This is a genomic window from Methanobrevibacter sp. (assembly GCF_017940815.1).
Classification (GTDB): Archaea; Methanobacteriota; Methanobacteria; order Methanobacteriales; family Methanobacteriaceae; genus Methanocatella.
Window position 1 is genome coordinate 1 of sequence record NZ_JAGAXX010000062.1, and the last position, 54,014, is coordinate 54,014.

At 36.1% G+C, this 54,014-nt stretch carries 55 protein-coding genes and 1 tRNA gene; 18 read left to right on the forward strand and 38 right to left on the reverse strand.

Annotated features, from left to right (window positions below; genetic code table 11):
• Positions 1 to 12: 12 nt before the first annotated feature.
• The 4 genes from ILA26_RS07755 to ILA26_RS07770 all read left to right on the forward strand — a co-directional run bounded on the left by ILA26_RS07755 (position 13) and on the right by ILA26_RS07770 (position 7,222).
• Positions 13 to 168 (forward strand): hypothetical protein, encoded by a 156-nt coding sequence (locus tag ILA26_RS07755; protein WP_292896021.1) that lies wholly within the window; start codon positions 13 to 15, stop codon positions 166 to 168.
• A 37-nt stretch (positions 169 to 205) separates the two neighbouring features.
• Positions 206 to 658, forward strand: a complete 453-nt coding sequence (locus tag ILA26_RS07760) for a hypothetical protein (RefSeq protein ID WP_292896023.1) — start codon at positions 206 to 208, stop codon at positions 656 to 658.
• A 9-nt stretch (positions 659 to 667) separates the two neighbouring features.
• Positions 668 to 1,309, forward strand: coding sequence for a DUF116 domain-containing protein (locus tag ILA26_RS07765; RefSeq protein WP_292896025.1), 642 nt, complete (start codon positions 668 to 670; stop codon positions 1,307 to 1,309).
• A 336-nt stretch (positions 1,310 to 1,645) separates the two neighbouring features.
• The gene (locus ILA26_RS07770) at positions 1,646 to 7,222 is read left to right on the forward strand and encodes an Ig-like domain repeat protein (protein ID WP_292896027.1); all 5,577 of its coding nucleotides are present in this window, start codon (positions 1,646 to 1,648) and stop codon (positions 7,220 to 7,222) included.
• 395 nt (positions 7,223 to 7,617) lie between these two features.
• Here the strand turns inward: ILA26_RS07770 and ILA26_RS07775 are convergent, their stop codons facing one another.
• The 4 genes from ILA26_RS07775 to ILA26_RS07790 are packed head-to-tail and all read right to left on the reverse strand — an operon-like array spanning position 7,618 to position 10,626.
• On the reverse strand, positions 7,618 to 7,821 hold the full coding sequence (locus ILA26_RS07775) for a hypothetical protein (protein WP_292896029.1): 204 nt from the start codon (positions 7,819 to 7,821) through the stop codon (positions 7,618 to 7,620).
• 1 nt (position 7,822) lies between these two features.
• A complete protein-coding gene (hmgA, locus tag ILA26_RS07780) occupies positions 7,823 to 9,025 on the reverse strand; it encodes a hydroxymethylglutaryl-CoA reductase (NADPH) (RefSeq protein WP_292896031.1) in 1,203 nt (400 codons plus the stop codon).
• A complete protein-coding gene (sucD, locus tag ILA26_RS07785; RefSeq protein ID WP_292896033.1) occupies positions 9,026 to 9,889 on the reverse strand; it encodes a succinate--CoA ligase subunit alpha in 864 nt (287 codons plus the stop codon).
• Between the two features lie 11 nt (positions 9,890 to 9,900).
• The gene (locus ILA26_RS07790) at positions 9,901 to 10,626 is read right to left on the reverse strand and encodes a hypothetical protein (protein WP_292896035.1); all 726 of its coding nucleotides are present in this window, start codon (positions 10,624 to 10,626) and stop codon (positions 9,901 to 9,903) included.
• A gap of 130 nt (positions 10,627 to 10,756) precedes the next feature.
• Here ILA26_RS07790 and aroD point away from each other — a divergent pair, with 130 nt between their 5' ends.
• On the forward strand, positions 10,757 to 11,434 hold the full coding sequence (gene aroD / locus ILA26_RS07795; RefSeq protein WP_292896037.1) for a type I 3-dehydroquinate dehydratase: 678 nt from the start codon (positions 10,757 to 10,759) through the stop codon (positions 11,432 to 11,434).
• 68 nt (positions 11,435 to 11,502) lie between these two features.
• Entirely contained in the window at positions 11,503 to 12,042 is a 540-nt protein-coding gene (locus ILA26_RS07800) for a S24/S26 family peptidase (RefSeq protein ID WP_292896039.1), read from the forward strand.
• A 64-nt stretch (positions 12,043 to 12,106) separates the two neighbouring features.
• Here the strand turns inward: ILA26_RS07800 and ILA26_RS07805 are convergent, their stop codons facing one another.
• Positions 12,107 to 12,445 carry a P-II family nitrogen regulator gene (locus tag ILA26_RS07805; RefSeq protein WP_292896041.1) on the reverse strand — a complete coding sequence of 113 codons (339 nt, stop codon included), beginning with the start codon at positions 12,443 to 12,445 and terminating at the stop codon, positions 12,107 to 12,109.
• 8 nt (positions 12,446 to 12,453) lie between these two features.
• Complete coding sequence (locus tag ILA26_RS07810) at positions 12,454 to 13,671, reverse strand: ammonium transporter (RefSeq protein WP_292896043.1); 1,218 nt, start codon at positions 13,669 to 13,671, stop codon at positions 12,454 to 12,456.
• A gap of 261 nt (positions 13,672 to 13,932) precedes the next feature.
• Between ILA26_RS07810 and ILA26_RS07815 the strand changes: the two genes are divergently transcribed.
• From ILA26_RS07815 to ILA26_RS07840, 6 genes are read left to right on the forward strand one after another with little or no spacing between them, the layout of a single operon-like run.
• Positions 13,933 to 14,253, forward strand: a complete 321-nt coding sequence (locus ILA26_RS07815; RefSeq protein ID WP_292896045.1) for a hypothetical protein — start codon at positions 13,933 to 13,935, stop codon at positions 14,251 to 14,253.
• Positions 14,254 to 14,257: 4 nt separating this feature from the next.
• Positions 14,258 to 15,484 (forward strand): HD domain-containing protein, encoded by a 1,227-nt coding sequence (locus ILA26_RS07820; protein WP_292896047.1) that lies wholly within the window; start codon positions 14,258 to 14,260, stop codon positions 15,482 to 15,484.
• A gap of 9 nt (positions 15,485 to 15,493) precedes the next feature.
• Positions 15,494 to 16,042, forward strand: coding sequence for a UbiX family flavin prenyltransferase (locus ILA26_RS07825; protein ID WP_292896049.1), 549 nt, complete (start codon positions 15,494 to 15,496; stop codon positions 16,040 to 16,042).
• Positions 16,043 to 16,606 carry a precorrin-6Y C5,15-methyltransferase (decarboxylating) subunit CbiT gene (gene cbiT / locus ILA26_RS07830; RefSeq protein WP_292896051.1) on the forward strand — a complete coding sequence of 188 codons (564 nt, stop codon included), beginning with the start codon at positions 16,043 to 16,045 and terminating at the stop codon, positions 16,604 to 16,606. It begins immediately after the preceding gene.
• Between the two features lie 19 nt (positions 16,607 to 16,625).
• Positions 16,626 to 17,387 (forward strand): hypothetical protein, encoded by a 762-nt coding sequence (locus ILA26_RS07835; protein ID WP_292896053.1) that lies wholly within the window; start codon positions 16,626 to 16,628, stop codon positions 17,385 to 17,387.
• A 17-nt stretch (positions 17,388 to 17,404) separates the two neighbouring features.
• Entirely contained in the window at positions 17,405 to 18,037 is a 633-nt protein-coding gene (locus ILA26_RS07840) for a molybdenum cofactor guanylyltransferase (RefSeq protein WP_292896055.1), read from the forward strand.
• Here ILA26_RS07840 and rrp42 read toward each other — a convergent pair.
• From rrp42 to ILA26_RS07880, 8 genes are all read right to left on the reverse strand, one after another.
• Positions 18,034 to 18,819, reverse strand: a complete 786-nt coding sequence (gene rrp42, locus ILA26_RS07845) for an exosome complex protein Rrp42 (protein ID WP_292896057.1) — start codon at positions 18,817 to 18,819, stop codon at positions 18,034 to 18,036. The genes ILA26_RS07840 and rrp42 overlap by 4 nt on opposite strands.
• Positions 18,820 to 18,831: 12 nt before the next feature.
• On the reverse strand, positions 18,832 to 19,524 hold the full coding sequence (gene rrp41 / locus ILA26_RS07850; protein WP_292896059.1) for an exosome complex exonuclease Rrp41: 693 nt from the start codon (positions 19,522 to 19,524) through the stop codon (positions 18,832 to 18,834).
• A gap of 23 nt (positions 19,525 to 19,547) precedes the next feature.
• On the reverse strand, positions 19,548 to 20,459 hold the full coding sequence (gene rrp4, locus ILA26_RS07855; RefSeq protein ID WP_292896061.1) for an exosome complex RNA-binding protein Rrp4: 912 nt from the start codon (positions 20,457 to 20,459) through the stop codon (positions 19,548 to 19,550).
• A 27-nt stretch (positions 20,460 to 20,486) separates the two neighbouring features.
• The gene (locus tag ILA26_RS07860) at positions 20,487 to 21,188 is read right to left on the reverse strand and encodes a ribosome assembly factor SBDS (RefSeq protein ID WP_292896063.1); all 702 of its coding nucleotides are present in this window, start codon (positions 21,186 to 21,188) and stop codon (positions 20,487 to 20,489) included.
• A 36-nt stretch (positions 21,189 to 21,224) separates the two neighbouring features.
• The gene (gene psmA, locus ILA26_RS07865; protein WP_292896065.1) at positions 21,225 to 22,019 is read right to left on the reverse strand and encodes an archaeal proteasome endopeptidase complex subunit alpha; all 795 of its coding nucleotides are present in this window, start codon (positions 22,017 to 22,019) and stop codon (positions 21,225 to 21,227) included.
• Between the two features lie 209 nt (positions 22,020 to 22,228).
• Positions 22,229 to 22,585 carry an Rpp14/Pop5 family protein gene (locus ILA26_RS07870; protein WP_292896067.1) on the reverse strand — a complete coding sequence of 119 codons (357 nt, stop codon included), beginning with the start codon at positions 22,583 to 22,585 and terminating at the stop codon, positions 22,229 to 22,231.
• A complete protein-coding gene (gene rnp3 / locus ILA26_RS07875; RefSeq protein WP_292896069.1) occupies positions 22,575 to 23,285 on the reverse strand; it encodes a ribonuclease P protein component 3 in 711 nt (236 codons plus the stop codon). Before rnp3 ends, ILA26_RS07870 begins: the two co-directional genes overlap by 11 nt.
• Positions 23,286 to 23,354: 69 nt before the next feature.
• A complete protein-coding gene (locus ILA26_RS07880) occupies positions 23,355 to 23,993 on the reverse strand; it encodes a zinc ribbon domain-containing protein (RefSeq protein WP_292896071.1) in 639 nt (212 codons plus the stop codon).
• A gap of 132 nt (positions 23,994 to 24,125) precedes the next feature.
• On the opposite strand from ILA26_RS07880, the gene ILA26_RS07885 reads away from it, so the two are divergent.
• Positions 24,126 to 24,413: a winged helix-turn-helix domain-containing protein gene (locus ILA26_RS07885; RefSeq protein ID WP_292896073.1), complete on the forward strand. Its 288-nt coding sequence runs from the start codon at positions 24,126 to 24,128 to the stop codon at positions 24,411 to 24,413.
• Here the strand turns inward: ILA26_RS07885 and ILA26_RS07890 are convergent, their stop codons facing one another.
• The 16 genes from ILA26_RS07890 to aroA form a co-directional block, all read right to left on the reverse strand.
• On the reverse strand, positions 24,414 to 25,394 hold the full coding sequence (locus tag ILA26_RS07890; protein WP_292896075.1) for a zinc ribbon domain-containing protein: 981 nt from the start codon (positions 25,392 to 25,394) through the stop codon (positions 24,414 to 24,416). It lies immediately after the preceding gene.
• Positions 25,395 to 25,402: 8 nt separating this feature from the next.
• Complete coding sequence (locus tag ILA26_RS07895) at positions 25,403 to 26,296, reverse strand: zinc ribbon domain-containing protein (RefSeq protein ID WP_292896077.1); 894 nt, start codon at positions 26,294 to 26,296, stop codon at positions 25,403 to 25,405.
• Positions 26,293 to 28,554: a DHH family phosphoesterase gene (locus tag ILA26_RS07900; RefSeq protein WP_292896079.1), complete on the reverse strand. Its 2,262-nt coding sequence runs from the start codon at positions 28,552 to 28,554 to the stop codon at positions 26,293 to 26,295. Before ILA26_RS07900 ends, ILA26_RS07895 begins: the two co-directional genes overlap by 4 nt.
• A 14-nt stretch (positions 28,555 to 28,568) precedes the next feature.
• Entirely contained in the window at positions 28,569 to 28,967 is a 399-nt protein-coding gene (locus tag ILA26_RS07905) for a hypothetical protein (RefSeq protein ID WP_292896081.1), read from the reverse strand.
• A 203-nt stretch (positions 28,968 to 29,170) separates the two neighbouring features.
• A complete protein-coding gene (locus ILA26_RS07910) occupies positions 29,171 to 29,536 on the reverse strand; it encodes a desulfoferrodoxin family protein (protein WP_292896083.1) in 366 nt (121 codons plus the stop codon).
• Positions 29,537 to 29,590: 54 nt separating this feature from the next.
• On the reverse strand, positions 29,591 to 29,962 hold the full coding sequence (nifU, locus tag ILA26_RS07915; protein WP_292896085.1) for a Fe-S cluster assembly scaffold protein NifU: 372 nt from the start codon (positions 29,960 to 29,962) through the stop codon (positions 29,591 to 29,593).
• A 2-nt stretch (positions 29,963 to 29,964) separates the two neighbouring features.
• Positions 29,965 to 31,173: a cysteine desulfurase NifS gene (nifS, locus tag ILA26_RS07920; RefSeq protein WP_292896086.1), complete on the reverse strand. Its 1,209-nt coding sequence runs from the start codon at positions 31,171 to 31,173 to the stop codon at positions 29,965 to 29,967.
• 76 nt (positions 31,174 to 31,249) lie between these two features.
• Entirely contained in the window at positions 31,250 to 32,548 is a 1,299-nt protein-coding gene (locus ILA26_RS07925) for an O-acetylhomoserine aminocarboxypropyltransferase/cysteine synthase family protein (protein WP_292896087.1), read from the reverse strand.
• 325 nt (positions 32,549 to 32,873) lie between these two features.
• A complete protein-coding gene (cysS, locus tag ILA26_RS07930) occupies positions 32,874 to 34,223 on the reverse strand; it encodes a cysteine--tRNA ligase (RefSeq protein ID WP_292896088.1) in 1,350 nt (449 codons plus the stop codon).
• Positions 34,224 to 34,255: 32 nt separating this feature from the next.
• Positions 34,256 to 34,327: transfer RNA gene (locus tag ILA26_RS07935), tRNA-Cys, on the reverse strand.
• A gap of 73 nt (positions 34,328 to 34,400) precedes the next feature.
• Positions 34,401 to 34,775 carry a transcriptional regulator gene (locus tag ILA26_RS07940; RefSeq protein WP_292896090.1) on the reverse strand — a complete coding sequence of 125 codons (375 nt, stop codon included), beginning with the start codon at positions 34,773 to 34,775 and terminating at the stop codon, positions 34,401 to 34,403.
• An 11-nt stretch (positions 34,776 to 34,786) separates the two neighbouring features.
• On the reverse strand, positions 34,787 to 35,494 hold the full coding sequence (gene cysE, locus ILA26_RS07945; protein WP_292896092.1) for a serine O-acetyltransferase: 708 nt from the start codon (positions 35,492 to 35,494) through the stop codon (positions 34,787 to 34,789).
• 59 nt (positions 35,495 to 35,553) lie between these two features.
• Positions 35,554 to 36,501 (reverse strand): cysteine synthase A, encoded by a 948-nt coding sequence (gene cysK, locus ILA26_RS07950; protein WP_292896094.1) that lies wholly within the window; start codon positions 36,499 to 36,501, stop codon positions 35,554 to 35,556.
• Positions 36,502 to 36,671: 170 nt separating this feature from the next.
• Positions 36,672 to 37,232, reverse strand: coding sequence for a TMEM175 family protein (locus ILA26_RS07955; protein WP_292896096.1), 561 nt, complete (start codon positions 37,230 to 37,232; stop codon positions 36,672 to 36,674).
• A gap of 32 nt (positions 37,233 to 37,264) precedes the next feature.
• Positions 37,265 to 37,894: an endonuclease III gene (nth, locus tag ILA26_RS07960; protein ID WP_292896098.1), complete on the reverse strand. Its 630-nt coding sequence runs from the start codon at positions 37,892 to 37,894 to the stop codon at positions 37,265 to 37,267.
• Positions 37,887 to 39,209: a 3-phosphoshikimate 1-carboxyvinyltransferase gene (gene aroA / locus ILA26_RS07965; protein WP_292896100.1), complete on the reverse strand. Its 1,323-nt coding sequence runs from the start codon at positions 39,207 to 39,209 to the stop codon at positions 37,887 to 37,889. The genes nth and aroA overlap by 8 nt, the downstream gene beginning before the upstream one ends.
• 44 nt (positions 39,210 to 39,253) lie before the next feature.
• On the opposite strand from aroA, the gene ILA26_RS07970 reads away from it, so the two are divergent.
• Positions 39,254 to 39,820, forward strand: a complete 567-nt coding sequence (locus ILA26_RS07970; RefSeq protein WP_292896102.1) for a sugar O-acetyltransferase — start codon at positions 39,254 to 39,256, stop codon at positions 39,818 to 39,820.
• Positions 39,821 to 39,842: 22 nt separating this feature from the next.
• A complete protein-coding gene (locus ILA26_RS07975; protein WP_292896104.1) occupies positions 39,843 to 40,436 on the forward strand; it encodes a hypothetical protein in 594 nt (197 codons plus the stop codon).
• On the opposite strand, the gene ILA26_RS07980 is transcribed toward ILA26_RS07975, so the two are convergent.
• Positions 40,429 to 43,143: a valine--tRNA ligase gene (locus ILA26_RS07980; protein WP_292896106.1), complete on the reverse strand. Its 2,715-nt coding sequence runs from the start codon at positions 43,141 to 43,143 to the stop codon at positions 40,429 to 40,431. The genes ILA26_RS07975 and ILA26_RS07980 overlap by 8 nt on opposite strands.
• Positions 43,144 to 43,315: 172 nt before the next feature.
• Between ILA26_RS07980 and ILA26_RS07985 the strand changes: the two genes are divergently transcribed.
• Positions 43,316 to 43,672 (forward strand): hypothetical protein, encoded by a 357-nt coding sequence (locus ILA26_RS07985; RefSeq protein ID WP_292896108.1) that lies wholly within the window; start codon positions 43,316 to 43,318, stop codon positions 43,670 to 43,672.
• Between the two features lie 22 nt (positions 43,673 to 43,694).
• Positions 43,695 to 45,353 carry a phenylalanine--tRNA ligase subunit beta gene (pheT, locus tag ILA26_RS07990; RefSeq protein ID WP_292896109.1) on the forward strand — a complete coding sequence of 553 codons (1,659 nt, stop codon included), beginning with the start codon at positions 43,695 to 43,697 and terminating at the stop codon, positions 45,351 to 45,353.
• A 189-nt stretch (positions 45,354 to 45,542) separates the two neighbouring features.
• Here pheT and ILA26_RS07995 read toward each other — a convergent pair whose 3' ends face one another.
• The 3 genes from ILA26_RS07995 to ILA26_RS08005 are packed head-to-tail and all read right to left on the reverse strand — an operon-like array spanning position 45,543 to position 48,012.
• Positions 45,543 to 45,803: a winged helix-turn-helix domain-containing protein gene (locus ILA26_RS07995; RefSeq protein WP_292896110.1), complete on the reverse strand. Its 261-nt coding sequence runs from the start codon at positions 45,801 to 45,803 to the stop codon at positions 45,543 to 45,545.
• Positions 45,804 to 45,829: 26 nt separating this feature from the next.
• Entirely contained in the window at positions 45,830 to 46,234 is a 405-nt protein-coding gene (locus tag ILA26_RS08000; protein WP_292896112.1) for a secondary thiamine-phosphate synthase enzyme YjbQ, read from the reverse strand.
• Positions 46,235 to 46,281: 47 nt separating this feature from the next.
• Complete coding sequence (locus ILA26_RS08005) at positions 46,282 to 48,012, reverse strand: right-handed parallel beta-helix repeat-containing protein (protein ID WP_292896114.1); 1,731 nt, start codon at positions 48,010 to 48,012, stop codon at positions 46,282 to 46,284.
• A 384-nt stretch (positions 48,013 to 48,396) separates the two neighbouring features.
• On the opposite strand from ILA26_RS08005, the gene ILA26_RS08010 reads away from it, so the two are divergent.
• Positions 48,397 to 51,363: a right-handed parallel beta-helix repeat-containing protein gene (locus tag ILA26_RS08010; protein ID WP_292896116.1), complete on the forward strand. Its 2,967-nt coding sequence runs from the start codon at positions 48,397 to 48,399 to the stop codon at positions 51,361 to 51,363.
• A gap of 41 nt (positions 51,364 to 51,404) precedes the next feature.
• On the opposite strand, the gene ILA26_RS08015 is transcribed toward ILA26_RS08010, so the two are convergent.
• From ILA26_RS08015 to ILA26_RS08030, 4 genes are read right to left on the reverse strand one after another with little or no spacing between them, the layout of a single operon-like run.
• Positions 51,405 to 51,620: a hypothetical protein gene (locus tag ILA26_RS08015; protein WP_292896118.1), complete on the reverse strand. Its 216-nt coding sequence runs from the start codon at positions 51,618 to 51,620 to the stop codon at positions 51,405 to 51,407.
• An 8-nt stretch (positions 51,621 to 51,628) separates the two neighbouring features.
• Positions 51,629 to 52,315, reverse strand: coding sequence for a ribose-5-phosphate isomerase RpiA (gene rpiA, locus ILA26_RS08020; protein WP_292896120.1), 687 nt, complete (start codon positions 52,313 to 52,315; stop codon positions 51,629 to 51,631).
• The gene (locus ILA26_RS08025) at positions 52,316 to 52,753 is read right to left on the reverse strand and encodes a UPF0179 family protein (protein ID WP_292896122.1); all 438 of its coding nucleotides are present in this window, start codon (positions 52,751 to 52,753) and stop codon (positions 52,316 to 52,318) included.
• The gene (locus tag ILA26_RS08030) at positions 52,753 to 53,796 is read right to left on the reverse strand and encodes an NAD(P)-dependent glycerol-1-phosphate dehydrogenase (RefSeq protein ID WP_292896124.1); all 1,044 of its coding nucleotides are present in this window, start codon (positions 53,794 to 53,796) and stop codon (positions 52,753 to 52,755) included. Before ILA26_RS08030 ends, ILA26_RS08025 begins: the two co-directional genes overlap by 1 nt.
• Positions 53,797 to 54,014 lie beyond the last annotated feature (218 nt).

The window sequence follows — 54,014 nt, forward strand, 5'->3', positions numbered from 1 at the left end:
AGGTGATTTAAAATGTGCTCTAGCGGAGGGCCAATGGCCGATATTGATTTGAAAAAATTGAAAACTAAAAAATACCATTGTAAAGACTGTGGAAATTCCTTTAAAGGACTTGGAAAAAAAGTTGTTTGTCCATCTTGTCAAAGCGACAACGTGGAAATTGCAGAGTAAATCTATTTTACTCTCTTTTTTTATTTTTTGTGATACCATGGATATCAATTTTAAAAATGACGAAATACTGTTTCTTGAAGGCGAAACCGGGATCGTTGGCGTCATAAAAGTTGCATATGAAAACAAGATGCTTTTCATTGCGACACAGGACAACGAGGAGATAGTCCAGTTTTTAGAATCTGACGATATTATAGCCGTATCCAATTTCAAAAAAGACAAGCGTGCAATAAGGTCCCAAGCATATCTCAGTCGTGAAGAATCCTCCCCAATAGTGATTTTAAACAAGGATCATCCATCAACAAAACGTTTGGAAACTGTTTTATCCATCGGAGACCAAGTAAACCTAAACTGCAACATAACTCCGGGAACCCATCCCGAACAGAACGTATTATGTTCTTGCGACAGCTTATCTGGACTAGAAATAATCAAAACACCTACAGGCGTTAGATTAAATAAGGAAATTGAAAACTATTCCATTGAAGAATTTTAGGCTAAGACAATGATATTCATAGATTCTTTTTACATGTTTTTGGGCCAGCTAGTGGTGTTTGTGGCCATACTGATTGTGATATTATTCATTGTAGTGCTGATTTTAGGTTATTTGATAGCCCGTAAAAACAAGATAAAGTTCCCGAGATTCCTATTGTACATTGTCGACTTATTGTATTCTCCTTTTAAGACAATAGCTCATTTTTTAAAACTTGACGACCATCTGATTGACGACATTGCAATAAAGGTGAGAGATGACCTCAATAAAGAGCGTTTCAGACAAATTCCCGCTGAAAAGACATTAATCTTCTTGCCTCACTGCTTAAGGCATAAGGATTGTCCAGCACCACTTCAAAAGGAGGGTTTGAACTGCAGCGAATGCGGATTATGCTCAATAGGGGCAATCAAGAAAAAGTCAGAGCATCTAGGCTACAAATTATATATTGTCCCAGGGTCAAGCTTCGTTAAAAAAATAGTCATGGAAAACAAGTTCCAGGCAGTTCTTGGCGTGGCATGTCATGAGGACCTGAATCAGATGATGATGTTACTGTCCGACTTTTGCCCTCAAGGAGTATTGCTTGAAAAAACAGGCTGTTTTGAAACAAAAGTGAATGTTAAAAAGGTATTTGAAAAAATTGATTCAAAATACTAGCCTAACCTAATATAATCTTTTTGAGATATTTTTCTTACTATAGTGAACGCTATCACCAAAAACATATGATGTGAGACCAACACTTCAATTGTCGCAAAAATAAGATGCATCCTTCAAAATTTATCATTGATAATTTTAAATTAAACTAAACCCTCCAATGTATAATATATTCACCATTATATTAATCTTTAAATATTTTTCTAAACTAAAATCCTCAAATGTACAAAATATTAACCTATAATATAAATATTTAAATATTTTTTGAACGATATATAGTAGTGGAGGTAAATAAAACAATGCGATTTAAAAAAATTTTTCATTATCATATGTTTGATAATGGTTCTGTTTACTGTCGCAAGCGTTAATGCTGGCGATGTAAGTAAGGATATTGTTGCTAGTGTTGATGCCAGCGATGTAAGTAAGGATATTGTTGCTAGTGTTGATGCCAGCGATGTAAGTAAGGATATTGTTGCTAGTGTTGATGCTGACGATGTAAGTGATGATGTTGTTGTTGCAAGCGATGATACACAAAATGAAAACATTAGTGTTTCAGATAATGAAAACATACTGACAGATCAACCAACTACACTGACACAATTACAAAATGGACTTAATTCCGCCGGACCTACATATGAACTGTCCTCGGATTATTCTTATAATTCTGAAACTGACAGTGCCCTGATAGACGGTATAAAAATTACCAAGTCAATAACCATAAATGGAAATGGGCATAAAGTAGATGGCGGGGGTAAAATGAGAATTTTCCAGGTCACTAATGGTGCAACTGTCACATTTAATAATATGACATTTGTAAATGGATGGACTCCCAAATACGGATGTGGTGGTGCTATCTGGAATAATGGGGCAAAAAAGGTCACTGCAATAAACTGTAATTTTACTAAGAATACTGCATACAATGGTGGAGCACTCTTTAATGTAACTGCAGAAAAATGTACTTTTGTTAACAATATTGCTGCTAATGAGGGTGGTGCAATCCATTCTGGTTCTGCTGTAAATTGTTCATTTGCCAATAATAATGCTGGATATTATGGTGGCGCAATTTATGGGGGTTCCGCTCAAAACTGCTCCTTCATCAACAATAGAGCAACACGCGGTGGGGCAATCTATTATATTAATAGTGCTGATTCAATTGTGGGCTGTTCTTTTGTTAATGGTAGTGCGAATTTTGGCGGTGCAATCCTCTTTATGTATAAAGGTGCAGTTATAAATTCTTCCTTTATAAATCAAAGAGCAAATTTTGATGGTGGTGCCATTTACTTTGAAACTGAAGGTGATGCAGTTCCCGATTGTTTCGCTCAAAACTGCTTCTTTAGCTATAATGCTGCAATCAGAGAGGGTGGGGCAAATTATAAGATTTACTCCCGAAACTGCACATTTATCAACAATGGAGCAGATAAAGGTGGGGCAAATTATATGGGTTTCGCTCAAAACTGCACATTTATCAACAATAAAGCAAATTACGGTGCTGCAATGCAATATGGTTCCGCTCAAAACTGCTCCTTTATCAATAATTCTGCAACCGGATATGGTGGTGCAATGCATTCTGTTTCTGCGGTGAACTGTTCTTTTATTAATAATACAGGATACAGCGGAGGTGCAATGCGTGATGGTTCCGCTCAAAACTGTTCTTTTATTAATAATAAAGCGTATGAAGGTGGAGCAATGTGTGGTGGTTCCGCTCAAAATTGTTCTTTTGTCAATAATAAAGTAGATAAAATAGGAAGCGCAATGTATCAAGGTTCTGCTAAAAACTGTTCTTTTGTCAATAACGATGCAATTCAAACAAAAATTGAATTTTATAATGTTAATGACGTGGCATATACTGGTGAAAGCATATTGTTCACTGGTTTGCCTGAATGTAGGATCATAGTTACCGCTACTGATAAAAACGGCAACTCAAAAACATTCACATGCACTGATAAAGGATGGCAAGTGAAAAATCTAGACGCAGGCAAATATACCGTCAAATTCACCATTAGTAGTGACAAAGTCAATGGTGAGCTTAACACACAGATAGAAGTTAAAATTAAATCAATCCAGAATTTGGAAACATTAATCAAAAACACTCAAAATGATACAATTATCCTGAATAATGATTACTATTGTTCTAACAAAGGCAACTTGGAAGATGGAATCATAATCGATAAATCTGTTACAATTGATGGACAAGGCTATAGAATAAATGCTAATAATCAAATGAGGATTTTCCAGGTAACCAACAATGCCGTTGTCACATTTAAAAATATAATATTTGAAAACGGATATACTGCTACAAACGGATTTGGTGGTGCCGTATGGAATAATGGGGCAAAAAACGTTACCGCAATAAACTGTACATTTAAAAGCAATAGTGCATACAATGGTGGAGCAATTTCCAATGTAGCCGCTGAAAACTGTACATTTGAAAAAAATACTGCAACATATGGTGGAGCAATGTATCAAGGTTCTGCTGAAAATTGTAAATTTGTCAATAATGCCGCATCAGAGTACGGTGGGGCAATCAGACATGGTTACGCATTTAACTGTTCTTTTGTAAATAATACTGCAAAGTATGGTGGTGCAATGGCAAATGGTTCCGCTGTCACCTGCTCTTTTGTAAATAATGCTGCAACAGCTCGTAAGGTTAGCGGTGCAATTGAAGAGGGATCTGCTGTGAACTGTTCTTTTGTCAACAATAATGTGTATAACACAAATATTCAATTTTATAATAATGTTAATGATGTAGTATTTCCAGGCGATACAGTATTGTTCTACGGTTTACCGGAATGTAATCTTACAGTAACCGCCAGGGACAAAAATGGAGTTGAAAAAACATTCACCTGCACAGATAAGGGATGGAAAATAGAAGGCCTTAACCTGGGAAATTATACTGTCAAATTCAGCACATATTACGAATATAATAAAGCAGAACTGGAAAGTAAAATTCAACTGGGATATTTCCTTGATTTGGATGTGAATATCGACAGTATTTTTGAAGGTCAAAATGCAACAGTTAAAATTAATGCCAATGACAATTTCACAGACAATGTTACATTATCCGTTAACGGAAAAGACCACACTGTTGAAGTAATAAATGGTGTTGGCAACTGCAGCATTTCCGGATTACCTACAGGCAATCATACCGCAACTGTCAGCTTTAAAGGCAGCAATAAATTTAATGCAACTGAAAAAACAGTCAAATTCGAAGTCAAACCTAAATATAATATTGGTTTAAACGTTAATGTCGAGGACATTAATGAAGGCAATATGGCAACTGTAAACATTACATTCGATGTCGAATTTGACGGTACTGTTAAAATATCAATAAGCGGAACTGACATTCAAAACGAAACCTTCAGCATAATTGAAGGCGAAGGCAGTTTCATTGCTATGGATTTAGCTGCAGGAAATTATAATGTAACTGTCAGCTTTGACGGAAACGTTTCATTCAATGCTGAGACAAAATCAGCTGAATTCAAAGTTAAAAAAGAAGCGGAAAAACCTGATCTTGATTTAACCGTTTCAGTTGAAGACATTTTTGCAGGTCAGAATGCAACCGTAAAGGTCAAAACAAATAATGCCTTCAACGGCAAACTCACATTAATCATAAACGGCATTGTTAATGATAATATAAACATAAATAACGGTGAAGGTTCATATACTGTTGAAAACTTGCCAATTGGCAATTACACTGCATATGTTGGTTTTAACGGTGACAATACCTTTGATTCCGCTGCAAAAGCAGGTTCGTTTGAAGTCAAACCTAAAAATGACCTTGATTTAAACATCAATGTTTCTGACATATTTGAAGGACAAGATGCAGTTGTTAATATTACTTCAAACAACACTTTCACAGGCAACGTCACATTATCCGTTAACGGTACTGATTACACTGTTAAAGTAATTAATGGTGTTGGCAACTACACCATTTCAGGGTTACCTGCGGGCAATCATACCGCAACTGTCAGCATTAAAGGCAATGACAAATTTAGCCCAACTGAAAAAACAGCCAAATTTGAAGTCAAAGCTAAATACAACCTTAATCTAAATGTCAATGCTTCTGACATATTTGAAGGACAAGATGCAGTTGTTAATATCACCACTGATAACAATTTCACAGGCGAGGTCATTTTATCCATAAACAGCCGCAATATTACAGTCAATGTTGTTAAGGGTGTTGGAAATTATGCCATTCAAGACTTGTCTGCCGATAATTATACTGCAACTGTCAGCTTTAAAGGCAATTACAAATTCAACCCAACTCAAAAATCAGTGAAATTCGAAGTCAAACCTAAATATAATATTGGTTTAAACGTTAATGTCGAGGACATTAATGAAGGCAACATGGCAACTGTAACAGTTACCACCAATGACGCATTTGACGGTACGGTTAAAATCTCAATAAACGGAACTGAAATCCAAAACGAAACCATAGAGATAATTGAAGGCAAAGGCAGTTTCATTGCTATGGATTTACGTGCAGAAAATTACACAGTAACTGTCCGTTTTGACGGAACCACTGAATTCAATGCCGAAACAAAATCAACAGAATTCAAAGTTAAAAAAGAAGCGGATAAAACCGATTTAAACTTAACCATTTCAGTTGAAGACATTTATGTTGGACAGTATGCATGCGTAAACGTGACCACAGATGACTCATTCATAGGAGACCTTATAATAGTTATAAACAGCATTGTTAATGATAATGTATTTGTACTATTCGGTGAAGGCGAATACTATATTGAAGACCTACCTGTCGGAAATTATGTTGCATATATTGGTTTTAACGGCGATGAGACATTTGAGTCCACTGCAAAATCTGTTGCATTTGAAGTCAAACCTAAACAGGATCCTAATTTAGTTGTTAGTGTTGAGGACATTTATGAAGGTCAAAATGCCACTGTTAAAATCACTGCAGATAAGGAATTCACAGGCAATGTTAGCATATTCATAAATTGGGAAAATGTCCTTGTAAGTGTGATTAACGGTGCAGGCAGTCATATCATTTCCGGTTTAAGCATAGGCAATTATACTGCAGATGTTAACTTTGATGGAAATTACAAATTTAACTTCACTGAAAAATCAGTTGAATTTGAAGTCAAACCTAAAGCAGAGCCTCCAGCAATTGACGTCAATGTTCCTGCAGATGCTGAAACACCTGAATTTACCATCAAACTTCCAAGTGATGCAACAGGCACATTAACAGTCACCGTCAACGGCAAAACCTACACAGCCAATTTGGTAAATGGATCAGCAACAATAACTGTTCCGGGCCTTGCAGACGGCACATATAATGCTGTTATCAGCTATTCAGGTGATGCAAAATACCCTGCAGTCACTAAAAACTCTACTTTAACCGTGAAAAACCCTGTTTATAAAATAATAAACAATAAGGACGTCGCAATGCTTTATACTTCTAAATCACCGTATAAAGTTCTTGTAACTAAAAACGGCAAGGCAGTTGGAGCGGGTGAAGCCGTTGCCATAAAATTCAACGGTAAAACCTATACTGTAAAAACCGATAAGAACGGTTATGCAACATTGAAATTGCCTAATGTAAAACCTAAAAAAGCCAAATATGTCATTACAGCAACATACAAAGGTATTACAGTTAAAAACACAGTGAAAGTCAACAGCATTATCAAAGCTGCTAACAAAAAGGTTAAAAAATCCAAAAAGGTTACCAAAGTAAAAATTACCTTGAAAAAAGTAAACGGCAAATACCTCAAATCAAAAACACTCAAAATCAAATTCAAGGGCAAAACCTACAAGGCAAAAACCAACAAAAAAGGAAAAGCAAAATGGAAAGTCAAAAAATCCATGCTCAAAAAACTCAAAGTTGGCAAAAAATACAAATACAAAGTAACCTACGGAAAAGATGTTGTAACCAAAAAATTAACCATTAAAAAATAGGGATTACCAAAATCCCTATAACTTTTTTATTATTATAGCTTTAAAAAACCTCATTTTCTCGAACTCACAATGTTATAGACTAAATTTTTGAGTCCTGTTTCTAAATATAAACTAACAATGCAAAGTTACCATATTTCATTACTTCAATATATTGGGCAACAAGCATTAACTATCAAATTTATACACTGTCAAAATTATAAAAAAGGTATGCCTTTAATTCAACATGAAAGTTATGACCCCCTTTTAAAACAAGAATAATTTAAAAAAATAGAGTGCAATATCCATACCATGGGCACAGAAATCGTCGCTTTAATCCTACATCTTATTAATCCTAAGACATAAAATCAGTGAACTAAAAAAAATAGAATGAATAATATTTTGATTTAGATTTAATACTAATCAAAATATTCCATGAATTCCTGAGATTCAGGTGTTTCACTGAATTCCTTAATGAAATCGTTCAAATCATTAATGAATTCTTCTTTTCGCTCATCCAAATCTTCAATTTGGGAATAATCTTTCTTAACGGAAATTGTCATTACAATATCATCAGTTTCAAGAGTGATTTCAGGATATAATAAATTATCTAAATCATCCATTTTATCCTCTTCCAAGTTCCTGGTGAGCTCTTGCAAGGTGTCCTGCAGCCAATGCACCTACAAGTGACAATTCACCTGCTAAAACGGTTGAAGCAACAATTTCTGCGTATTCCTTAGCGTGATTTGAGCCAGCAACACCCAATATGCTCAATCCTTCCTGAGCAACTTCAAGACTTGTTCCTCCACCTACGGTTGCAACCGGCAGGTCTGGCAAGTTCACTGAGAAATACAAATCTCCGTTTCTGTTTTCCGCTGTTGTGATACCAAGGGATCCTTCAACGACATGTGCAGCATCCTGGCCAGTTGCCAAGAATATTGCAGCGACCATGTTTGCATAATGAGCATTGTATGCCATTGCTCCACTTGCAGCAGATCCAATTAGGTTTTTGGCGGTGTTTACCTCAACGATTGCGTCAGCTGTGGTTTTGAGTTTCTTTTCAACAATCTCTTCAGGTATCAATATTTCTGCAACCACGCTTTTTCCTCTTCCTTCAACAATATTGATTGCAGCAGGTTTCTTGTCTACACAAACGTTACCGCTCAATGCAATATGGGTTGCAGTGGTTTCACTAGCCAACTTATCAAGGATTTTTTCAGAAGCTATTGTCACCATGTTCATTCCCATACTGTCTCCGGTTGAGAATACAAATCTTGGATATACATAGCTTCCAACAATAAGGATAGGATCAATTTTGATTAACTTACCATGTGAAGTTGTGCTTTCAGCGAGTTCCTTTAACTCATCGAAATTATCAATAAACCATTGTCTGATTTTTAAGGCGTCAACTGCATTTTCACATTTGATTGCAGGCGCTCTTGTCATGCAGTCTGAAATTACTCTTGCATTTGCCCCTCCGGATGCTGTTATAGTTGATGCACCACGATTTATTGATGCAACAAGCGCTCCTTCAGAGGTTGCAAGGGGAACGAAGACTTCCCTTTGACAGTATTCACCGTTTATTTTTAACGGTCCTGCAATTCCCATCGGCAGTTGCAATACTCCAATGGAGTTTTCAATGTTTCTTGCAGAGGCCCTTTCCATGTCCAGAGTGTAATTTGAGATATTAGATAAATCCAAATCATATTTCTGTTCCAAAAATTCCCTTCTAATATCTGTAGCTTCCTTTGCAGAAACTTCCTTATCTACCTGATAAAGCTTCATTTCACCTTTTAACAATTTATCAATAATTTCCTGATTTGACATCTACATTACCTTTTTGAGTAAATTTACAATTTCAGATGGTTTTTTAGCTACTTCAACACCAGCTTCATTTAATGCTTTGGTCTTACTTGCAACGGTACCTGAACTACCTTGAATGATAGCTCCTGCGTGACCCATTCTTTTGCCCGGTGGTGCGGTTCTTCCTGCAATGTATGATACGACAGGTTTTGACATTTCCTCAGCGATGTATTTACCTGCTCTTTCTTCTGCAGTTCCTCCAATTTCACCGATTAAGACAACCGCATCGGTGTCATCGTCTTTCTCGAATCTTTTTAATATGTCAACGTAATTGTCCCCGGTTACTGGGTCTCCACCAATACCAACTGCAGTACTTTGACCTATTCCTGCATTGGTTAACTCGCTTGCAATCTCATATGTCAATGTACCACTTCTTGAGATTACACCAACATTTCCTTCTGAAAAGATATGTGTTGGCATGATACCTAATTTACCGACTCCCGGTGAGATGATTCCCGGAGTGTTAGGTCCTATGATTGTGGTGTCCATCTCTTTTGCGTATGCCATGATTTTCATACTGTCATGTACAGGAATATGTTCTGATATGATAACAACCAAGTCCAAGTGTCTGATTGCTTCAAAAGCAGCATCCTTTGCAAATCTTGCAGGTACAAATATAATTGAAGCGTTAATGTCCACTTCTTCAACAGCTTCTTCCATGGAATTGAAGATTGGTATTTGGTCTAAAAACTTCTGACCTCCTTTTCCAGGGGTAAGTCCTGCAACAATATTAGTATTGTATTTTAACATCTGTTCTGTGTGGAAGGAACCTTGCTTACCTGTGATTCCTTGAACTATACATTTTGTATCTTCATTTAATAAAATCATAATTAACCTCCTTATCTCAATATCCTAGTCTTATTTTCAAATGGAACAGCCAAATCTATTACATTTCCATTCATAAAAGCAGTGGCTGAAAATATCACACTGCCTGGCAATACATTACAAGTTGTTCCTCTTTTAACCAAATAAACATTCTTATTTCCAAGTGCAGCTCCAATCATAGCACCTGCCACCACTCCAACAGATTCTATATTTTCAATAGTAGCAACTACCACAGGATCATCGGTTTCTGGTGATACATATCCCACACCAGGAATCTCTCTTGTCTTTGGCTCGATGAAATCTGACACATCAGTGCAGTTAGCCATTCCGCGTGCAGCCTCAATTGCAGAGTTAGCAACATCCGCCACAAACGGTTCTCCCCCATATGTATCAAAGCCTAAAACAATAGCGTCAGGATACCTGTCAGGCCTTATGCTTGCTTGAGCATATGAAATTCCCTCTCCGGCATCTTCAGGATTATCGGAAATTCCAGACAGATCTCCAAAGTTTTCTGCACTCATCTTTAAAACATTAACAATACCTTCATTGACCTTTTCAAGCAAGTCATCCTCCACAAATGCGCTGATAACAACATCATCACCAGTTACATTTGTCAATGCTACACTTCTTGCTCCCAAATCTTTTACTGTATGAAGGTTTTTCTCAATAGTTTCTACTAGCTTAGAACTGCAGGATACATCATTTTTTGATATATCTGCACCTATAGCCGTAATTTTCAAATTAACACCTTGTATAATCAATTGATAAAATAAATAAAATATTAAATTTTATTGGTATATATTATGTTTTTTAATTTATATAAAGGTTTTAAGAAAATTTATTTAATAATGACAATTATATTATATATTAATGTATTCCCAAACCAAAATTGCAATTCCTATTTTTCAGGAAAATTGCAAAGATGTAGTCACAGTAGCAAAAGATTGTATCGAAAAAGGTGCAGACGTATTGGAGTTTAGGATAGATGCACTTAAAAATCCGGATATCAATGAAATCAAGGATACAATCAATGAAATCAATTTCCCAATGATTGCTACAAATAGAATCAGCTCAGAGGGAGGATCATTTAAAGGAAGCGAAGAGGAAAGATTCAACATCCTCTACGAATGCTGCGACCTGGTTGATTATGTCGACATTGAGCTTCAATCAAGTGATGAGTACATTAACAAGATTCATGACACCGGCGTCAAGACCATTGTCTCCTACCATGACTTTGAGAAAACTCCTGATTTGAATGAAATAATGTATATTGTTGAAAAGGAACAGGAATTGGGAGACATCGCCAAAGTTGCTTTCATGCCACAGGATCTGGAAGACACATTGACCATTCTTGCAGTGCTGTCCCACTGTGAAGACACAATTGCAATTTCAATGGGAGATTTGGGAAGCTATACCCGAGTGATGGCATCTAAATTCGACTCACCAATCACATTTGCGGCAGGAACTGATGTTACTGCACCTGGGCAAATTGATATCGAAACAATGAAAGCATTGCTAAATATGGACTTGAACATCATGGATGAGTGATTTTAATGGCTAAAAAATTAATTTTAGCTTTAATTGTACTTATTTTTATATTATTTTTTGCTTTTTTGATGATTAACAACAATACCGTTAACGTTTATACCGACGGCAAAAATATTAGCGTTGAGACTCGCAGTTTAAACAATATTGATTTTAATTCATTAAACCATGAAATCTGCGACTACACTTCACGTGTCATGAACGACACCACCACAAATGCCAGCGGCCTTCATGATGGAATTGAAAACATTTGCATCAGATATGGCATGAACAACCCTACAATCAATATCAATTCAAGTCTGGGACCCAATCAAATACCCGTTGTTATTAATGTTGACGGAACATCAATGCTTCCAACATTGCAGGATGGACAGACAGTTCTCATGAACAAGACCCACGACATTCATGTCGGAGACATTGTCGTTGCGGACTCTGAGGAATATGGTGGCATCATCAAAAGGGTTGACCAGATTAACGGAAATGACATTCACCTAATAAGCGACAACAAAAACATTTCCTATGAATACATAAATGGTGTTCTATATGAGGTTAAAGGTGTAACCACTTGGGTTGACATTTCAGATATTGGTGGCGTTGTCATTGACTATTAAGAAGGGAGATATGGGAAATAATTTCTTATTTCCCCATGAAAGTTTTTTATAATTGGTTTTTTATCTATACTGCCTTATCACCATCCTCTCCGGTTCTTATCCTAATTACGTTATCAACGGGTTGTATGAATATTTTTCCGTCACCGATGTTACCTGTATGAGCTCCTTTTATTATTGCATCAGTGATTAAGTCTAATCCCTCATCCTTGACTACAACCTCAACACGGGTTTTTGGAATGAGGTCTATACAGTAGCTTGATCCCCTATAGGATTCTCTTATCCCCTGTTGGCTGCCTCTTCCTTTAACTTCAGACACAGTCATTCCTTCACAGCCGACTTCGACTAAAGCCTTTTTAACATCATCAAATTTTTCCTGCCTTACAATGGCTATTACACGTTTCATAATATCACCTATGAATTAAAGTTATATGCGGATTCCCTGTGAAGGTTGCTGTCAAGTCCTCCAACCTCTTCACTCTCTTCCACTCTTATACCGTTCATGGCTTTATCCAATACTTTAGCCAATACGTAACTTATTACAAATGAATATATTATTGTTGCAATTACACTTATTATCTGAATTCCAACCTGGCCAGGATTGCCATAGAATAATCCGGCAACTCCTCCGATTGATGGAACCGCAAATATACCAGTTGCTATTGCTCCCCATACTCCTGACATTCCATGGATACCCCATACATCCAAGGCATCGTCGTATCCAAGTTTTGGTTTTAGGTAATTGATTGCAAAGTATGAAATGATTGGAGCGACTGCACCTATTATAATTGCACCAGGAACATCTACAAACCCTGCTGCAGGAGTGATTCCAACCAAACCTGCAACTGCACCGGAAATTGCACCAAGCACTGTTGGTTTTCCAACCATGAATGTATCTATTATTGTCCATACAATCAATCCGACTGCTGCAGCAACATTTGACACGATAATTGCATTTGCCGCAAGTCCATCAGCAGCCAAACCAGATCCTCCATTGAATCCCATCCATCCAAACCAAAGGAGCGCAGCCCCAAGAACTGCATAACCTAGGTTGTGAGGAATCAGTGAGGTATCTTTCCTTTTTCCCAAGACCAATGCAACCGCCAGAGCAGATATACCTGAATTGATGTGAACTACTGCACCTCCCGCAAAGTCAAGTGCACCCATCTGCATCAGCCATCCTCCTCCCCATACCCAGTGGGCGATAGGGACATATACGAGGCATGCCCATAATGGAACGAATATTACCCAAGCTCTTGTTCTCATCCTTCCAACTAATGCACCAGACATGATCGCACAGGTCAGACCTGCAAACGCACACTGGAACATTACAAACAATAAAGTTGGAATTGTACCGTTCAAATCATCCAGTCCAATTCCTTGAAGGAAGAAATTGGTTGGGGAACCTATCAATCCATTGATATCTGTTCCGAATGCAAACTGATAACCGAATATTACCCAAATTACACTGATTATTGAAAATGCAATGAAAGTTAGAAATATTGTATTTAATAAGTTTTTACGTTTTGATAATCCTCCATAAAAAAATGCCACCGCAGGAATACTCATTATAAGCACTAGCAATGTGCAAACAAGTACCCATGCTGTGTCACCAGCACTAAACATAACCATTTTATCTTGTCTCTTTGAATTTTTAAATTGTAATAATATCTTCCGAAGAGTCGGAAGTAATATGTCGGAAGTATACTTCCGATATATAATGATAGAACAACATCACATATAAAGTTTTTGTAAGATTGACTAAAAAAATCCAAAAATAATTTTAAAAATACTTTAAAATTCGATTTTTAAAGTAACAAATAAATAATAGCTTTTAAAAAAATAATAATAGTATAGTTTAATTTAATAAATCAAATAAAAATAAGTGGTATTATGAGAGGGGCAGTAAAAGCAAATTTAATTGTATTTCTAATAGTTGCAGTCGCTGCATTTTGCATTAGCGCTGCAGTTGCTAGTTTGACAATTCATGAGGACAATGACTCATACAAATTGTTATCACTTGAAGATGATTCATTCGAACCTAATTATGTATACAAAGTCCCTACAATAACCCCTAAGAATACCACAAATACAACAAATTCAACTAACACTACAAATATAACTTATACAAACGATACAACAGATGATTGGGACAATTCGTACGACTATGATAATTGGGAAACAACATACGGTAGATATGATTATGAGGACTGATAACATGAGCGGTAAAAAAAAGTTTATCAGAGACAGTGTCTATGGAGATATTCGCCTAACTGAATTTGAAGTAAAAATAATGGACATGCCACAGTTCCAACGTTTAAGGAGAATAAAGCAATTAGGACTGATAAGCCTAATATATCCTGGAGCAACACACACCAGATTCGAACATTGTGTCGGAACAATGAATCTCGGGTCAAAACTATCCGAAGAGTTGGAATTGGGCAACGATGAGATTGAACTGATCAGGGCATCTGCACTCCTGCACGATATCGGCCATGGCCCGTTTTCCCACGTATCCGAGGGAGTCCTATCAGTACCTCATGAGGAATTAACCAAATATGTAGTGACAAAAACCTCAATGAGAGATTTGCTTGAGGAAAAATTTGACGTGAATGCAATTGTAGACATCGTGAATGGAAAAGGTCACCTGGGCCCAATTGTTTCAGGAGAGCTTGACGTTGACAGAATGGATTATCTTTTAAGAGACTCCCACAATACCGGAGTATCCTATGGAATAATCGATTATGAGAGAATCATTTCCAATTTGTCATTGCAAGACGGATTGGTATTGGACATCAAGGGTGTTCAAGCAGCCGAAGGGGCATTGGTGTCAAGATACTTCATGTACCCAAGCGTTTACCAACATCACACCACAAGAATTGTCAATACAATGTTCAGGCGTGCCCTAAAAAAAATTATTGATAATGGAACAATTAACGAGAATGACATTTACAAATACGACGATACCGACATAATTTCAATATTCCGACACTGCGACAATGAATATGCAAACGACATAATGTCCAGGCTCGACAATAGAATCGTGCCAAAAAGGGTCAAGACAATCAGGCTAGACAACTTTAAGACACCTGAAAAAATGTATAAGATCAAAGCGGATGAGCTTAGAAAAGCTGAAGAGGAAATTGCAGAAGATTACGGCCTTGACAAGGATTATGTATTCATAAATATCGCAGAATATCCTCGTTTTGATGAAATGAAAACTCAAGTTAATGTAGATGAAAAACTCTACCCATTAACAGAAATATCAAACATCATAGGAGCATTGAGTAAGGCAAGATTCAATATTCCTGACATTAGCGTTTACGTTCCTGAAGAGGAAAAATCAAAATTTGACAAACTTAAACTTGAAAATTACCTGGATTTACCTGAAATAGATCGGGAAAAATTCCACGGCATCCATTATGACCAAATCAAACTATTCTAGGAGAAAAATATGATAGTAGTAGCAATTACAGGTGCAAGCGGAGTGATATATGGAATAAGACTCCTTGAAGCACTGAAAGAATTAAAAATTGAAAATAGTTTAGTCATAAGCGACACCGCAAAGATTGTTATAGAATCAGAAACCGATTACAATGTTGAGGACGTGATTGAACTAGCAGACACTTACTACAATTTCAACGATTTGACAGCTTCCATAAACAGTGGATCATTTAAGGCCGAAGGATTGGTCATCGCACCATGCTCCATGAAGACATTATCCTCAATAGCCAATGGATACGGTGCAAATACAATTACCCGAGTGGCGGACGTGAGTTTAAAAGAAAGAAGACCTACCGTCATCGTTCCTCGTGAAACTCCACTCAGAAGCATTCATTTACAAAACATGCTAACATTATCACAAGAAGGGGCTATAATTTTACCTGCAATGCCCGGTTTTTATTCAACACATGACACCGTTGATGACCAAATCAATTTCATTGTGGGAAAAATCCTAGACTCATTAAATATTGAAAATAACTTATTTAAAAGGTGGGAGTAAATGTTAGAAGATAGGGATTTCATTAAATCCTGTGACGTTCCAGGACCTACTAAAGAAGCCATAAGGGCTATATTATTATACAAATCAGAAGTGACATCCGCCGACAAGGTGGTTGACTGCGGATGTGGAACTGGTGGAATAACCTGTGAGTTTTCACAGAGGGCTCATGAAGTGATTTCCATCGACACAAACCCTGAAGCAATTGAAGTGACTTCAAGAAATCTTAAGAAATTCGGACTTGGAGACAATGTCACATTAATCAACGACGATGGGGCTGAAGCTCTAAAAGATATTGACGACATTGACATTGCCATTGTAGGAGGCAGTGGCAAGCAGCTTGAAAATATCCTGGACATTGTTGATGAAAAATTAAATTCAAAAGGTAGAATCCTAATTACCGCAATATTGGTTGACACTAAGGTTGAAGCTGTCAATAAGCTTAAGGATTTAGGTTACAATCCTAAGTTGATGGAAATTAATGTTTCAAACGGCAGAATCCTTGACCGTGGAGTTTTAATGATTAGTGAAAATCCAATAGCTATTATTACCGCTAAAAAACGATGAATATATGGAGATTATAAATATGGACACACATAAAAGATGGAAAATTAAATTTTCCATATTGATGGTTATTTTAATAATTATTATTTATGGATCCAATTACCTCGTATTAGGTGATGCAGAACATATCATATCCTACATCTGGACCCACTTAGGTTTCATTCCGGTAGATATACTTGTTGTTGCATTCCTGCTTGACGAGATTATTGAAAGAAAAGAAAAAGAAGCAATGCTTGAAAAATTGGACATGCTCATGAGCACATTCTTTTCCGAAGTTGGAAACGAGTTGATTACCCAATTAAGCACAGTGAACAAATACAAAGCAAGCACTGAAAACTTGAAATCCATCAAAAATTGGGACCAAAAAGACTTTGAAAACAAGTTGGCTGAACTTAAAGGTACTTCCATTGACTTTCAGGCAGACATCACTCCTGAAGAACGTGAAGAGTTCCTAGAAAACCTAAGGACTTTCCTTGTAAGCAAAAGGGAATTCATCATCAATCTGATAAACAATCCTAACTTGCTTGAAAAAGAGGAATTCACCGGCCTAGTCAATGCAATTCTTCACCTCGATGAGGAACTAGAGCACAGGAAAGATTTGGCATTAGTCAGCGATGCTGACTTTGGCCATTTGAACGGAGATATGCAAAGAGTATACGACAAGTTGGTTCATGAATGGGTTTACTACTTGAAATATCTGCATAAGCATTACCCTTACATGATTGCATTAATCATTCGTACCAACCCGTTCGATGAGGATGCAGACGTATACGTCAAAGATTAAACTTGGAGAGATTTAATATGAGTAATGAAATTGAAAAAAGTAGTGAAAATATTAAATCTTGCATCGTTTTATGTGGAGGGCAGAGTAGGAGAATGGGTCAGGATAAAGGATCCATGATTATTCAAGACAAACCTATGATTAAACATGTCCTTTCTACATTAAATGATGAAATAAATGAGGTTGTAATCGTTTTAAATGACAAGGAAAGGATTGGCAAATATTCCCAATTCATAAATCCTAAAGATTACACATACAATCTCACATTTGTCGAGGACAAGATAAAAAATAAAGGACCATTGCCAGGAATAATGACAGGACTAGAACAGATCAACAGCAACTATGCATTGATATTACCTTGTGATAGCCCATATGTTTCTAAAAGTTATATACATGCTATTTTTAAAGAAATTGATGATGAATACCAAGCTATTGTTCCATATCATGATGATGAAAACATGCTAAAAACATCAGAGCCACTCCACTCAATCTACAATAAAAACATAATATCCACAATAGAGGATTTATTGGGAGAGGACACATTACACATCAAGGGAATGATAGAAAAAGTCAATGCAAAATTTGTTCTGATTGATAATAAAAAAATAGAAAAAAAAGAATTTAGAAATCTTAATCGTCCAACAGACATTTAAAGATGTTCTATTAACTCTTTTGTTTTTGTTACTGCCATATTGACAGCGAAAAGAATATCGTCTTTAGTCAATGGTTGTTTTCCACCTTTTTGCATGGAACAGATGTGACCGTCTTTTGTAACACCAACATTCAAACGAGCACTAGCAACTTTTTCTTCAGTTAATGATGGGTCAATAATCATCTTATCACCAATTTTAACAAAAGTACATAATGCTAACTCATTGTTAATAGGCAAATCGAAGGTTTCATCTTCACTAAGGACAACTTCTTCGTCAACGATAGTTGCAACAGGCAATTTAGTGGTTTTCAAAGCAGCCATAACAGCTAATTCACAAGCATCGAAAAGGTTTCCACAGTTGTCAATAATGTGTAAGTCAATGAACAACATCCAGACGTGTTTTCCTTCTTCAACACATAATTTGTCTAATTCCACTAATTCACTTTCACGGATACCTCTGTCAACTACACGTGCAAGTTCTATTGAATCGTCACTAGGTGGTCCTGGTTCAAAATTAGGATCAGCCATTGGTAACATTTCACAATTGGTCATTAGAACTCCTAAGTCAGGAGTGTCTGGGAATGGGCTTCCAAGTTGTGGTTTAATACCTACAATAACTTGAGTTCCACCGAGTTTAACACGAGCGGAACCTTCAGCTTTAGAAATAACATTAGTTTCAATAGAAATATCCCTATATTCGTCAAGTGCCCTGCCGTCTTCTCTTTTATCATTTTTGACAAGGTTTGTAATACTTCTTCTTGTAATTTCTGGTACTATCTCCATATTTCCACCCACTTATTCTATAGCATATTTTTTCATTAAAGCTTCTTTTTGGATTTCGTTTACTTTACGACATCCTTCCATAGCTAAGTCGATTGCTTTTGCAAATTCCTCTTCAGTCAAGTCACCGTCACTTTGTAATAATGTGATTTCACCGGTTCTTGGCATCATAGCTATTGGAACATCAGCTTGACCTTCTTTATCTTCTTTTTCAGATAAATCAAGGACGATTTCATCATAAACTTTACCTGCAGCACAACCTACTACAATATCTTTCATAGGCACTCCTGCATCCACTAATGCAACGGAAGCTGCGGTGATTCCTGCACAACGGGTTCCACCTTCCGCTTCTATTACTTCTATATAAATATCAATCATTGAACGAGGATAATTCTCTAACATTAATGCTGGCCTTAAAGCATCAGCAGTGATTTTTGAAATTTCAGAAGATCTTCTGTCAGGACCTGGTCTTTTCCTGTCATCTACTGAAAATGGAGCCATGTTGTATCTGCATCTGATAACACCAGTATTTGGCTCGAGTAATCTTCTAATATAGGATTCTCTAGGACCGTAGACAGCCACTAAAATTTTATTTCCACCAACTTCCAAGTAAGCAGAACCGTCTGCACGTTCGAGAACACCTGCTTCAATTTTAATAGGACGTAATTCATCAAATTTCCTACCATCATCTCTTATTAAATCTGACATATTTCAACCTCACACTCTTGAAATCATTTATTATTCAATATAAAAGAATTATTGGAGTTATCACTTAAAGATAATGAACCATCTTTACTTTTGTTTTTTCTTTTGAATTCTTCTATAACTTCACCAATATCTGGTTTATCTTTTTTCTCTTTTTTCTCTTGAGCTTCTCTTTCTTCTTGTTCTAATTCTTCTTTGAAGTCTTGAAGTTTAGGTTTTTCCAAAACAAATTCTTCTTCAGCTTCTTCAACTTCTTCAGGTGGTAATTCACCATCAATAGCTAAGTATAATTTGTTTTTGATTTTATTTGTTAAACCAGAAGTATGAGCTTCCTCTTCAATTAAGTGAATAACTTCACGGGTAAGTTGTTCCATGTCCTCGTCTCCTTTAACCCAGACAAGACCATTTTGACCAACAACGATTTTACAATTGGTTTTGTCCTTAATCATGTTGATCATTGAACCTTTTTTACCGATTAGTCTAGGAACTTTGGTTGGAGCAATATCTACAATGATTCCTCCTTTGAATTTACCCATTCCTCTTCCTTTTAATCCGAGTTTCGCCTTCTTGATTTCATCAACGTCGACAACTCTTAAAAATAGCACGTCCCCAACATCATACACTTTGTTGAGTTCTTTTTTCTCACGACCAAAAACTTCAAAAGCAGGTAAAATTCCAGAATAAGGTGAGTTAATGTCAACGTCCCACATGGAGAATCTGACATCGTTGATTTTACCTATTACAACATCTCCTTTTTTAGGCACATATTTACTTTTGAGAGGAATTACTCTAAGTTTTTTATTCCTTAAAGAAACACGTCCCATTAAAGAAGAGCAAACTTTACCGTTCTCTTTGAAGGTACCTCTTCCTGAATAGTATTCGTCATCAGCCAATATTTGACCTGGAATAACTAAATCTTTATTTTCCACATATATCATAATAATCCCATACGCATGAAAATTTAATTATTTAATAGTCCTAGTTTCTGCTTCTCCACCTGAAATCTCCGCCATTTTAGCAGCGAAGGAATTCTGAAGACCACCAGGCATTTCAATAATACCTATCCATGAACCATCTTGTTGCCATTCTTCATTGACTATTTCTCCAAATCCATGAATGACATTATAAGCGCTTCCTGCTGCGGAACCTGGAAGTCTTACAGCAACTTTCACTCTTTCAAACCTGATTGGAATTAAAGGTTTGATAGCTTTTAGGGCTGATTGGACTTGTTGGTCTACTGAAGTAAATGGATCGAATTTGACTTTTGCCTCATCACATGCATTTTCAATTCTTTGGGCAGGATGAGGAAGTCCATTTTGAGGATTTATTGCTTCGGTAGCAATTTTATTGATAACCAATTTTCTTTTATCCTCTTGCATTTTCCTTTTTTGGTCAGCAGTTAGTTGAACAGTTCCCTTTTCAAGTATTATTTTAGAAACTTCTATAGGATCAGTAGTTTCAAAAATTTTATTCATAGCTTCTTCAGAAGCCTTATCTCCTTTTTTGGAGTCTTTAAAAATTTCTTCAACAGCTAAAAGATCCTCGATGGCAACGTCAGGACCATCAGGATTACGAAAATCTGCTGCTAAATCAGGGTCAACCAATATCTCGAAGTGTTCACCCATATATTCGTATTTAGCAATAATAGCTTCATCAACATTTACCATCAAAACATCTCCTAACTAATTAATTAAGAATAATAATTATTCTTCATCTTCTGAATCTTCTTCAGATTCAGCTTCAGTTTCTTCAACTTCTTCTTCCTCTTCTTCTTCAACTGCAAGTACAGCATCAATGTATTCTTGTACTTTGTCTTGAGGAAGTTTTACGTATTTTTCATCTTCCATTTTAATAACTGCAATTTCAACATTGTTAGATGTGGTGTCATGGTCAGTTGCCTCATTGATAGCAGTCAATGCCAATTCAATTGCACCATCTAATGTTAAGTCATCTTCGTATTTTTCTTCGAATATTTCCATTGCAGCAGATCTTCCTGAACCGATAGCAGTTGCTTTATATTCAATTAAAGCTCCACTTGGGTCAGTCTCGAATAATTTGCATTTACCGTCATATACTCCACCAATGATTAAAGCTGAACCGAATGGTCTTACTCCACCATTTTGGGTGTATAACTGTAACATGTCACATAATTTTTTAGATAAACTATCTACACGAATTGGTTCAGAATAGGTTATCTTATTGATTTGTGCTTCAACTCTTGCTCTTTCAACTAAAGCTCTTGCATCTGCAACAAGACCTGAAGTAGCTGCACCAATATGCTCATCTATTTTGAATATTTTTTCGATAGATGATGCTTCAACTAATTTAGAAGTGGTTCTTTTATCTACAGCTAAAACAATACCTTCTGAACTTTTTACACCGATAGATGTAGTTCCTCTTTTAACAGCTTCTCTTGCATATTCTACTTGGAAAAGTCTTCCATCTGGGCTAAAGACAGTAATAGCCCTATCGTATCCAGCACTTTGTAAAGGTTGCATATTAATACCTCATATTTTTTATAAATATTAAATTTAATTCGACTACATAAAAAAATAAAACCAAATCTCCATGAAAAGGCAAATTTTTAATTTTAATTACTGCAGTGCAGAAAATTAAAATTGTTTTTTATTCTTTTTCCATAAATCCAATTGATATTTATAATAATATTTATTTATAAAGTTTTCTATTTTAAAGTTACAAAAAGTAATTAAATGTATTTTTGTGATGCTTTAATGGTACCTGACAATGCAATGGTTGACATTGCAAGACTCTTGCCATTGTGCCTTGTTGCAAGTGCTATGGATGACCTGACCTCACTTACAAAATCTCTTTGACATCTCACGATTGCCTTATAATGATAATAGTCATCACATCTATCAATCTCATAGAATTTCATGACCCACAAATTAAAATTAGATGTTTCACATTCGCCCTTGAAACGAATACAGGCGTCCCAAATAATACTTACCAATTCATCCTTGTCAATTTGGGAAGCGATTTTAATATCAACTGTTAAGTAACGGTTGTTTTTCCTAAGTGTAGGCGGCAAAACTTTAAGCTTCATCATCAACCCTCCTAACACCCTTTAAAATAAGATCTTGACGATTTTCATTAAACTTTAAAATTTCCTCAGAAGTTTTAAATGACTTATCTATCTCATCAGCGGTCAAGCCAGTCTGTGTAAAAACATTGATGAAGTCATGAACAGTCTTAATATCGAAAACGGATTCTGCCCTTGAGGATAAAATCAATGGAAAATCAAATTTTCTATACAAGAGGTATAAGTCCCTGAAATTAGAAATCACCTTTGCCCTTGGAGCCAGGTATGTCCTTAAAATATCCTTGAAGCATATCTCGATTGCGACATTATTCCTCACGGCCTCTTTTGCAAGAACATGATTCATGCCTGAATCAAACCTGTTGAGATATGGCCTTGACAGCACATCAATCTTGATGTTTTCCAAAACGGCACGATTAACCTTCAAGTCCCCGCCGACAACGCTTATGCATGAAGCCCGGGACCTGAAATTATTGGCATGTTTTCTAATTTCATTAATGTTTGTTGATTTAATTTCAAGAGTATAATCAAAATCAATGATATCATCCAAGGAATCTTTTAGATTATCCCTTAACTTTAAAGCCTCTTTAAATTCGTTTTGATTATATGAAAAATTAATATGCTCCCATCCATAATCAGAAGCCTGAATAGCTAGTTTAATATTATTTTCCAAGCTACTCCCCTTAATATTTAAATCAAAAAACATAGTAATTAATTTATAATTTATATCTTAATAATGTTATCTAAAAAAAATAAAAAAGTGATTAAAAAATCACTATTGATATCTATAGAATTCAACTTCCCAACTTACAGTTTCATAATAATCGATTGTAAATGTCTCTTCAGAACTTGAAGTGTAAGTGAATGAGTCGGATCTTGTTTCAACTGCGCTTTTAGAACCCCAGTCTACTCCGCCGGACTCTCCATTAGAGCCGCTTACGTACAAATGGTTTGTTGCATAGTTCTTAATAGGATATGCGGACAATTTCACCATGATTTTACCTTCAGGAACACTGATTGTTTTTGAACCGGATCCTGAACCGGAATAGCTTCCAATGGATTCCCAAGACTTTTTGTCCACAACCTCAGTGTTCTTCTTAGATGAGGATTCGGTTGTAGTTTTTTCAGAACTGCCTTGATCACTAGAATCATCTACTGACTGTGTCTCTTGAGAAGCAGTACTCTGTGAAGCATCATCACTTTGAACTGAACCAAAACCGTTATTCATTGCAAAAAATCCAATAGTACCTGCCAAAATAATTATTACTGCAATTAAAGCAATGATAACATATTTTGAATTGATACCTGAACCTGCAGAAGTTGATTCAGTATCCTGTACAGTTAATGAATTTCCACATTTAGTACAAAACTTTGCTTTGTCTTTATTTTCAAAACCACATTTACTACATTTCATATGAATCAATAATATTATTTTTAATGTATCTAATATAATAATTTAATGATACACATATAGATTTAAGAAGTGTTTAAAGTAATTATACGATGTTATAAAATATTTTATAGTATAAAAAATAAATAATTCATCATGGTAAAAGAAAGTGATGAGCTTTTGAAATTAACTTCATATGTTCAAATCTCAAAATACCGAGAAAAGACATTAAAATCCATTGGAGACGAAGTTAAAATACCAACTAACATCGCAAAAGACAGTGGGATTAGGACCAATCACATTTCAAAAGTTCTAAGCGAATTAAAAAGCAAAGAAATAGTTGAATGCATTAATGAAGAAGCTCGTAAAGGAAGATTATACAGATTGACTGATACTGGTAAAGATGTATTAGAAACTATTAAAGCAAAAGAAGAAAAAGAATAATTAACCTAATTCTATACCTTCTTTAATACTTTCTAACTCTTCTATAGCTTCTCTATTACTTGAAACTTCTTTTAGAACATCATATAACATATTTATTATCAAACTATTTTTCAAAGAAATTGAATAGCAGTTATCGGTTTCCAATAAAATTGATTGATTTGTGGGAGGGGCCATGTCCTTTCTGTATTGCAATTTGATTTCATTTCTTAATCTGTCATCAATGTACTTTTCCAAATAAACAATGATTTCATTTGCAAAGGAATTTCCCAATTTTATTAGTGTGTCAAGGGTCTTTTCGTCAAAACCTGAATTTTCAACCAAACTGTTAAAAGATCCATAATTCTGATAGCCAAAAGGTATGAATCGTCCCTCTACAGTATGGGCGCAGTATTCAGCCATGATTTCAAATTCCATAATCTTCAGGAAATACCAAACGAAACTTTGAATGGTTGATGATGGCCTTACCTTGAAAATGCTGCATAATAATGTTTCAATAATGTTAAATAAAAAGTAATGAGCCAATTCATGAATTATAGTTGAAATTTGAACTGAATCCTCTAACCTGTCATCATAAAAAATGCAGTTTCCTAAAAAGATAAATCCTCTTTCATATCCTCTGGATTTAGGTTTGCATTCAGTGAAAACGCTTGCAAGATTCATAACTTTATCTTTAGTTGACTTTCCCCAAACATCAACATAATCCGCCTTAATGAAAATATCAGACAGCAGGTTGTCATATTCTTCATCGCTGATTTCAGCATTCGCCAACAAGTTTTGATTATACTCATCAAACAATATGTCAAAATCATCAATATGAATTGGATTAAGCTGGTTTTTGCACTTAATGCAATGAGTTGCTAAATCATCATTGCGTTCACCGCAAACAGGACAAATATGTTCCGGGAGCAGTTTATTGCCGCAATGAGTGCAATAATTATTTTCATTGAAATTGAGTGTTCCGCAAATATCACAAACTATCAACCTGACACCTACCTAAGCATGCTTTTAAGACTTTTTACTGTTGAATTAATCGAATTTTTACGTGAAATTCTCCTTTTAATGTTTTTACCGCAGTTCGGACAATATTCATTATCCCAATCAAGAATTTCACCACAACTGCAAACAATCCGGGTTTTAATACTGCGATTAGGATTTAAAGGCCTATCGCAATGCTCACAAAATCTAAAATGAGAAGGATTGCTATGGCCACAGATACAGACAATCTTCTTATCTTCCTTTTTTAGGTTAACACCACAATTTATACAAAAATCAGAGGTAACATCATTTAGAGCTGAACAAGTGCAAAGTATCTTAATATCATCCAAAGCACCGTAATTCCTCAAGGGCAATCCGCAATTACGGCAAAATTGTGAGAATTTCTCATTTTCATCACCACAAAAACAGAATATAGAATCCCTAAATTCCAGATTAAAATTACTGTAATTATCATTGGAGTTAATTGAATCTTCCTTCAATTGCTTTCCACACATTTCACAATAGACATTCTCTTTTGAATTAATGGCCCCGCATTCACACAAAATGGTATCCATTGAAAACTTGGGTTTGGAATTTCTCTTCAATAATTTAGATAGTTTGCTTTCAGACCGTTTTGCCCCACACATATCACAGAAATCATTATCAATGTCATTTAAATAGCCACAGGAGCAAATTTCATATTTGAAGTTATTTTTGGTGTTGATATATGGTGAAAAGTCTATTTCAAAATTGAAAAACCCGATATTGTGGATTGGAGGTGTTAAAACATTGACTTTTTCATTTGAATCAAAACCTGTTTTACACCCACATCCCTTACAATAGGGTTCGTTTGGAAGTATTCTATGTCCACAATTTTTACAGTAATTACCAGGACGCATTTTCATCATTGTTTGGATAAAGATTGAATTTCTTCCACAACCTTATATAAAACTTCTTCGCCTAATCCTTCGATGTATTTTATAGATCCGGCACATTCATGGCCTCCACCATCAATACCTGCTTGTGGAACCCTTTCAATCATTTTTGAAACTATTTCATTAACATTAAATCCATATTGTTCATTTACCGCATCAGTTGCCCTGAATACCCCAAAGTCTGGACCATGTCCTAATGTGACAATTGGTTTGTCTTCTCCCAATTCCTTAATTACATGGTCATGGACAAAACCGCATGTTTTTCCAGGTGCTGGGAATGTAAACTTATGTGCAAATTTCTCTACATCAAGTAAATTGAAGTAAATTCCATTTTCAAGCTGTGTCCTTTTGATATTAGGAAGAGCAGCCCTAAGTTGAGTGTCAATCCTCTTTTGATATTCATTATATAAAGCTTCAATCATCTTTTTGTGTTTATCAAGATTGCCAACCGCCAAAATGGTATCCATTATTCCTCTACCATTCATGAATCTTAAGAAATAAGCTTCAAAGTCAACACATTCAGCTATCTTAGCCAAATGCTCTTCAGTAAATCCTTTTTGAGCGGCTAATTTTAAGTATTGGTATACTTCACCGCTTTCCGCACGGTCACCTAATGCAGCCACAGCAGGCAAGTGTTGAACTAACCTTTTAACATCTGGATTTATGATATGTGCCACTTCTGTAGCAAGTGCTCCTGCTGTCAATTGTGAGTCTCCCCCAACAAGATACGGATTTACATGACAGTCAACGTATTCATCCACAGCCACAGTGGCTCCATAAATTTCTCCGTCACGTTCGTCTTTTGTAATCAAGTCCCCTGGAGAGTGGTGGTCGATTACAACAACCTCAATATCATAGATTTTCGCTTGCATCAATGCCACAATATCCTCTTCGGTTGAACCGTTGTCCAACAGTACTATCAGAGGTAATTTCTGACCATGCCTTTCCTGATCCTCTAAAGCAAATGACAAGTCCTTAACCACATCTTCAAGCTCATAGAATGGAGCCTTACTAGGCGATCTTTTGAAATAATAGTATTCAGCATCATTACTTGGATTTTCCTTTTGTATCAATGGGACAATAGCCTTTTCCATCGCAACTCCTGAACATATTCCATCCGCATCGTTATGATGTCTTAACAAAATTGTCCTTCCATCAAGTATTGCCCTTCTTATTCTTCTAGCTGCCTCATACATCTTAGGTTTAAGTCTGTTTAAAACATCACTTTTAACCAAGAATTCAACATCTTCCGGTTGAGCTTTCCTATTTAATGCATCATCAATTAATTTATGTAATTGTTTAGTACTTTCTTCATCAAGTTTTACCATTGAAGATGACTCGATTTGAGTTTTTCCACCATGTTCATTAACTTCACCAATCACCTGAACCGCATCATCCAACTCGATTTCAGGATAAGACCTCTCTCCAGCCTTGTCAAATGCAGCAATTTCAGTAGTACCGCTTTCATCACTAATGATAAATATTGTTGGACCGGAAGTCTGCTGGATTTGCTGTACTTGCCCATCAATCCTGACGATTTTTCCTTTTTTCTCTTCAAGTTGACCGATGAGAGTTCTTGGAATGGATTTGGTCAATCTCTTAAGATTATAAGAATCAACATAAGCCGGTGCAAAATCAATCTTGCCTTCCCTTGACTTGATGGCTGTGATGAATACGACAATCTCATCACCCACATTATATTCGGAGACATCTCCTCTCATAAGTCCCCAAACGTTATTGTTCAAGGAAACGAAAGCCCCATACCTTTCAACTCTTGTGATTTTACCCTTGTATAATTTGTCCCTGTCAATATCTTTCATGTTACAAATTGAATCAAGAACGTAAACATCCCTTTTGGCATTTCTGCGAGCTTCATACTCATCATGCTTAGCCTTTTCAGCTTTTCTTTTCTCACCGCACTCATGGCAGATGTCATATTTCTCATCGAGCAGTTTTCCACAGTCTCTACAGACATTAACCTGACCTGTTCCATGACAGTAAGGACATTCCTCATAAACTTCAACCTGTCCTTTTCCGTTACAAACTTCACATGGAATGTCTTCATCTCCTCCGAGGTCAAATTTTGCTCTTGCATTATTGTTTATTCCTTTGAAATGACTTCCCACATCAAAGGCATCGTCTTCAAAACCTGTTCCGCCACATGCATCACATTCCTTATAATCCACTACAACGGAACCTATTCCCTTACATTTTGGACATTTAGTTTTCATTTAAAACCTCACGTTTAATTAAATAATTCTGAATTATTTTGAACAATCTCATTTCTTTGATTTTGATATGTCAATGATTCATAAATGTAATCATTGGCCTCAGATCCATAATTTGAACCTGTGTAATTATAATAATTCCTCAAATAATAAATTGATTCTTTCAAATCATCAACAGCTTTTAATTTCAATTCTAATTCTTTTATGGTTGTGTCAATGTAATCCTTATGAACATCATTCAAATCCTTGCTAAACTTCTCTTTAATCTCAAGTAACTTATTCAAACTACTGTTGTAATTATCTCCAGCTGAAATCGCCTTTTGACTTGATTCTTCATAATTTTTATTATTCAATAATTCAACGGATTCATTGTAATCTTTATCACCCTGAACTATACTATCACTAATTGATGGCATGGACTGGTTAATATTATCCATTGAACTATCAATAAAGACAATAGCAGTGGATATAAAAACTAAAACTACAATAAAAATTATTAATTTTATATAACTAGACACGTATTAAATTATATAAAAAGATGTTATTAAAATTTGTTATATTGAAAAATTTAAAAGATTTAAAGAAAAAAATAAGAAAGTTTAAAAAGTTAATTTTAAACTTATTCGCTGGACCAAAGTCCGTGTAAGTTACAAAATGCTAATACTTTAACATCATCAGTTGAGTTAACTGTGAAGGTTGCTTCTGCAACATCTCCAGGAGCGAAGCATTTTGCGTATTGTTCATTACCTGCTTCAACAACTAAGAATTGAATGTAGTGGTCGTCATCCATTGGGTGTGCTGCTTCACCGACTTTAACGGTTACTTTGTCACCATCGATTTCAACTACAGGTTTGTGTTTTGGAGATTTTTCTCCTTCAGTTTGTACTGGTATTTTGAGCATGTGAGCGTCACATGCGTCGCCGTCATCTTCAACTAAAACTTGGATAATACTTCCACAGTCGTCACATTTTAATATTTTTGCCATATAAAACATCTCCTAAATAGATTAAAGATATTTTATTATTCAAAGTATTTATTATTATTGATTGTTTTCCTTATAGTTTTCAATGGCAGCCTGAAGACCATCTGCAGCAAGGTTTGAACAGTGCATTTTTATTGGTGGAAGACCATCCAATTCTTCCGCAACATCATTACGGGAGATTTGCAATGCTTCCTCAACGGTTTTTCCAACAGCAATTTCGGTAATCATACTGCTTGTTGCAATCGCTGCACCGCAACCGAATGTCTGGAAGGAAATGTCCTGAATTACATTGTCCTCCACTTTTATGTAAATAGTCATCAAGTCTCCGCAGGTTGGGTTTCCCACGGTTCCAACTCCGTTAGCGTCTTCCATCACTCTACAGTTTCTTGGGTTTGCAAAGTGGTCCATAACTTTTTCTGAATAATCCATAATTAACACTTCCTACAGGTATCATCGTGCTTTTTGCACATAATATTATCATAATCTAATTCTTGATTCCACAATGGGGACATTTGTCTTAATCTTTTCACTGCTTCTGCAATTGTTTCCACAAATTCATCAACATCAAATGCGTCGCTTTCAGGCGCAAGAGATATTCTTAATGAACCATGAACATCAACTGGATCCAATCCTAATGCAGTTAGAACAGGAGATGCTTCGAGGGTATTTGATGAACATGCGGAACCGGTTGAAGCCTGATATCCTTTAGCATCAAGCAATAGTATTAATGACTCTCCTTCAATAGCTTTGAAACGGAAATTAACAAGGTTTGGCAGTCTGTTATCTTTATCTCCATTCAAGTACGCTTCAGGAATTGTAGTCAATACCTTTTCAATTAGCTCATCACGAATTGAGGATAACTTTTCATAATGTTCATCCAATTGATTTGCAGCCAATTCGCAAGCCTTTCCAAATCCAACGATTCCCGGAACATTTTCGGTTCCGGATCTTATTCCTTTCTCTTGGCCACCACCATGGATAAGTGGCACTACACGTGTTCCTTTCTTGATGTAAATTGCACCTACACCTTTTGGACCGTTAATTTTATGGGAAGATAATGAAAGAAGGTCAATGTTCTGTTTTTCAACATCCACTTCAATCTTACCGAAGCTTTGAACGGCATCTGTATGGAACTTGATGCCTTTTTCACGAGCGATTTTACCTATTTCCTCAATAGGTTGGACTGTACCGATTTCATTGTTCGCATGCATCACAGTGATTAAGATGGTTTCATCAGTGATTGCTGCTTTTAAGTCATCAATGCTGATAATACCATTTTCATTAACTGGCAAGTAGGTTACCTTGAAATCGAGAGATTCTAAAAAGCCTAATGTGTTCTTAACAGCAGGGTGTTCGATATTTGTGGTGATAATATGCTTACCCTTTTTAGCTAATTTGAATGCAATACCCTTGATTGCAAGGTTGTCTGACTCTGATCCTCCGCTTGTGAAATAAATTTCTTCAGGTTTTGCATTGATAGCATCAGCCACTCTTTGACGAGCTAAATCCAATGCCTTTTTTGATTCACGACCTATTTTGTAAAGAGTGGAAGGATTTCCGAACTCTTGTGTGAAATAAGGTTCCATTTCCTTAAAAACTTCTTGGCTAACTTGAGTAGTTGCAGAGTTATCTAAATACATTTCATTATCTCCAAAAATTTCTTTTTTAATAAGTAAAATCTTTATTCTATAAAAATTTTAAGTGATTAGATAGTAACTAGATACTATCTAATGCTTGACTTAAATCAGCGATTAAGTCATTTACGTCCTCTAAACCGATTGAGAGTCTGATGAAGTCTGGAGTCACACCGGTTGCCTCTTGTTCTTCAGGACTCAATTGTTGGTGTGTTGTACTTGCAGGGTGGATTGCGAGACTTTTTGCATCACCGATGTTTGCAAGTATTGAGAACAATTCTAATTTTTCGATTACTTTTCTTCCAGCTTCTTCTCCCCCTTCAACACCGAATCCTAAGATTCCTGCAAAGTTGTCTTTCAAGTATTTCTTGTTGATTTCATAGGTTGGGTGAGATTCCAATCCTGGATAGTTTACCCATTTGACTTTAGGGTGGGATTCTAAGAATTTTGCCACTTTAATGGCATTTTCAGAATGTCTTTTTACACGTACGTCTAAGCTTTCCAATCCTTGGAGGAATATGAAGCTGTGTACTGGTGCTTGGGTTGCACCTAAATCTCTTAAAAGTCTTGCTCTTACTCTTACAGTGAATGCAACGTTTCCAAGACCTGGCACGTCACCGAATGCATCCCAGAATACTAATCCATGGTAACTTGGATCTGCTTTTGTGAAGTTTGCAAATTTGCCGTTACCCCAGTTGAATTTACCTGAGTCAACGATGTATCCTCCAATTGCAGTACCGTGTCCACCAACATATTTTGTTGCGGATGCTGCAATCACGTCTGCACCGTGTTCCAATGGCCTTACAAGACCTACACCTACAGTGTTGTCCACAATCAATGGAATATCATGTGAGTGTGCAATTTCTGCAAGTGCCTCAAAGTCAGGCACATCCAATTTTGGGTTTCCGATTGATTCAACGTAAATAGCTTTTGTCTTTTCATCAATTGCTGCTTCAAAAGCTTCCAAGTCTTGAGAGTTTACAAACTTGACTTCTCTTGCAAGATCCTTGAAAGTGTAGTTGAACAATTGGTAAGTTCCACCGTAAAGGTTGTCTGCAGAAACAATGTTGTCTCCAGGTTCGGTTACATTTAAAATTGCATATGAAATTGCCGCAAGACCACTTGATGTTGAAATTCCTGAGTTACCGCCTTCGATAGCAGCAATTCTTGCTTCAAACACATCACTGGTAGGGTTTGTGAGTCTGGAGTAAATTTGACCAAACTCTTGAAGGGCGAATCTTCTTGCAGCCTCATCTGAGTCTTTAAATACATATGAAGTAGTTTGATAAATAGGAACCGCTTGAGCCCCTGTTACTGGGTCTGGAGTTTGTCCTGCACGTACACCTAATGTTGCTAATCCGTAATTCTTTTCATTTGTCATTTTATCACCTTAATTTATTTTTGAGCACTATTGCGTGATTTAAACCAACTATATTTCAGGTGTGTGAATTATATCAATATAGGGTGCGTGTAAGTTTATTTTTCTTAAAATATATCACGTGTTATATAGTGCTATATAACAATAGTTATTTTTAATATATAAATGTTTTGGAATACCAAAACTTAAGAATATAACATTGAGATAAAACATTGTTATACATAATATAACATATGTTATTTTAATATATAAACATTGTTATATTTTTCAACGAAAAAAAAACTGAAAATATGAAAAAAAAATTAAAAAAAGAAGAGAATGGATTCTCTTAGTCGTTTATGTCAAAACCTAATGCTTGTAGGTTATCACGGATTTTATCGGATAAGTCATATTGCTTGTTAGCTCTTAACTCAGATCTTACTTCAGAAATTAGTTCTAACAAATCATCAGAACCTGCATTAACATCTTCAGTTTCAAAGCTTACACCAAAAATATGTGCTGCATCATCCAAGAATGCCTTAATGGCAATCTTATCCTCATCAGCCAGATTATCCAATTCATTTTTGGAATCATTGATCAATCCAAATAGTGCTGCAATAGCTTTTGGAGTGTTGAAGTCATCATCCATGCTGTCAAAGAACTCTTTGCTCCATTTAGCTAAAACCTCATAATCTGACTCGACATTTTCACATACTTCAACATCCAGCTGTTCATAGAACTTTCTGATTCTGTCCAAGCTTTTTTCGGATTGGTGAAGTGAGTCTTTTGAAAAGTCAATAGGACTTCTGTAATGGGTTGAAAGCACGAAGAATCTGAATGTTTCAGGAGCATAATCCTCAAGCAATTCACGAATAGTGATGAAATTGTTAAGGGATTTTGACATCTTTTCTCCGTTAACGTTTAAAAATCCGGTGTGCAACCAGAATTTAACCATTGGAGCTTTACCTGATACAGCTTCCATCTGGGTGATTTCAGCTTCGTGGTGAGGGAAGATCAAGTCAAGTCCTCCACCGTGCGCATCATATTGTGGTCCGAAGTAGTATTCGGTGATTGCAGTGTCCTCAATATGCCATCCAGGTCTTCCGTCTCCCCATGGGGAAGGCCAGGTCGGTTCGTCCACTCCTTCACGTTTTTTCCATAAAGCGAAGTCTTGCGGATTTTTCTTTGTGGTTTCTGCAATGTCCCTGTGGGATTCCAATTCTTCAATGTTTCTGTTGGATAATTTACCGAATTCAGGGAATTTTTCGATTTCAAAGTAAACCCCATCTTCGGTTTCATAAGCAAAACCCTTGTCAATCAATCTTTGAATTTGGTCTAAAATTTCATCAACATGATCGGTTGCTCTAGCAAATAAGTTAACACCATTCACATTTAATTTGTGCATGTCTTCAATGTATCTTTTCTCGAACTTGCGAGCTAACTGGCTTGCAGGAATTCCGCTTTCTTTTGACCTGTTGATGATCTTGTCATCAATGTCAGTGATGTTTTGGATATAGAATACTGCATATCCTTTGTATTCCAAGTATCTTTTAATTGTGTCAAAAGAGATGTATGTTCTTCCGTGACCAATGTGAGCATCGTCATAAACAGTTGGTCCGCAAACAAATAAGTTAACTCTGTTCTTATTAATAGTTACAAAGTCTTGTTTACTACGAGTTAATGTAGAATAAACGTTCATAAAAATAACCTCGAAAAAAAGTAATTGTAAAAAGGCAAGTGAGGGATTTGAACCCCCGTATTATGGTCTGCAGCCACACACCTAAGCCACTCGGTAAACTTGCCATAAACATATATAGGATAATAAAATATTGGTAGTTAATAGTTTATAAAGTTTACTATTTTTTCCAATATTTTCCTATTCTGCCTCAGAACCTAAACAAGATTGACAGTCCTCACCAAGTTCGGATTTATCAATGTTGAGTTGTTCCAACACATCCACAGTTTTAACATTCTTGCATATTGCACAGGTTCTAGGAATCAAGTCAGCCTTGGTGGCTTCACCTTCAGCCAATTGACGAGCAAATTCATGTATTTCAGCTCTGACACTATCATCAAGCTTAATTCCACTACCCCTTTTATCGGTTATGTACTGGGATACGGCAGGTTGGGTTATATCCATAAGTTCAGAAACATCTTTCTGTTTCATTCCCAAGTTTAAAAGTTCTTTTGCTAATTCTGATCTAATTGCAGGTATTACATACCATACTACGATTTCACAAGGCGGTTTCATAAAAATCCCTTCTATTTTTTAAACAAATCCTCTAAATCTTCTTGTTCATCTCGAATATCCTCAGTCAGACAAATTTCATGCTTTTCAAATAATATTTCAAAGCGCTTGTCATTATCCTGAAGATGCTTTTCGATTGTTCTGATTGCATCAGCAACAGGGTCCGGGAGCTTATTGTGATCAAGGTCAACTTTCTCAGGACGCACACCTTTACGTCTAACTATACGTCCAGGAACTCCAACACATGTTGATTGAGGAGGAACATCTTTAAGCACTACAGCACCGGTACCAATTTTTGAATACTCACCAATAGTGATGTTTCCCATTACCTTAGCACCAGCTCCAATAATTACTCCTCTTTCAACTGTAGGATGTCTTTTAGTTTTTTCAGTACTTGTACCTCCAAGGATTACTCCCTGGTAAATAAGTACATCATCTCCAACAATTGCAGTTTCCCCTACAACAACTCCCATTCCATGATCAATAAATACGCGTTTACCAAATGTTGCACCGGGATGAATTTCTATACCAGTCAAAAACCTGGCCAAATTAGAATTCATACGAGCAAGCAACTTTAAGGAATGATTCCATAACCAGTGGCTCACTCTGTGAAATAATAATGCATAAAATCCAGGATAACACAAGAAAATTTCTAATGTGGACCTTGCGGCAGGATCCTTATCTTTTATAGCTTTTATTTCACTCCTTAACCCGTTGAACATTATAAACCTCAAAAATGTTATATATTAAATTATATAACATATGGTATATATAGTTTTACTTAATCAAATAGCCAATCTACAGAGAGATATCTTTCTCCATTGTCAGGTAAGATTGCTATTATTCTTTTACCCTTATTTTCTTCTTTTTTAGCTAAATCCAAAGCAGCCCAAGTAGCTGCTCCTGAGGATATACCGGAAAATATACCTTCCTCCTTAGCGAGGGCAAGTAAAGTGTTTCCAGCATCTTCATTTTCGACCGGAATAATCTCATCAATCACATCAGCATCATAGATTGAAGGCACAAATCCTGCACCGATACCTTGGATTTTGTGAGGTCCTTTCTCACCTTTTCCAAGAGTTTGTGAATCCTTAGGTTCTACCGCAACGATTTTAACACCAGGAACTTCCTCTTTTAAGACCTTACCGATTCCAGTGATTGTTCCACCGGTTCCGACACCTGCAATGACAATGTCCACATTGCCCTCAGTGTCTCTTAAAATTTCCTGAGCGGTTGTTTCAGCATGGATTTTCACGTTAGCAGGGTTGTCAAATTGACCTAAAATTATTGAGTCAGGAGTTTCCTCATTCAATTCATTTGCCTTTGCAATAGCTCCACCCATTCCATCAGCACCAGGGGTCAAGACCAATTCAGCACCTAAGATACTTAAGAATTTTCTTCTTTCGATGGACATGGTTTCAGGCATGGTCAATATTAACTTGTAACCTTTAGCAGCAGCTGCAAATGCAAGTCCTATACCAGTATTTCCACTGGTTGGCTCGATGATTGTAGCACCTGGCTTGAGCAAGCCTTTTTCTTCTGCATCTTCAATCATTGCAACAGCAACTCTGTCTTTTACACTACCAGTAGGGTTGAATGATTCGATTTTTACATCAACTTCTGCTTCTAAATCTTTTGTTAGGTTGTTTAATCTTACAATCGGAGTGTTTCCAATTGCATCTACAACACTATCAAGTACTCCTCTTTTCAATTTTGGAACATTTACCATAATTTTTTCTCCTTAATTATTAATTGTTTTTACTGGTATATTAAAAGGGTTAATTTGAATAGTTATATAACATTCGTTATAATAACTATTGTTATATAACATTGTTTTACTTTATAAATGTTTTGGTAAAACTAAAAAAAAGATAGTAGAAATTATTTTCTACATTTAAATTAGGTTCTGATTGAAACAATAATAGACCTTACAACTGATATTAAACAACAGATACTGATTGCAAATGGATAACCCATAAAAGCAATTATCAAACCCACAATAAAAATCAAAAACGGAATAACAAGTGCAGTTTTTACGTCCAAAGCCCCTGACAATCCTTCTTGATTAGGATTTACATTTATCAATGATTTTGCCATCCAAAACAGTATAACATTTACAAGTATAAAATCCAATCCAAATATTGCTTCTGCAAGTAAAGAAAATGGATTATTAGCAACAAATGTTGTCAGATATGGAAGCAATGAAACAACCAATAACAGCAATATATTTTGCCATATAATTACCGGATTTATTCGCTCAACATGAGCATAGATCAAATGATGATACTGCCAAAGATTTGTACAAACTAAAAAACTTATCAAATAAGCAAAATAAGAAGTTTTGATTGCTAAAATAGCTTGAATAGATGCAGTAGCAGGTTGAGGTAATTCCAAAACCAAAACTGTTACAATAATTGCAATAATTGCATCATAAAATGCTTCTAATCTATTAGTCGACAAATACCTTTCACTCATATAATCTCCTCAAACAATTAAACGTTTTCATAAAAATAATCGCAGATATCAGTGCATGGACAAATCTCACACTGAGGGCCTATCGGCTTGCAGATGTTCTGGCCAAACTGCACCATCAGGTCATTAAGTTTAATCCACAACTCCTCAGGAGCGATTTTGCACAATTCAACCTCTGTGTCTTCAGGATCCTTTGTGTTAACAAGGCCCAAACGGTTTGAGATTCTGTGAACATGAGTGTCTACAGGAATTGCAGGAAGCTCAAAGGCAAAAACCATGACACAATTAGCGGTTTTACGGCCAACACCAGGAAGCTTAATCATCTCCTCAACAGTATCAGGAACCTCACCACCATACTGGTCTATTAATATTTGTGAAACCTCCTGAATACGAGCTGCCTTAACATTATAAAAGCCAGCAGGTCTGATTAGTTCTTTAACATCATCGATTGGAGCCTCAACAACAGCATAAATGTCAGGATACTTTTCAAATAGATTATTAGTGGCCTGGTCAGTGTTCTCATCCCTTGTCCTTTGGGACAGAATTGTCCTAATCAACACCTTATAAGGGTCATGGTCCAGGAATGTCCTGATTTGAAAAACGCTTTCCAACTCCTCGATTAACTTGATTACTCTTTCTTCCTTATTCATCTTCTAACTCCAATTCAAATCCTAATTCTGCCATGCTTTCAATGAAATTAGGGAATGACACATCAAACACATCCCCATTTGTAATCATGATGTCCTGTTTCAGCCCAATAAGACTGAATGCCATTGCCAGTCTGTGGTCACCATGTGAATCGACAACACCTGAGGTTACTCCCCCAGTAATGCTCATGCCGTCCTCATGCTCTTCAAGTTTACAGCCCAATTTCTCCAATTCACGACAAGTGGTATCTATTCTGTCGGTTTCCTTAACTCTTGCATGTGCAACACCTGTGATATTAGTTGTTCCTTCAGCCATTGCAGCCAATACTGCAACCGTTATCAGCAAGTCAGGAGCATTAGACAGGTTAACGTCAATAGCCTTTAGATTTCCCTCAGAAGCAATTTCAACATAATCCTCACCACGGATTATTGTTGCACCCATTTTCTGCAGGATGTCCAATATGTATTTGTCCCCTTGCTTTGAATCAAAGAACAGATTCTTAATTTTAGCCTGACCACCATTTATTGCAATTAAAGCCAATAAATATGATGCTGAAGAGTAATCTCCCTCAACAGTGTAGTCACAAGCTACATAATCCTGTTTTCTGACCTTGAACTCATCAATTCTGCAGCTTTGATGCTCCTTGTCACAGGACTCATGCTTCAAGTAATACCCCTTAAGCACATTGACTCCAAATTTCCTCATGATATCCAAAGTCATGTTAACGTAAGGCTTTGACTTGAATTCCGGCAACACGTATAATGTTGCACCCTTATCGGATAACGGAGAGGATATTATAATTGATGAGATGAACTGGGAACTAACATTTCCCATGATGTTGGTTTCGCCACCGACATATCCTGGCTTGATTAAAATCGGTGCCTTGTCATTATCGTTTAATGATTCGGTTTCCACACCTAGAGGCCATAGGGCATCCATCAGCAAACCCATCGGACGGGTTTGAAGGGACTCGTCACCGGTCAATGTGACCTCATTGTCGGACAATGCTGAAACACTGGTCATCAATCTTAAGGTAGTTCCTGAGTTTGCAAGATCAATTGGAGATTGGGAAGAGTTGTGAAGCTTGCCTCCAGTTCCAATGACTTCCAAACAATCATCTTTTCTGGTAATTTTAGCACCTAAAGCTTCACAAACACGAATGGAAGCTAAAGTATCTTCTGAGTATAACATATCATATAATTTTGAGGTTCCATTAGCCAAACTGGCTAGAATTACTGCTCTGTGGGAATAACTTTTGGAAGGCGGTGCCTTTACGACCCCACCGATTTCTGAAATATTTTTTACCTTAAGAATCATGCTATCATAAATATTTTTAAATTAATTTCAATAAATACTTACCTATGAAAGAATTTGACAAAATGCTGGCAGGCCTTGAATACTGCTATGATGAAGAGGAAATATCCTTGATGAAATTGAGAGCGATTGAAAACGCAAACATATTCAATTCACTCCCAGAAGACGATTTGGACAAGCAGCATGAGGTATTGAGTGAAATTTTAGGTTCCGTCGGTGAAAAGGTATGGATTGCAAAGAGATTCTGCTTTGACTATGGGAAAAACATACATATCGGAAACAACTTCACCGCAAACTTCAACTTGACAATACTTGACATTAACGAAGTCCACATTGGAGACAATGTGATGATCGGACCGAACACAACCATAACAACCGTCGGCCACCCATTATCCCCTAAAAAAAGGCGTGAACATTTGGGGCAGGCAAGTGAAATTAGAATAGGCAATGATGTCTGGCTTGGTGCCAACGTGACAATTCTTCCGGGAGTTACAATTGGAGACAATGTAGTCATTGGAGCAGGCGCCGTTGTGACAAAGGACATTCCAGACAATTCCCTTGCGCTAGGTGTTCCAGCTCGTGTGGTTAAGGAAATAGAAAATGACCTTGAGTGAGAATATCTCAAAATAAGATAACATGAATTCAAGAAACATTAATCTGACAATGAATCTATTGATAGTTATTTTGGAAATCATTGGATTCATATTGGTTTTTAATGAGATGGGACTCACTTCATTGGAATATTATACCGAAGACAGCAATCTGTTGCTATTGATATCCTCTTTAATGTTTTCAATATTCCTTTTAACAAATAAGGAATTACCCTCATGGTTCAAGTCCTTAAGATATATCGCAATCGTTTCAACAACATTGACATTGATAATTGTCCTTACCGTATTGTCATGGACAACCGATTTTGGATTGTATCACCTATTATTTGGCGGGTCTATGCTATACCACCATACTCTTTGTCCAATTCTAGCAATCATATCCTTTATAATTGAAAAATATGACAATTTAAACGTGATTCATGGATTGTACTTTACAATAATATATGCCATAATCATGATTTTCTTAAATATAATAAAAGTAGTAGAAGGTCCTTACCCATTCCTATTGGTCTATAATCAGCCAGCAATCCATTCAGTAATATGGACAATAGTCATTTTAGCCATTACCTATGCAATAGCTTTAGCATTAAAAAAAGTTAATGGAAAAGTAATCATCTGATTACTTCCACAATCATATCTAAGTTTTCGGATTGCAAGATATCCACTTTCTTACCGGATGCTCCAACAATCTCCTTTTTGATGTTCAACATGTCTTCAGGAACTACAATATCACCGACAGTCAATTCATGGTTTTCATCTAAAACAGCACCGATTTCATCAATATCGGTTGATTTAAGATAACCTATGATTTTACCGGCATCGCCCTTGAATGTAGGTCCGATTTGAGACATGTCAGGCTCCACTTCAATGATTTTTTCATGAACTTCAGGTTTTCCTGAGCTGATTTCCAAATCATTGATTTTTAAGGTTCCTTTAATGTCTGCATCGAATTGATTGAACACATCCACCAAATCATCATCGGAAGTGTAAACGTTGACTTCCGCAAGTTCAGCATTCAATGGTATTTTTGAAGCGGATTTGAATCTTCTTACTTCATCAATCAACTCAACAGTGGTTTCTCCTTTTGTTTCCATTTCTTCACTGATCAATTCGTCATACACTTCAGGCCATGAGGTGGTATGGATTGACTCGTCTGAGAAGTATTGGTAAACCTCTTCTGTGAAGAACGGTGCAATTGGAGCCATCAGTTTAAGGGATGTTTCCACAACGGTTCTCAATGTGTATTTTGCAGCCTTTCTGGATTCGTCTGAAACGTCGCTGTATAATCTGTATTTTACAGCTTCAATGTACTCGTCACAGAAATCGTGCCAGAAGAATCTTTCGATAGATGTTATTGTATCTGCGAAGTTGTAATCTGCAAACGCTTGGTCAACAGTCTTGTTTAAGTTGTTCAATTTGGATAATATCCATAAGTCAAGAGGTCCAAGGTTATCTTTAACTTCTTCATAGGATACTTCCTCATCGAATATTTGCATGCTGATGAACCTGAATGCATTCCAGAATTTTCTTAAGAATCTGTATCCGTGCTTGATGTCTTTCCAGTCAAATATTACGTCAGATCCAGGAACACTGTTGGCTGCCCATGTTCTTAATGAGTCGGCACCGTATTTTTCAATGACCTCTTCAGGACCAACAACGAACTCAGGTCTTGATTTGGACATCTTGTTTCCGTCTTCACCGAATACCATACCGTTGATTACAATGTCATCGAACGGCTTCTGGTCGGTCAATGCCAAACATCTGAGTGTTGTGTAGAACGCCCATGTACGGATGATGTCGTGTCCTTGCGGACGGATGTTTGATGGGAAATGATTTACATAATCTTCATCAGGCCATCCTGCAATTGATAAAGGTGAAATTGATGAGTCCATCCAAGTGTCCAATACGTCTTCTTCAGGAATAAACTCTTCACAGCCACATTCACAAGCATGTTTTGGCTTGTCGACTGTTGGATCAATTGGCAAGTCTTCAACGTCAGGCAAAATCACTTTTCCACAGTCTTTACAGTACCATACTGGAATTGGAGTTGCAAATATTCTTTGTCTTGAGATACACCAGTCCCATTCCATGGAATCCGCCCAGTTTACCATACGGGATTTCATGTGTTCCGGAACCCATTTCATCTCATCCGCTGCGGTTTTGGTCTTTTCGATTAAGTCTCTCACTGCAACAAACCATTGTTTTTTAACGAGAATCTCGATAGGAGTCTTACATCTCCAGCATTGGCCTACGTTTTGGTCAACTTGCTCTTGTTTTAACAGGTATCCTTCACTGTCCAAGTCTTCGATTGTTTGTTTTTTACAGGTTTGCAAGTCCATTCCTTCATATCTGCCTGCAGCGCTTGTCAATGTACCGGTCTCATCGATTGCATTGATGATTTCAAGGTCATATTTTTGAACCCAACTTACGTCAGTCTTGTCCCCGAAGGTACAAATCATTACTGCACCGGTACCGAATTCAGGATCAACCTCTTCATCTGCAATGATTTTAACTTTTTGATGTGATAAAGGAACTTCCACATATTTTCCTAAAAGATGAGTGTATCTTTCATCTTCAGGGTGAATTACAACTGCCACACAAGCGGACATCAATTCCGGACGGGTGGTTGCAATCAATATGCCCTCATCCTTAGGGTCAGCCTGTTTGCCGGATTCTTGAGAAGATGCGATGTCTTCATAGGAATCCTCAACGGCAGGAGGGAAGTTTACATAGTTTAAGAATGTTGTATTGTCTGAGTATTCAACCTCTGCAAAAGCAATTGCAGTCTGACAACGAGGACACCAGTTTACCGGGTGAATTCCTTGGTAAATCAATCCTTCATTATACATTTTCAAAAATGAATACTGGGTCTTTCTCATGTATTCAGGAGTCATTGTGACGAATTCACGGCTCCAGTCCTGTGAATAACCCATTGCACGCATCTGTGATTTCATCTTTGCAATGTTGTCAGTGGTTAAGTCAATACAATACTGTCTGAATTGTGCTCTTGACACATCATTTTTATTAATCTTATGAGTCTCCTCAACCTTTACTTCAGTTGGAAGACCGTGACAGTCCCATCCTTGGGTGAACAATACATCATGACCTTTTTGTCTTCTGTATCTTGCGTTCATATCAATGTAAACCCAATTCAATACGTGTCCCAAGTGAATGGAACCTGTTGGGTATGGTGGGGGAGTATCAATTATATATCTAGGACGAGAACCATCTCCAATGTACTTGTAGATGTCTTCATCTTCCCATTTTTGCTCCCAAACCTTTTCCTTTTTAAAGTCATAGTCTTTAGGAATTTCTTCTTTTGACATATATTTTCTCCTAGTTAATGTAAATAAAAATAATATTATTAATTATGTAATTTATTATTTAAAAAACTAATTGAATTTCAAATATTTTGAAAATAAAAATGCTTAATAGATAAATATATTATATAATAAAATCAAATTAATAATATTATCAAAAATAGGACTGTGTATAAAAATGAACTTGATATGGTTTTATGTTGCTATTGTTTTAGCTATAAGTGATGTATTGCACACCACATTAATGTGGAAAGTATTCAATAACTTCTATATAATCTTAGGAGGTTTGATTCAGCAATCAACACACTCAACATGGCAGACATGGGTAGCGCATGAAATAATGGAGGCAGGATTCCACTTCATTGTTGTATCAATAGTGTTTTTAAATCCGGTTATTGGGATTTTAGCAGCCCTCATTCATTTTGTAATAGATGTTACTCACACAATATTTATACGTGATATGGGTGAGTTAGAACATAGAGCTCTTCATTTTGTGATTGAATCTCTATTTTTCATGTTAATTTATGGATTTTAAAAAAATTAAATGGAGTTATTAAATGCCAGTTATAACATTCAAATACGATGATTTAAAAGATTTAGGAATAGATATGGAAAAAGATGAACTAATAGACACCTTACCAATGATGTCAAGTGATATTGAAGACTTTGATGATGAGGAAATCAAGGTCGAATTCTTCCCAAACAGACCAGACAACTTGTCTGTTGAAGGAGTAGCCAGATCTTTTAAAGGGTTTATCGGTCAGGAAATAGGTTTGCCTGATTATCCAGTAGTACCTTCCAATGAGGAAGTTATTGTTGAGGCAGAAGTGGCTGAAATCAGACCATACATCGCTTTTGCAAAAATTGACAATGTTGACTTTACTGGCGACAAGTTAAAATACATCATGGACTTCCAGGAAAACCTCCACTGGGTTATTGGAAGGGACAGGAAAAAAGTAGCTATCGGTATTCACAATGCTGATGTTGTAAACGCTCCATTTAAATACATTGCAACTCCAAAAGATGCAAACGCATTTGTTCCTTTGGAAAAAGACACTGAAATGACTCCAGAAGAAGTTTTAACTGAACATGACAAAGGAAAAGATTACGCTCATTTGATTGAAGACTTTGAAAAATATCCATTAATTTTAGATAAAGATGATCAAGTATTGTCCATGCCACCTATCATCAACGGTGAGTTGACCAAAATCAAAGAGGACACCAAAAACATCATTGTTGATGTGACAGGTACCGATGAAAGAGCAGTGAATCAAGCATTGAACATCATATGTTCCTCATTTGCCGAAGTGGGAGGCCAAATCAAGTCAATGGAAGTTAAATATGAAGACAAGACCATCGTAAGTCCTGACTTGACTCCACAGGAAATGAACGTTCACGTTGACACCGCAAACGAATTGATTGGTGGAACCAGCCTCACCGCTGAAGACATCAAAGGATTATTGTTGAAGGCTCGTTTCAATGCTGAAGTATTGAACGACAATGAAGTCAAAGCCATCATTCCGGCTTACAGAGTAGACATATTGCATGAAGTGGACATTGTCGAAAACATTGCAGTACAGTACCACATCAATTCCGTTGAAGCTAAATTACCTGAAATCAACACTGTTGCTTATGAAAACGACTGGTTCCGCTCTGAATCAATCATCCGTGAAGTTATGGTTGGTTTAGGATTCCAGGAAGTAATGAGCTTGATGCTTACTAGTGAAGATGCACATTACACAAAAATGAACCAAGAGGAAAAACCTCACGTTCAAGTTGCAAAACCAATTACAATTGACAGAACAATGATTAGAACAAGCTTAATCAACAGCTTGATGGAATTCTTGGAAGACAACAAGCATGAGGACTTGCCACAAAAAATATTCGAAATAGGTGACGTCCTATACCTTGACGAATCCAAAGAAAACAAGACAGTCTCATCCAAAAAATTAGCTGCGTTAATTTGTCACTCAACAGCTAACTTTACCGAAATCAAGTCAGTCATGACCAGCGTTTTATCCAACTTAGGATACAGCATGGAAATCTCAGACAGTGAAAACAAGACATTCATTGAAGGTAGGGTTGCTGACGTTGAGGGAGAATCAGAAAAAGGATTTGTTAAAGGATTCTTCGGTGAGGTTTCCCCTGAAGTAATCACCAACTTTACATTAGACTATCCGGTAATTGCATTTGAAATAGAATTTATAAACAAATAAATTCTTTTCAATACCACAATTTTCTCATTTGTATTTCTGTTTGAGAGTAATTGCTCAGTGTTGGCGAAGTATCATAATTATTGAAAAGCAGTATGAAAATCAACAATAATATAATTACAACTATTAAAATTATTGTCCATTTTCTCAATTAAACACCAACCATCATAAAAATTAGTTTTTTTGTATAGCTTAATCTATAAGGTTAGCTATATCTTCACCTTTCGGTGTCAATCTGTAAATTCTGTTTTTGCGTTTTTCTTCATTTATGCACTCTGCAACGCCACATTCCTTAAGTTCCCTCAATACTTTTGAAATGTGATTTGACCTGATTCCAATATCCTCTGCAAGATCTGTCGGAATCTTGTTTGACTCATTTAATGACTTTACAGACTTCTCCCTATATGAAGAGCTGATAACATAACCGTAAGTTTTTAAAGTTTCATCATCCATAATAATCACATCTTATTAATATTATATTATTCACCTATTATTGTTAAACTTATTGTTCGTCCATGCCTTGGCCCATCAAGTTCAATGAAAAATACTGACTGCCAGGTGCCTAAATCCAATGTATTGTTTTTTATAGGTAAGCACTCGCTTGAAGATAAGAGAAATGATTTCAGGTGTGAGCGAGCATTGTTGTCAATCCTGTCATGTTCATAAGAGAATTTATCATCAATCAAATTATTTAATGTGAATTCCAAGTCATTCAAAAGACCGGATTCATTTTCATTGACTACAATTGCGGAAGTGGAATGCCTTGAAAAGATTGAGACTATTCCTTCCTCAACGTCAATCATTTCATTGATTTTGGAAGTTATATCGATAATTTCAAAATTCTTGTTAGTGTTGATTTTAAAAGAATGAGTATTGATTTTCATTAATTAATAATTAGTTCTTAATAGTATATAAAAAAAGAAGGGAAATGTTACTCATAGTCTTCCTTACGCCAGTAACCGTAGATTAACATTCCCATAATAGAAAGTATACTTAATACTACAATACCTGAGGTATCTGTGATTTCTTTCGAAATCTTGCTTGGAGGCACAATTTCATATGCTTTACCCTCTTCGGACACTTCACCCTCACTAGCATCACCAGCATTAACGTTACCGTTAGTCAATGCACTTTCACCGTTATCAGATGAATCCTTAAATGTTCCAGATGCATTTGTCCCATAAACACCAGATTTATTGGAGTTTGCATAATGCGCACTGTTTGAAGTTCCATTTTCACCGTTTCCCTTGGAAACCCCATAACTTAAACCTGTTGAAACATTTGGATTGGACCCTGATAATCCGGTCTTTCCGTCTTGAGATTGTGAAGTTTGAGAATCTTTATTTTCTCCCTTATCACCGGATGCAGTTCTATATTTATATGTCACCGGCTTTCCACCAATCATGACATCAACATCATATTCCTTGTCAGGATCAAGATTGGCTTCTATAGTGGCCTTACCATTGACAAACTTTGCAGTGTATCTGTTTCCATTAATGTTGACTGTAGTGTCAAATGTACCAAATTCCTGTACGGCCTGACCGCTAGTATCATACATTTGAAGACTGATACCATTCTTAACGGATACAGTACCCATTTTCATAATTCCTGCAAGAAGCATTGGACAAACAAATGTATTTGAATCATCAGTAGAGTCAAACCAGTTGTCCCCTAACTTAAATACTGGCAATTCAGGATTGTTTTTAGCCTGATAACCTTCATTATGAGCTAAAACATTGTATTTCACTTCCAATCTTGAAGGATTGCCCTCTTTTGCAGTTTTAAAATCTGCACCGAATAACAGTCCGTTACCCGATTCAAAAGCACCTAATTCATAATCTGTGTTTCTGCGATTATTCGTGAATGAATTTGAATTGATTACATCATTGCTTGACTGTGAATCAATGTAAATTCCGTTTGGATTTTCATAGGCCTGATTATGCTTTATGACGTTCCCATCAGATATGTTGAACATTGAAATTCCATTAAAGTTATTGTGGTGAACTGTATTGTTAGTTATTTTACAATAATAAATGTTGGAAGTTTCAATTCCTGATCTCTTGTTATATGAAACATCATTTTTTGAAATAATGGAATTTTTAACATTTTTAAGTTGAATTCCATTTTCAGAGGCTCTTGAGACGTTATTGTTGGTTAATGTAATATCCTGAGCGTTTTTAACAAGAATTCCATTAACACCCCCAGTGATTGTATTATTATCGATTGTCACATTGCCTGTAGAATCAACAATTATTCCATAATCACTATTGGATGCAATAATGGTAATTCCAGATAAAACACTGCCTGCACCATTAGATGTAAAGTAAAACCCGAAAGTATTGGTTATTCCCAAATCTTTAGCCTTAGAGCATAATTGATTTGAAGTGTGAATTTTAGAGTCAACAGCAGATACGATATTTAGTTTCTTATCAACAACCAAGGAAATGTTGTTGTAAGTACTGTCTGTAAACTCAAAGGTGTCACCATCTCCAGCACTATCAAACATTGCTTGAATGTCCTCATTTGCCAAATCAGAAGTGACCTGATAATTTGTGCTGGCAAGTGAATCTTCAGTTTGATTTTCATCAATTGCACTAACCGCCGAGATTAGAAACAAGCCTATAAAACATATGAACAAAACATTGAGAAATTTTTTATCCATATAATTACTCCCCGATATGTAATTATAATCAATTCAATTAATTTAACACCATTATTTTAATTAAAAATAAATCTATAGGAAATTAATTAACTATTGATTAAATTTTTAGTTAAAAATTCGTTATTTAACCTTAAAAAATAACGAATTAAATTAATTTATATATTGATTATATAATAACTTATTTATTTAATCTTGATATATATAGTTTATCAAAATTTTTAAAAAATAAGCATTTTAAATCCTTATTAAAGCATATTACTATTATTAACAGTGTTATGTTCTAAAATCAAGACATCATCATTTAAATATGATTAAAAATACAATATAAATTATATTGCCTATCGTATTTTATAGACAATACCATAATGAATAAGAGAGATTTAAATGACTAAAAAAGGAATAATATTAGCTACAATATTATTATTCGTTGTAATAATGAGTGCAAGTTCTGTATTTGCTGAAGAAATTACAGATGATTCACAATTACAGGAAAATGATGATGTAGCAAAAATAGAAGAAATCAACGATGATAAGTTATCATCAGAACAGACCATTGCTGCAGGTTCAACAAGCTCACAAATCCAAGAGACAATCAATAGTATGTCCGATGGTGATACTTTAAACTTCGAGCCTGGAGAATATAGTGATATCTGCATCTACATCAACAAGAATATCACAGTAAACGGTAATGGGGCAACTTTAATAGGATACGAAACCCCATCCAAAGAGAACACACCTGAAATAATCTGGAAACCTACTGACGAAAGCGGATATGCAATTGGAAACCTTGCAACATTATACATTGTAAAAACCACCGGAGTAACCATTAATGGATTAAAAATTGTAGGTGGAGCAAATAGTGGAGAAACTTATTCAAATGCATTAGTTTATGCAATGAATTCCAACCAGTTAACCTTTGAAAACAACATCCTTGACGGATCATCATGGGGATTGTATTTCCAATACTGTAATGATGGAATTGTTAAGCAAAACACAATCAAAAATCAAGCAGTAACAGGATTCCTAAACTTTGGATCTGCCAGAACATTAATAGAGCAAAACAAAATCATTGATGCTAAAAACCACGGTATTGATGTAAGACATGGAACAGGACCTAATGTGCAGGTAATCAACAATACAGTGATAGGTTCAAAAGAGGGAATTTACCTAATGCACTCCAAAGGACACACTGCAGCAAACAACACATTAATAAACTGTACAATCAGCTCAATAACATGTTATGGATCATCCAACATTAACATTAATGGAAACAAAATGCAAAAATCAAGAATCGGTATTTTATTAGGTGGAGGATACACAAACATCACTGTTGGAGAAAACACCTTTGCATTAGACAACCTGCCATACCCACCAACATTTGTCTACTATGTTGCTGAGGCCAAAAGCGATTATCAAAGTGCCGAAAAGATTATGGGAACTTACAGTGATATGTCAACCTATTCTCCTAATTACGTTGCATACACTGGAATTGACGCACCTAAAGACATCAGCATTGATTATGATACAATCTTAGCTAAAACAGGCACAGAATGGACAATTCCAGAAGGAACCTCAAGTGAAGACATTCAAAAAATGATTGATGGAATGAACGATGGAGACTCATTGAGCTTTGCTAAAGATGCAGTCTATAACGACATTTCCATTTACACCGACAAGAACATCAAGATTTTTGGAAACAATGCAACATTAATAGGATACAACAACATTGACTTAAATAACGCTCCTGAAAAAGTAAGAAAATCAACTGCAGAGGGCGGCTATGCCGTTGCTTACCGTGCAGTATTGTACATATTGAACAGCACTGGAGTAGTCGTTAGTGATTTGAACATTAAAGCGCAATATCCTGGATATGACACCACTAAGGCAACTACCACCACCGACGAATATAAAACAGCAGGAATTTATGCTACAAAAAATAACAACATGGTCATTACCGGATGCGATATCACCGGCGCATCATGGGGTATCTTTGGAGAATACTCCTCAAACAGCATAATAAGTAAAAATAACATTCATGACATATTTACAACAGGTATAATGAACTTCGGTTCACCAAATGCAATAATTATTGAAAATACAGTTACAAATGCAATGAACCACGGTATTGACACAAGACACGGAACCGGACCAAATGTTACAATTGCATTCAACACTATTTCCGGCGCTAAAGAAGGAATATATCTTATGCACTCAAAAGGCCACACTGTCTACAACAACACCGTTAAAGATTGTAAAATCAGTGGAATTACAGCTTATGGGTCTGGAAATGAAGTGATATTCAACAATACAATCAGTGGAAGTAGAATAGGCATTTTACTTGGTGGAGGATATTATAATGTAACTGTAGGAACAAATGCCTACAAATTAGACTCTTTACCGTTCCCACCTACTTTTGTAACCTATATTGCAAGAGCAGACAGCAAATACCAAAGTGCAGACAATGTAGTTAGAACATATTCCGATAAGGAAACTGCAAAAATAACTACTACTGAAACAGGAATAATCTCTGCAAAGTATACTGAAAATGGATTTAATGTTACATTAACCGACATGGATGGAAAAGCAATTGCAAAACAAACAATCACTGCTACCATTGACGGTAAAAATTTCACAGCTGTGAGTGATGATAAAGGTATTGCAACATTTAACACCGGATTAAAACCTGGAGATTATTCAGCAACATTCTCATTTGCAGGAAATGACAACTACAATGCAGCAACTACAAATGCTAATTTAAACATTGCGGATGATAGAATAGGAACTTCATTAACTGCATCTGACAAAAATGTTTACATACAAGCAATTGCAAAAGGTAGCAAATACCAAATCACACTTAAGGATGCAAGTGGAAAAGCAATTGCTGGAAAAGAAATTGTCGTTAAGTTGAATGGAGTTACCTACAAGGCAACCACCAATGCTAACGGTATTGCAACAGTCACTCTCAAAGTGGCAAAAACCGGATCTTTAAAAGCAACCATCAGTTTTGCGGGTGATGATACATACAAGGCTGCAAGTAAAACTGCAACTGTCAAAATCACCAAGGAAGCATCCAAGTTAACCGCTAAAAAGAAAACTTTCAAGGCTAAAACAAAAACCAAAAAATATGCAGTTACCTTAAAATCCAAATCAGGTAAAGCTATTGCAAAAGCGAAAGTTAAAATTACAGTTAAAGGCAAAAGTTTTACCGCAAAAACCAATGCAAAAGGTAAAGCAACCTTTAAAATTACCAAACTAACTAAAAAAGATAAATACGCCGCTAAAGTTAAATTTGCAGGTAATAACTACTTTAACAAAGTAACCCAAAAAGTAAAAATAACAGTTAAAAAATAGAAGAGTTTAATTCTCTTCTCAATTTCTTTTTTTAAAAAAAATTAATAATATTTGTTTCTGCGTTCAACAGCAGTATATATGATGAATAATCCAATGATTATCAACACTATCTGCGGGAATACGGCAGCGATTATTGCAGGAATCACACCTAAGTTAACAAGCAACCACAAGACACCATAGATTACGATTATGGTCCCAAACACGATTGCAATCTTATACAACAATTCCCTCATGTCTGGAATATCAAACATAGGCATTTTATCACCTATAATTCTTTGGTTCCATCATCTGTTCCAATAATGACCTTGTCAACCATTTGTGAGAATATTCCGTTTTCGACTACTCCAGGAATTGAATTCAAGTCTATTTCCAAATGAGCAGGAGATTCGATTTCATCAAATTTGGCGTCAATGACAAAGTTACCGTTATCTGTGATTACAGGACCGTCCTTTCTTTGAGCCATTCTAATCTCACAGGTAGCTCCCATATCTTCTAAAGCTTTCATGACCATACGGGATGCATCAGGCAAGACTTCTACAGGTACAGGAAATGCTCCTAATGATTCAACAACTTTGGATTCGTCAACAATGACAATGAACTGGTCTGCAGCGTAATCGACAATTTTTTCCTTGGTGTGAGCTGCTCCTCCACCTTTAATCAAATTGAATTCTGAGTCCACCTCATCGGCACCATCTACAGATAGGTCAATGTCATGCTCTTCAAGAGTGGTTATTGGAATGTTCCATTCCTTAGCAATTAATAATGATTGGAATGAAGTTGGAATACCCATTACTTTAATTCCTTCCTCCTTGATTCTCATTCCCACCTTTTCAATGAAAAAGTGAGTGGTTGAACCTGTTCCAAGTCCTAAAACCATTCCATCTTCCACATATTCAGCAGCCTTATAACCAGCATTCTTTTTAGCAGAACTATTACTACTAGTGTCTTTCATTTATATCACAAATCCTAAAGTAAGTTTATTAAGTTTATAACCTTTCTTGCATTCCTCTTTATGCTTTCCTGCATTGTTCAAGACAATGCACTTGTCGTTTTCAATCAACCCTTCAGGGAAGCATAAGTCATGGAAGTCGCATTTTTCATCACAGTCTGGAGCATTAAATGTAAATGTTGATCCTTCAAAAATACTTTTTGAAGTTGTTAACAAATCTATTTGAGCCAATTCAACCTCAACAGGAATTACAGTTCCTTCCGCATGTATCGGACATTTCTGTTCGTTTTCCTTAACATCAACGACAACATATTTCCTGTTCAATTCAAGGCTTCCAACACATGATGATTTAAATCTACATTTCTCACACTCTTCAGCAGGACCAAGAAAAACAAATTCCTGACCTTCCTTCGCCAAATCCTTTCCTATCAATGTAATCATTAAATCACCTCTGTTTTGTAAGCTAGCTCATAAGCTGCTTCTTTTGAAATTCCATTGTCTCCAAGTATGGTATATCTTTCAGGCCTGATTTTATGAGCCATGACCAATGCTTCAATAACCTCTTCATCAGAAATTCCAATTTCCTTAGCAGTGGTTGGAGCTTGCACAGCCTTAAGGGCATCCCTTATCGCCTTCCAGTCACCACCATGAAGGTACATCATGAGAATTGTTCCTATACCACATTGCTCACCATGCAATGCAGGTTTTTCTGCAATCTTGTCCAATGCATGTGAGAACAGATGCTCGGATCCGCTGGCAGGACGTGAAGAACCTGCAATGCTTATTGCCATTCCTCCACTGAACAGTGACTTCATGACAATTCTTGCGCTTGCCTCCAGATTAGGCTTTATGTTGGCAACATTATCAGTAATCAGATGAGCTGACATTATTGACAATGCAGCAGCTGACTCGCTGATAGGTTCATGCTTTAGCCTGTGGGCCAATTCCCAATCCTTAATAGCTGTGAAGTTTGCAATCAAATCTGCGCAACCTGCCGCCAATAATCTGAATGGGGATTGTGCAAGTATTTCTGTATCCGCAATGACAGCTATCGGAGACTGCGCTTTAGCAGATGTTGAAGTATTAGGATTTTTAATTGAAGCTAAAGGAGATACAATACCATCATGTGAAGCTGTTGTCGGCATGGAAACGAAGTAAACGCCCTGATTATGTGAAGACAATTTGGCAACATCAATAACCTTACCTCCACCAATACCTAAAACGGTGGTGTCAGGAGTGATTAACTCTTCAACCTCAGAGATTGAATCGTAGTTAGCTTTGTCCACTTTGATAACATCATATTCAATGTTTTCCTTTTCAAGGCTTGCTATTACAGGTTTTGCACCTATATCGAATGTATGGTTTCCTGTAACGATTAAAATCTTTTTATCCAAATGTAAAGACTTACAAATGTCCGCAGTATCCTTTATGATACCAGGATCGATGTAAACTTCACGAGGCATCTGTATTTTCCTATTGCTCATAATATCTCCTAAAATTAATTATACATTAATATATATGTATGAAATAATTATAAATAAGTTTTCAATTTGAAAAAATAGGCTCTTTCAAAAACTTGTGTGATTTTTTTCTTTTTCGTTTTTTATGTTCCAGTGATTTAATTTTAGCATGAATCTGCTTAAAAGTCCTTGTTCTATTTTCATTGTTCTTTTTATGTGTTTTGGAAATACTTTTTGGAAGA

What these genes read in the sequence shown, in the direction of transcription:
- ILA26_RS08005 (WP_292896114.1), bottom strand. Translation starts at nt 48,012, where the DNA reads ATGGATAAAAAATTTCTCAATGTTTTGTTCATATGTTTTATAGGCTTG.
- ILA26_RS08030 (WP_292896124.1), bottom strand. Translation starts at nt 53,796, where the DNA reads ATGAGCAATAGGAAAATACAGATGCCTCGTGAAGTTTACATCGATCCT.
- ILA26_RS07860 (WP_292896063.1), bottom strand. Translation starts at nt 21,188, where the DNA reads ATGGTAAATGTTGATGAAGCTATTATTGCTAAATACGAATATATGGGT.
- ILA26_RS07805 (WP_292896041.1), bottom strand. Translation starts at nt 12,445, where the DNA reads ATGAAACGTGTAATAGCCATTGTAAGGCAGGAAAAATTTGATGATGTT.
- ILA26_RS07940 (WP_292896090.1), bottom strand. Translation starts at nt 34,775, where the DNA reads ATGAAACCGCCTTGTGAAATCGTAGTATGGTATGTAATACCTGCAATT.
- nifU (WP_292896085.1), bottom strand. Translation starts at nt 29,962, where the DNA reads ATGGATTATTCAGAAAAAGTTATGGACCACTTTGCAAACCCAAGAAAC.
- cysS (WP_292896088.1), bottom strand. Translation starts at nt 34,223, where the DNA reads ATGAACGTTTATTCTACATTAACTCGTAGTAAACAAGACTTTGTAACT.
- ILA26_RS07775 (WP_292896029.1), bottom strand. Translation starts at nt 7,821, where the DNA reads ATGGATGATTTAGATAATTTATTATATCCTGAAATCACTCTTGAAACT.
- aroA (WP_292896100.1), bottom strand. Translation starts at nt 39,209, where the DNA reads ATGATTCTTAAGGTAAAAAATATTTCAGAAATCGGTGGGGTCGTAAAG.
- cysE (WP_292896092.1), bottom strand. Translation starts at nt 35,494, where the DNA reads ATGTTCAACGGGTTAAGGAGTGAAATAAAAGCTATAAAAGATAAGGAT.
- ILA26_RS07835 (WP_292896053.1), top strand. Translation starts at nt 16,626, where the DNA reads ATGGACACACATAAAAGATGGAAAATTAAATTTTCCATATTGATGGTT.
- ILA26_RS07975 (WP_292896104.1), top strand. Translation starts at nt 39,843, where the DNA reads ATGAATTCAAGAAACATTAATCTGACAATGAATCTATTGATAGTTATT.
- ILA26_RS07755 (WP_292896021.1), top strand. Translation starts at nt 13, where the DNA reads ATGTGCTCTAGCGGAGGGCCAATGGCCGATATTGATTTGAAAAAATTG.
- nth (WP_292896098.1), bottom strand. Translation starts at nt 37,894, where the DNA reads ATGAATAAGGAAGAAAGAGTAATCAAGTTAATCGAGGAGTTGGAAAGC.
- rrp42 (WP_292896057.1), bottom strand. Translation starts at nt 18,819, where the DNA reads ATGGAGATAGTACCAGAAATTACAAGAAGAAGTATTACAAACCTTGTC.
- rrp4 (WP_292896061.1), bottom strand. Translation starts at nt 20,459, where the DNA reads ATGATATATGTGGAAAATAAAGATTTAGTTATTCCAGGTCAAATATTG.
- ILA26_RS07995 (WP_292896110.1), bottom strand. Translation starts at nt 45,803, where the DNA reads ATGGATGATGAAACTTTAAAAACTTACGGTTATGTTATCAGCTCTTCA.
- nifS (WP_292896086.1), bottom strand. Translation starts at nt 31,173, where the DNA reads ATGTATTTAGATAACTCTGCAACTACTCAAGTTAGCCAAGAAGTTTTT.
- ILA26_RS07925 (WP_292896087.1), bottom strand. Translation starts at nt 32,548, where the DNA reads ATGACAAATGAAAAGAATTACGGATTAGCAACATTAGGTGTACGTGCA.
- cysK (WP_292896094.1), bottom strand. Translation starts at nt 36,501, where the DNA reads ATGGTAAATGTTCCAAAATTGAAAAGAGGAGTACTTGATAGTGTTGTA.
- ILA26_RS08015 (WP_292896118.1), bottom strand. Translation starts at nt 51,620, where the DNA reads ATGCCTATGTTTGATATTCCAGACATGAGGGAATTGTTGTATAAGATT.
- ILA26_RS07880 (WP_292896071.1), bottom strand. Translation starts at nt 23,993, where the DNA reads ATGAAATGTAGTAAATGTGGTTTTGAAAATAAAGACAAAGCAAAGTTT.
- ILA26_RS07980 (WP_292896106.1), bottom strand. Translation starts at nt 43,143, where the DNA reads ATGTCAAAAGAAGAAATTCCTAAAGACTATGACTTTAAAAAGGAAAAG.
- ILA26_RS08000 (WP_292896112.1), bottom strand. Translation starts at nt 46,234, where the DNA reads ATGAAAATCAATACTCATTCTTTTAAAATCAACACTAACAAGAATTTT.
- ILA26_RS07885 (WP_292896073.1), top strand. Translation starts at nt 24,126, where the DNA reads ATGGTAAAAGAAAGTGATGAGCTTTTGAAATTAACTTCATATGTTCAA.
- ILA26_RS07910 (WP_292896083.1), bottom strand. Translation starts at nt 29,536, where the DNA reads ATGGCAAAAATATTAAAATGTGACGACTGTGGAAGTATTATCCAAGTT.
- ILA26_RS07985 (WP_292896108.1), top strand. Translation starts at nt 43,316, where the DNA reads ATGAACTTGATATGGTTTTATGTTGCTATTGTTTTAGCTATAAGTGAT.
- ILA26_RS08025 (WP_292896122.1), bottom strand. Translation starts at nt 52,753, where the DNA reads ATGATTACATTGATAGGAAAGGATTTGGCGAAGGAAGGTCAGGAATTT.
- ILA26_RS07870 (WP_292896067.1), bottom strand. Translation starts at nt 22,585, where the DNA reads ATGAAGCTTAAAGTTTTGCCGCCTACACTTAGGAAAAACAACCGTTAC.
- ILA26_RS07825 (WP_292896049.1), top strand. Translation starts at nt 15,494, where the DNA reads ATGATAGTAGTAGCAATTACAGGTGCAAGCGGAGTGATATATGGAATA.
- sucD (WP_292896033.1), bottom strand. Translation starts at nt 9,889, where the DNA reads ATGATTTTATTAAATGAAGATACAAAATGTATAGTTCAAGGAATCACA.
- cbiT (WP_292896051.1), top strand. Translation starts at nt 16,043, where the DNA reads ATGTTAGAAGATAGGGATTTCATTAAATCCTGTGACGTTCCAGGACCT.
- rrp41 (WP_292896059.1), bottom strand. Translation starts at nt 19,524, where the DNA reads ATGTCAGATTTAATAAGAGATGATGGTAGGAAATTTGATGAATTACGT.
- aroD (WP_292896037.1), top strand. Translation starts at nt 10,757, where the DNA reads ATGTATTCCCAAACCAAAATTGCAATTCCTATTTTTCAGGAAAATTGC.
- ILA26_RS07760 (WP_292896023.1), top strand. Translation starts at nt 206, where the DNA reads ATGGATATCAATTTTAAAAATGACGAAATACTGTTTCTTGAAGGCGAA.
- rnp3 (WP_292896069.1), bottom strand. Translation starts at nt 23,285, where the DNA reads ATGTTTTTTGATTTAAATATTAAGGGGAGTAGCTTGGAAAATAATATT.
- ILA26_RS07970 (WP_292896102.1), top strand. Translation starts at nt 39,254, where the DNA reads ATGAAAGAATTTGACAAAATGCTGGCAGGCCTTGAATACTGCTATGAT.
- ILA26_RS07770 (WP_292896027.1), top strand. Translation starts at nt 1,646, where the DNA reads ATGGTTCTGTTTACTGTCGCAAGCGTTAATGCTGGCGATGTAAGTAAG.
- ILA26_RS08010 (WP_292896116.1), top strand. Translation starts at nt 48,397, where the DNA reads ATGACTAAAAAAGGAATAATATTAGCTACAATATTATTATTCGTTGTA.
- ILA26_RS07905 (WP_292896081.1), bottom strand. Translation starts at nt 28,967, where the DNA reads ATGCCATCAATTAGTGATAGTATAGTTCAGGGTGATAAAGATTACAAT.
- ILA26_RS07815 (WP_292896045.1), top strand. Translation starts at nt 13,933, where the DNA reads ATGAGAGGGGCAGTAAAAGCAAATTTAATTGTATTTCTAATAGTTGCA.
- ILA26_RS07840 (WP_292896055.1), top strand. Translation starts at nt 17,405, where the DNA reads ATGAGTAATGAAATTGAAAAAAGTAGTGAAAATATTAAATCTTGCATC.
- pheT (WP_292896109.1), top strand. Translation starts at nt 43,695, where the DNA reads ATGCCAGTTATAACATTCAAATACGATGATTTAAAAGATTTAGGAATA.
- ILA26_RS07820 (WP_292896047.1), top strand. Translation starts at nt 14,258, where the DNA reads ATGAGCGGTAAAAAAAAGTTTATCAGAGACAGTGTCTATGGAGATATT.
- hmgA (WP_292896031.1), bottom strand. Translation starts at nt 9,025, where the DNA reads ATGTCAAATCAGGAAATTATTGATAAATTGTTAAAAGGTGAAATGAAG.
- rpiA (WP_292896120.1), bottom strand. Translation starts at nt 52,315, where the DNA reads ATGAAAGACACTAGTAGTAATAGTTCTGCTAAAAAGAATGCTGGTTAT.
- psmA (WP_292896065.1), bottom strand. Translation starts at nt 22,019, where the DNA reads ATGCAACCTTTACAAAGTGCTGGATACGATAGGGCTATTACTGTCTTT.
- ILA26_RS07810 (WP_292896043.1), bottom strand. Translation starts at nt 13,671, where the DNA reads ATGGTTATGTTTAGTGCTGGTGACACAGCATGGGTACTTGTTTGCACA.
- ILA26_RS07895 (WP_292896077.1), bottom strand. Translation starts at nt 26,296, where the DNA reads ATGATGAAAATGCGTCCTGGTAATTACTGTAAAAATTGTGGACATAGA.
- ILA26_RS07800 (WP_292896039.1), top strand. Translation starts at nt 11,503, where the DNA reads ATGATTAACAACAATACCGTTAACGTTTATACCGACGGCAAAAATATT.
- ILA26_RS07900 (WP_292896079.1), bottom strand. Translation starts at nt 28,554, where the DNA reads ATGAAAACTAAATGTCCAAAATGTAAGGGAATAGGTTCCGTTGTAGTG.
- ILA26_RS07765 (WP_292896025.1), top strand. Translation starts at nt 668, where the DNA reads ATGATATTCATAGATTCTTTTTACATGTTTTTGGGCCAGCTAGTGGTG.